The 46,621-nt window shown below is 63.1% G+C and carries 55 protein-coding genes and 1 tRNA gene (1 of these 56 running past the window's edge); 33 read left to right on the top strand and 23 right to left on the bottom strand.

Translation table 11 applies throughout. The features are described 5' to 3' along the window. Positions 1 to 195: 195 nt before the first annotated feature. Positions 196 to 324, bottom strand: a complete 129-nt coding sequence (locus V3H18_RS03650; RefSeq protein WP_332080537.1) for a hypothetical protein — start codon at positions 322 to 324, stop codon at positions 196 to 198. A gap of 158 nt (positions 325 to 482) precedes the next feature. Between V3H18_RS03650 and V3H18_RS03645 the strand changes: the two genes are divergently transcribed. The 4 genes from V3H18_RS03645 to V3H18_RS03630 all read left to right on the top strand — a co-directional run bounded on the left by V3H18_RS03645 (position 483) and on the right by V3H18_RS03630 (position 4,455). Then, positions 483 to 1,100 (top strand): hypothetical protein, encoded by a 618-nt coding sequence (locus tag V3H18_RS03645; RefSeq protein WP_332080536.1) that lies wholly within the window; start codon positions 483 to 485, stop codon positions 1,098 to 1,100. A gap of 63 nt (positions 1,101 to 1,163) precedes the next feature. Beyond that, on the top strand, positions 1,164 to 1,586 hold the full coding sequence (locus V3H18_RS03640) for a copper resistance CopC family protein (RefSeq protein WP_332080535.1): 423 nt from the start codon (positions 1,164 to 1,166) through the stop codon (positions 1,584 to 1,586). 118 nt (positions 1,587 to 1,704) lie between these two features. Beyond that, complete coding sequence (locus V3H18_RS03635; RefSeq protein WP_332080534.1) at positions 1,705 to 3,696, top strand: c-type cytochrome; 1,992 nt, start codon at positions 1,705 to 1,707, stop codon at positions 3,694 to 3,696. Between the two features lie 159 nt (positions 3,697 to 3,855). Continuing rightward, positions 3,856 to 4,455 carry a copper chaperone PCu(A)C gene (locus tag V3H18_RS03630; protein WP_332080533.1) on the top strand — a complete coding sequence of 200 codons (600 nt, stop codon included), beginning with the start codon at positions 3,856 to 3,858 and terminating at the stop codon, positions 4,453 to 4,455. Positions 4,456 to 4,626: 171 nt separating this feature from the next. On the opposite strand, the gene V3H18_RS03625 is transcribed toward V3H18_RS03630, so the two are convergent. Next, the gene (locus V3H18_RS03625; protein WP_332080532.1) at positions 4,627 to 4,869 is read right to left on the bottom strand and encodes a hypothetical protein; all 243 of its coding nucleotides are present in this window, start codon (positions 4,867 to 4,869) and stop codon (positions 4,627 to 4,629) included. Positions 4,870 to 5,241: 372 nt separating this feature from the next. On the opposite strand from V3H18_RS03625, the gene V3H18_RS03620 reads away from it, so the two are divergent. Both V3H18_RS03620 and V3H18_RS03615 read left to right on the top strand, forming a co-directional pair. After that, complete coding sequence (locus V3H18_RS03620) at positions 5,242 to 6,444, top strand: pyridoxal phosphate-dependent aminotransferase (RefSeq protein ID WP_332080531.1); 1,203 nt, start codon at positions 5,242 to 5,244, stop codon at positions 6,442 to 6,444. Positions 6,445 to 6,810: 366 nt separating this feature from the next. Continuing rightward, the gene (locus tag V3H18_RS03615) at positions 6,811 to 7,359 is read left to right on the top strand and encodes an SRPBCC family protein (protein ID WP_332080530.1); all 549 of its coding nucleotides are present in this window, start codon (positions 6,811 to 6,813) and stop codon (positions 7,357 to 7,359) included. Positions 7,360 to 7,412: 53 nt separating this feature from the next. Here the strand turns inward: V3H18_RS03615 and V3H18_RS03610 are convergent, their stop codons facing one another. After that, the gene (locus tag V3H18_RS03610) at positions 7,413 to 8,009 is read right to left on the bottom strand and encodes a superoxide dismutase (RefSeq protein WP_332080529.1); all 597 of its coding nucleotides are present in this window, start codon (positions 8,007 to 8,009) and stop codon (positions 7,413 to 7,415) included. A 192-nt stretch (positions 8,010 to 8,201) separates the two neighbouring features. Next, on the bottom strand, positions 8,202 to 8,786 hold the full coding sequence (locus V3H18_RS03605; RefSeq protein ID WP_332080528.1) for a hypothetical protein: 585 nt from the start codon (positions 8,784 to 8,786) through the stop codon (positions 8,202 to 8,204). Between the two features lie 456 nt (positions 8,787 to 9,242). Here V3H18_RS03605 and V3H18_RS03600 point away from each other — a divergent pair, with 456 nt between their 5' ends. Further along, positions 9,243 to 9,710 carry a hypothetical protein gene (locus V3H18_RS03600; protein WP_332080527.1) on the top strand — a complete coding sequence of 156 codons (468 nt, stop codon included), beginning with the start codon at positions 9,243 to 9,245 and terminating at the stop codon, positions 9,708 to 9,710. 121 nt (positions 9,711 to 9,831) lie between these two features. On the opposite strand, the gene V3H18_RS03595 is transcribed toward V3H18_RS03600, so the two are convergent. From V3H18_RS03595 to V3H18_RS03585, 3 genes are read right to left on the bottom strand one after another with little or no spacing between them, the layout of a single operon-like run. Continuing rightward, a complete protein-coding gene (locus V3H18_RS03595; RefSeq protein WP_332080526.1) occupies positions 9,832 to 10,767 on the bottom strand; it encodes a CBS domain-containing protein in 936 nt (311 codons plus the stop codon). A gap of 29 nt (positions 10,768 to 10,796) precedes the next feature. Next, positions 10,797 to 11,612 (bottom strand): exodeoxyribonuclease III, encoded by an 816-nt coding sequence (xth, locus tag V3H18_RS03590; RefSeq protein ID WP_332080524.1) that lies wholly within the window; start codon positions 11,610 to 11,612, stop codon positions 10,797 to 10,799. Positions 11,613 to 11,618: 6 nt separating this feature from the next. Further along, positions 11,619 to 12,701 (bottom strand): YcjF family protein, encoded by a 1,083-nt coding sequence (locus tag V3H18_RS03585; RefSeq protein ID WP_332080523.1) that lies wholly within the window; start codon positions 12,699 to 12,701, stop codon positions 11,619 to 11,621. 220 nt (positions 12,702 to 12,921) lie between these two features. On the opposite strand from V3H18_RS03585, the gene plsY reads away from it, so the two are divergent. Continuing rightward, positions 12,922 to 13,515: a glycerol-3-phosphate 1-O-acyltransferase PlsY gene (gene plsY / locus V3H18_RS03580; RefSeq protein ID WP_332080540.1), complete on the top strand. Its 594-nt coding sequence runs from the start codon at positions 12,922 to 12,924 to the stop codon at positions 13,513 to 13,515. Then, positions 13,512 to 14,762, top strand: a complete 1,251-nt coding sequence (dprA, locus tag V3H18_RS03575; RefSeq protein ID WP_332080521.1) for a DNA-processing protein DprA — start codon at positions 13,512 to 13,514, stop codon at positions 14,760 to 14,762. The genes plsY and dprA overlap by 4 nt, the downstream gene beginning before the upstream one ends. Position 14,763: 1 nt before the next feature. On the opposite strand, the gene V3H18_RS03570 is transcribed toward dprA, so the two are convergent. After that, a complete protein-coding gene (locus V3H18_RS03570) occupies positions 14,764 to 15,087 on the bottom strand; it encodes a hypothetical protein (RefSeq protein WP_332080519.1) in 324 nt (107 codons plus the stop codon). Positions 15,088 to 15,135: 48 nt separating this feature from the next. Beyond that, complete coding sequence (gene ruvX, locus V3H18_RS03565) at positions 15,136 to 15,612, bottom strand: Holliday junction resolvase RuvX (protein ID WP_332080518.1); 477 nt, start codon at positions 15,610 to 15,612, stop codon at positions 15,136 to 15,138. Between the two features lie 96 nt (positions 15,613 to 15,708). On the opposite strand from ruvX, the gene V3H18_RS03560 reads away from it, so the two are divergent. The 8 genes from V3H18_RS03560 to gyrA all read left to right on the top strand — a co-directional run bounded on the left by V3H18_RS03560 (position 15,709) and on the right by gyrA (position 25,742). Then, positions 15,709 to 16,878 carry a cysteine desulfurase family protein gene (locus V3H18_RS03560; protein ID WP_332080517.1) on the top strand — a complete coding sequence of 390 codons (1,170 nt, stop codon included), beginning with the start codon at positions 15,709 to 15,711 and terminating at the stop codon, positions 16,876 to 16,878. 88 nt (positions 16,879 to 16,966) lie between these two features. After that, the gene (sufB, locus tag V3H18_RS03555) at positions 16,967 to 18,436 is read left to right on the top strand and encodes a Fe-S cluster assembly protein SufB (protein ID WP_332080516.1); all 1,470 of its coding nucleotides are present in this window, start codon (positions 16,967 to 16,969) and stop codon (positions 18,434 to 18,436) included. A gap of 136 nt (positions 18,437 to 18,572) precedes the next feature. Next, positions 18,573 to 19,325, top strand: a complete 753-nt coding sequence (sufC, locus tag V3H18_RS03550; RefSeq protein WP_332080515.1) for a Fe-S cluster assembly ATPase SufC — start codon at positions 18,573 to 18,575, stop codon at positions 19,323 to 19,325. 4 nt (positions 19,326 to 19,329) lie between these two features. After that, entirely contained in the window at positions 19,330 to 20,622 is a 1,293-nt protein-coding gene (gene sufD, locus V3H18_RS03545; RefSeq protein ID WP_332080513.1) for a Fe-S cluster assembly protein SufD, read from the top strand. Continuing rightward, a complete protein-coding gene (locus V3H18_RS03540; RefSeq protein WP_332080512.1) occupies positions 20,619 to 21,863 on the top strand; it encodes a cysteine desulfurase in 1,245 nt (414 codons plus the stop codon). The genes sufD and V3H18_RS03540 overlap by 4 nt, the downstream gene beginning before the upstream one ends. 16 nt (positions 21,864 to 21,879) lie before the next feature. Continuing rightward, positions 21,880 to 22,257, top strand: a complete 378-nt coding sequence (locus V3H18_RS03535) for an SUF system Fe-S cluster assembly protein (RefSeq protein WP_332080511.1) — start codon at positions 21,880 to 21,882, stop codon at positions 22,255 to 22,257. 34 nt (positions 22,258 to 22,291) lie between these two features. Then, positions 22,292 to 22,675 (top strand): HesB/IscA family protein, encoded by a 384-nt coding sequence (locus V3H18_RS03530; RefSeq protein ID WP_332080510.1) that lies wholly within the window; start codon positions 22,292 to 22,294, stop codon positions 22,673 to 22,675. 328 nt (positions 22,676 to 23,003) lie between these two features. After that, positions 23,004 to 25,742, top strand: a complete 2,739-nt coding sequence (gene gyrA, locus V3H18_RS03525; RefSeq protein ID WP_332080509.1) for a DNA gyrase subunit A — start codon at positions 23,004 to 23,006, stop codon at positions 25,740 to 25,742. A gap of 8 nt (positions 25,743 to 25,750) precedes the next feature. On the opposite strand, the gene V3H18_RS03520 is transcribed toward gyrA, so the two are convergent. From V3H18_RS03520 to V3H18_RS03505, 4 genes are all read right to left on the bottom strand, one after another. Beyond that, the gene (locus V3H18_RS03520) at positions 25,751 to 25,957 is read right to left on the bottom strand and encodes a hypothetical protein (RefSeq protein ID WP_332080508.1); all 207 of its coding nucleotides are present in this window, start codon (positions 25,955 to 25,957) and stop codon (positions 25,751 to 25,753) included. An 82-nt stretch (positions 25,958 to 26,039) separates the two neighbouring features. Further along, on the bottom strand, positions 26,040 to 26,267 hold the full coding sequence (locus V3H18_RS03515; protein ID WP_332080507.1) for a hypothetical protein: 228 nt from the start codon (positions 26,265 to 26,267) through the stop codon (positions 26,040 to 26,042). Continuing rightward, positions 26,236 to 26,658 (bottom strand): DUF2442 domain-containing protein, encoded by a 423-nt coding sequence (locus V3H18_RS03510; RefSeq protein ID WP_332080506.1) that lies wholly within the window; start codon positions 26,656 to 26,658, stop codon positions 26,236 to 26,238. Before V3H18_RS03510 ends, V3H18_RS03515 begins: the two co-directional genes overlap by 32 nt. A gap of 35 nt (positions 26,659 to 26,693) precedes the next feature. Next, positions 26,694 to 27,185: an NUDIX domain-containing protein gene (locus V3H18_RS03505; RefSeq protein ID WP_332080505.1), complete on the bottom strand. Its 492-nt coding sequence runs from the start codon at positions 27,183 to 27,185 to the stop codon at positions 26,694 to 26,696. A gap of 55 nt (positions 27,186 to 27,240) precedes the next feature. On the opposite strand from V3H18_RS03505, the gene coaD reads away from it, so the two are divergent. From coaD to V3H18_RS03465, 8 genes are all read left to right on the top strand, one after another. After that, the gene (gene coaD, locus V3H18_RS03500) at positions 27,241 to 27,747 is read left to right on the top strand and encodes a pantetheine-phosphate adenylyltransferase (RefSeq protein WP_332080504.1); all 507 of its coding nucleotides are present in this window, start codon (positions 27,241 to 27,243) and stop codon (positions 27,745 to 27,747) included. 9 nt (positions 27,748 to 27,756) lie between these two features. Beyond that, positions 27,757 to 28,308 (top strand): peptidylprolyl isomerase, encoded by a 552-nt coding sequence (locus V3H18_RS03495; RefSeq protein ID WP_332080503.1) that lies wholly within the window; start codon positions 27,757 to 27,759, stop codon positions 28,306 to 28,308. A 139-nt stretch (positions 28,309 to 28,447) separates the two neighbouring features. Further along, entirely contained in the window at positions 28,448 to 28,903 is a 456-nt protein-coding gene (locus V3H18_RS03490) for a peptidylprolyl isomerase (protein WP_332080502.1), read from the top strand. 66 nt (positions 28,904 to 28,969) lie between these two features. Beyond that, a complete protein-coding gene (gene queA / locus V3H18_RS03485) occupies positions 28,970 to 30,055 on the top strand; it encodes a tRNA preQ1(34) S-adenosylmethionine ribosyltransferase-isomerase QueA (RefSeq protein WP_332080501.1) in 1,086 nt (361 codons plus the stop codon). Then, positions 30,052 to 30,387: a hypothetical protein gene (locus tag V3H18_RS03480; protein WP_332080500.1), complete on the top strand. Its 336-nt coding sequence runs from the start codon at positions 30,052 to 30,054 to the stop codon at positions 30,385 to 30,387. The genes queA and V3H18_RS03480 overlap by 4 nt, the downstream gene beginning before the upstream one ends. Further along, positions 30,384 to 31,508: a tRNA guanosine(34) transglycosylase Tgt gene (tgt, locus tag V3H18_RS03475; protein ID WP_332080499.1), complete on the top strand. Its 1,125-nt coding sequence runs from the start codon at positions 30,384 to 30,386 to the stop codon at positions 31,506 to 31,508. The genes V3H18_RS03480 and tgt overlap by 4 nt, the downstream gene beginning before the upstream one ends. 214 nt (positions 31,509 to 31,722) lie before the next feature. Then, the gene (locus tag V3H18_RS03470; protein WP_332080498.1) at positions 31,723 to 32,007 is read left to right on the top strand and encodes a HigA family addiction module antitoxin; all 285 of its coding nucleotides are present in this window, start codon (positions 31,723 to 31,725) and stop codon (positions 32,005 to 32,007) included. A gap of 3 nt (positions 32,008 to 32,010) precedes the next feature. After that, a complete protein-coding gene (locus V3H18_RS03465) occupies positions 32,011 to 33,213 on the top strand; it encodes a DNA methyltransferase (protein ID WP_332080497.1) in 1,203 nt (400 codons plus the stop codon). 7 nt (positions 33,214 to 33,220) lie between these two features. On the opposite strand, the gene recG is transcribed toward V3H18_RS03465, so the two are convergent. The 4 genes from recG to V3H18_RS03445 all read right to left on the bottom strand — a co-directional run bounded on the left by recG (position 33,221) and on the right by V3H18_RS03445 (position 37,546). Beyond that, positions 33,221 to 35,323 (bottom strand): ATP-dependent DNA helicase RecG, encoded by a 2,103-nt coding sequence (gene recG, locus V3H18_RS03460; RefSeq protein ID WP_332080496.1) that lies wholly within the window; start codon positions 35,321 to 35,323, stop codon positions 33,221 to 33,223. 40 nt (positions 35,324 to 35,363) lie between these two features. Next, positions 35,364 to 36,014, bottom strand: coding sequence for a M15 family metallopeptidase (locus V3H18_RS03455; RefSeq protein WP_332080495.1), 651 nt, complete (start codon positions 36,012 to 36,014; stop codon positions 35,364 to 35,366). Between the two features lie 101 nt (positions 36,015 to 36,115). Then, the gene (locus V3H18_RS03450; protein ID WP_332080494.1) at positions 36,116 to 36,799 is read right to left on the bottom strand and encodes an orotate phosphoribosyltransferase; all 684 of its coding nucleotides are present in this window, start codon (positions 36,797 to 36,799) and stop codon (positions 36,116 to 36,118) included. 42 nt (positions 36,800 to 36,841) lie between these two features. Further along, a complete protein-coding gene (locus V3H18_RS03445) occupies positions 36,842 to 37,546 on the bottom strand; it encodes a glutathione S-transferase N-terminal domain-containing protein (RefSeq protein ID WP_332080493.1) in 705 nt (234 codons plus the stop codon). A gap of 104 nt (positions 37,547 to 37,650) precedes the next feature. Here V3H18_RS03445 and V3H18_RS03440 point away from each other — a divergent pair, with 104 nt between their 5' ends. After that, the gene (locus V3H18_RS03440) at positions 37,651 to 38,136 is read left to right on the top strand and encodes a DUF2165 domain-containing protein (protein ID WP_332080492.1); all 486 of its coding nucleotides are present in this window, start codon (positions 37,651 to 37,653) and stop codon (positions 38,134 to 38,136) included. 93 nt (positions 38,137 to 38,229) lie between these two features. Here V3H18_RS03440 and V3H18_RS03435 read toward each other — a convergent pair whose 3' ends face one another. Continuing rightward, positions 38,230 to 38,403: a hypothetical protein gene (locus tag V3H18_RS03435; protein WP_332080491.1), complete on the bottom strand. Its 174-nt coding sequence runs from the start codon at positions 38,401 to 38,403 to the stop codon at positions 38,230 to 38,232. 198 nt (positions 38,404 to 38,601) lie between these two features. On the opposite strand from V3H18_RS03435, the gene V3H18_RS03430 reads away from it, so the two are divergent. Further along, the gene (locus V3H18_RS03430; RefSeq protein ID WP_332080490.1) at positions 38,602 to 38,976 is read left to right on the top strand and encodes a hypothetical protein; all 375 of its coding nucleotides are present in this window, start codon (positions 38,602 to 38,604) and stop codon (positions 38,974 to 38,976) included. 58 nt (positions 38,977 to 39,034) lie between these two features. On the opposite strand, the gene V3H18_RS03425 is transcribed toward V3H18_RS03430, so the two are convergent. Continuing rightward, the gene (locus tag V3H18_RS03425) at positions 39,035 to 40,066 is read right to left on the bottom strand and encodes a hypothetical protein (protein ID WP_332080489.1); all 1,032 of its coding nucleotides are present in this window, start codon (positions 40,064 to 40,066) and stop codon (positions 39,035 to 39,037) included. Positions 40,067 to 40,363: 297 nt separating this feature from the next. Beyond that, positions 40,364 to 40,448, bottom strand: a tRNA-Leu gene (locus V3H18_RS03420). A 137-nt stretch (positions 40,449 to 40,585) separates the two neighbouring features. Here V3H18_RS03420 and V3H18_RS03415 point away from each other — a divergent pair. Both V3H18_RS03415 and V3H18_RS03410 read left to right on the top strand, forming a co-directional pair. Further along, complete coding sequence (locus V3H18_RS03415; protein WP_332080488.1) at positions 40,586 to 41,164, top strand: YqaA family protein; 579 nt, start codon at positions 40,586 to 40,588, stop codon at positions 41,162 to 41,164. A 17-nt stretch (positions 41,165 to 41,181) separates the two neighbouring features. Continuing rightward, positions 41,182 to 41,727, top strand: a complete 546-nt coding sequence (locus tag V3H18_RS03410; protein WP_332080487.1) for a disulfide bond formation protein B — start codon at positions 41,182 to 41,184, stop codon at positions 41,725 to 41,727. On the opposite strand, the gene rlmN is transcribed toward V3H18_RS03410, so the two are convergent. Beyond that, positions 41,696 to 42,877 carry a 23S rRNA (adenine(2503)-C(2))-methyltransferase RlmN gene (gene rlmN, locus V3H18_RS03405; RefSeq protein ID WP_332080486.1) on the bottom strand — a complete coding sequence of 394 codons (1,182 nt, stop codon included), beginning with the start codon at positions 42,875 to 42,877 and terminating at the stop codon, positions 41,696 to 41,698. The two genes, V3H18_RS03410 and rlmN, sit on opposite strands and share 32 nt — an antisense overlap. Positions 42,878 to 42,939: 62 nt before the next feature. On the opposite strand from rlmN, the gene V3H18_RS03400 reads away from it, so the two are divergent. Together V3H18_RS03400 and V3H18_RS03395 are read left to right on the top strand one after the other, a co-directional pair. Beyond that, the gene (locus V3H18_RS03400) at positions 42,940 to 43,599 is read left to right on the top strand and encodes a methyltransferase family protein (RefSeq protein WP_332080485.1); all 660 of its coding nucleotides are present in this window, start codon (positions 42,940 to 42,942) and stop codon (positions 43,597 to 43,599) included. A 53-nt stretch (positions 43,600 to 43,652) separates the two neighbouring features. Further along, the gene (locus tag V3H18_RS03395; protein WP_332080484.1) at positions 43,653 to 44,012 is read left to right on the top strand and encodes a protease inhibitor I42 family protein; all 360 of its coding nucleotides are present in this window, start codon (positions 43,653 to 43,655) and stop codon (positions 44,010 to 44,012) included. A 273-nt stretch (positions 44,013 to 44,285) separates the two neighbouring features. Here V3H18_RS03395 and V3H18_RS03390 read toward each other — a convergent pair whose 3' ends face one another. Both V3H18_RS03390 and V3H18_RS03385 read right to left on the bottom strand, forming a co-directional pair. Then, positions 44,286 to 44,486 (bottom strand): hypothetical protein, encoded by a 201-nt coding sequence (locus V3H18_RS03390; protein WP_332080483.1) that lies wholly within the window; start codon positions 44,484 to 44,486, stop codon positions 44,286 to 44,288. A gap of 36 nt (positions 44,487 to 44,522) precedes the next feature. After that, on the bottom strand, positions 44,523 to 45,389 hold the full coding sequence (locus tag V3H18_RS03385; protein ID WP_332080482.1) for a methyltransferase domain-containing protein: 867 nt from the start codon (positions 45,387 to 45,389) through the stop codon (positions 44,523 to 44,525). Positions 45,390 to 45,631: 242 nt separating this feature from the next. Between V3H18_RS03385 and V3H18_RS03380 the strand changes: the two genes are divergently transcribed. Next, positions 45,632 to 46,204, top strand: coding sequence for a L,D-transpeptidase (locus tag V3H18_RS03380; protein ID WP_332080481.1), 573 nt, complete (start codon positions 45,632 to 45,634; stop codon positions 46,202 to 46,204). Positions 46,205 to 46,416: 212 nt separating this feature from the next. After that, a protein-coding gene (locus tag V3H18_RS03375) for an autotransporter outer membrane beta-barrel domain-containing protein (protein WP_332080480.1) crosses the window boundary here: on the top strand, positions 46,417 to 46,621 show its start. The gene runs 1,607 nt beyond the window's last position; only the first 205 of its 1,812 coding nucleotides appear in the window; its start codon is at positions 46,417 to 46,419; its stop codon lies beyond the right edge, outside the window.

The raw sequence follows: 46,621 nt of genomic DNA, 5'->3' as shown, positions 1-46,621 counted from the left end.
TCGGCGCGGAAATCGGCGGGCCGGTCATTCCGAAGTTCGTCGCCGGCGATATGCCCTAAGCGATCAATAAATATAAGCGCCCCAAGCGCTAGCCTCTCCCCCCGGCGACCCAAATCGCCGGGGGGTTCTTTTTCGCCGCTCCGCCAGTCGCGCGGCTCCGCTTCCCGGCAAACCGCGCCGCGCGCTCGCGACTAATCAATCGACATCGTCGAGGCCGACGGCGATGAAGAAAAAATATCCCTGCAGCGTTTGCTTGATGTCAAACGGTGCGTCCATTAGACGCAAATAAGCTGCATTGTTTTCGCTCGCTTCGGCTCGCGTCATTTGTCAAAACAGCGCCAACAACGCACAGTTCTGTCATGCTGCATCGAGTAGAAGAAGCGAGGGCTGACGCTAAATCCGCGCTGTCGGTCCGCTGGCTTTGAACGGTCGCCTCAAAGAGCGACGGCCCGCTGGGGTTCATAAAAGATCGAGGGATGGAAATGAGAAAATGGCGTAGCGTCGCGGCGGCTGTTTTGGGCGCGCTTCTTTCGCTGGGTTTCGCGCCGCAGCCGCGCGCCGAAGGGTCCGGCGGCGCGGGGCCGGAAGCCATGAGCATGGGCAATATGTGCATGGTCATGTTCGGCTACGACATGATCCACATCACCGCCTATCAACCCGGAAAGTCGCGGAGCGAATATTGCTCGGAGATACCGGGCACGGGCCGGACGATTCTCGTCTTCGACATCGAGAATCCCGCCTTTCGCGACCTGCCGCTCGAAGTCCGCATCATCCGCGATCCGGTGACGCCGATCACAAAGGATACGGACCTCGACGCCTTGACGGAGGTCCATCTTCCCGCGACCAAATATACGAAGGGCACGTTCAATATCGAACATGACTTCAAGAACAATGGGCATTACGTCGGCCTCGTGACGCTGACCCGGCCCGATGGAACGCAGGAAACCTCGGACTTTAAATTCATGGTCGGCGAGACCTTGTGGGCGTGGGTGCCGCAGATCGCCGGGACCATATTGATCGCCGGCATGGTGTTTCTCTATTGGAAACACACCCATCCTTCGAGCAAGAAGAAGGACGCCACGGAGACCGCGGCGTCTTGAAGGCCGCAACGGGCGCAAATATTTCAACCTGATACGGGGCGGCCGGCTTATCGAGGAGACGCCATGACATACGCACTAAAGAATTGCGCCAATAATAAAGGGCGGGTCCGCGGCCGTGTCGCGGCCGTCGCGCCGCTCCTCGCCGGCGCCTTCGCCTGCGTCCTTGTCGCTTCTTCCGCCTTCGCGCATTCCTTCCTTGTCGACGCTTCGCCCTCCTCGAAAGAGCATGTGGTCGGATCGCCAAAAACGGTGAAGCTGCGCTTTGGCGGCGGCGTCGAGCCGCAATATTCCAAGATCACGATCGAAACGACGGATGGCAAAGTGCTTGGGGAGGGCAATACCGGCGTTCCCGACAAGCCGCGCGAACTGATGGCCAATGCGCCGGAGCTCGCGCCCGGCAAATATATCGTGCGCTATCGGGTTCTCTCGACGGACGGCCATATCGTCGAGGGCAATTACGAATTCACGGTCGACGAAAAGAAATAGGCGCGCATTTTCTCAGCGGCGAGAAAAAGGGAGAAACGCCGGAGGCGCCCGGCGTTGGAGCGTGGCGGGCCGCCGTGGCGGGGGCGCCCGGCGCAACGGGACTTCGGGCTGAACGAAAATGTATCTCTCTCTCGCAGCCATTCGCTTTCTCTTGAGCCTGCCTTCCGCCGTCGCGGTCGGGCTTTTGCTGCTGCCGCGCCTCATGGATGTCGAGGGCCAGCCGGGCCCTTCGACCGCCGCCTCGTTGCTTTTGAGGCTGCGCGCAGCGGGCGCCGAGAGCGGCCGATTCAAAGCGGCGGTCGCCGCGCTTGGCCTTATCCGCGCCTTTCTGGGATTCGCGCTTCTTTACGCGACCGCGCGGCAGATCTTTCCGGCCGAGATTTCGATCGATTTTAGGACTTTGTCGGAATTCACCATAGGGACGAGCGTCGGCAAGGCCTGGATCGCGACGCAGCTCATCGCCTTTCTCTTCGCGGGGCTCGCGATCGCGCGCCTCTTCGTCCAGTCCGAATTCGTCGAGCAGGCGACGCTTGTGGTCGGCGTCCTCGTTCTAGCCACGATTTCCGTCACGGGGCACGCGATCGACGACGGCCTGCCGCGCTGGACGCAGGCGAGCTTTCTTCTTCACACCGCGGCGGGCCTGACCTGGCTTGGCGGCCTGGTCGGTCTCATTTGGTGGATGCTGACGGCGCGCGGCAAGCTGCCAGAGGCGGCGGCGCGGCTCGCCGAGCGGTGGTCGCTGGTCGCCAAGGTCGCCATGGTCCTGGTCGCGATCAGCGGCTTCGCCATCGCCTGGGAGAATGTCGGCAGCGTTCCCAATCTTCTGGCGACGCCCTATGGCCGTCTGCTGACCTTAAAGCTCATCTTCCTTTGCGGCGTGCTGCTCGCGGCGCTGCTGCTCGCGCGCTATCTGACGCGCCGTCCCGCGGGCGAATTCAACTTCGACTGGTACGGCAAAGTGGGGGTCGCCGAAACGCTCTTCGGCCTCGCCTTGCTGTCGATCGCCGGCTATATCGCGGTAATCACCCCGGCCTCGCATGAGACCAATCTCTATTGGCCGCTGCCCTTCCGGCTCTCCTATATCGCCACCTGGGGCCAGAAGCCGGCGATGTTCTCGTCCATCTGGTGGTGGGGCGTGGCGGCGCTGACGCTTGCGGTCGCCGCGGCGCTGATCTGGTGGACGCCGGCGACGCGCGCCTATCGCCGCTTCGCGACGCCCGCCATCGCGAGCGCTGCGCTCGTCGCGCTCGCCGTATCCCTCTCGACGGAGGCCTATACCGACACATACGACGATCCGACGCAGGATTATACCGCCGAATCCGTCGCGCGGGGCTTCGCGCATTTCCAGGAGCTTTGCACCGGCTGTCATGGCGCGCAGGGGGAAGGAAACGGCCCCCTCGCCAAGGATCTCAAAAACGCTCAGGGCGTCCTCGTCCAGCCGGCAGATCTCACCGCGCCCCATGTCGGCACCCACACGATCGGCGACATCTTCCATTGGCTGACGCATGGCGGCCAGAGCGGCGTCATGCCGAGCTTTCGCGAACAGCTCGATACGGACGACCGCTGGGACGTCATCAACTTCCTGCTGATGCTCTCCTATTCCAACCGCGCCCGCTTCATGAGCCCGCAGCCGATGATCCAATGGCTGATCGCGCCGGATTTCGCGCTGGTCGATCCAGATGAAAAGGCTCCGTCGCTGTTCAGACTGCGCGGCGCGCCGACGCTGGTCTCCTTCGCGCGCTGCGCGGCGGCCTCGGGCGAGGCGGCGCAGGAGCGCGAAAAAAGCCTGACGATTGCGCATGAGGCCGCCAAGGCGGCGGGCGCGCATCATGTGACGATTTACGACGACGCCTGCTCGGCGCAGACCAAAGGCTGGGAGCCCGTCCATCCCAAGCAGGTCGAGGCGGCCTATTCGGTCATCAACCGCTATCCCAATGAGCCGATTTCCGAGGAGATCGAAGAGGCGCATTTCGTCATCGACCGCTCGGGCTATGTGCGCGCCCGTTTCCGTAAATTCGCGCCCGACGACGCCAGCGCGACGAAATTGGCGGGGCTTGTCGCGGAGCTCTCCCGCGAGCCTTTGATCGAAATCAACCTTCACTCGCATTAGCGCTGACGCGTTTTCCGCGCCGGCGGCGCCTTACGACGGAGAACCACGCCGGACGCGCCATATTGTCGCACAGGGGCGGCGAGGCTATCGGGCCCGCGTCTCCTTCGCCATGATGTTGACAAGGCCGGCGACAAGGCCGGCGAACAAGGGAGAGAGAAAATGATAAAGCGGCGCGAACTCTTGCTGACCGGCGGATCCCTGCTCACGGGGGCGGCGCTCGGCCTGCTTCGCTTCGGCGGTCAGGCTCAAGCGCATGAATATGACGTCGGCAAGCTGAAGGTCGAGCACCCCTGGCTGCGCGCCCCTGCGGACGGGGACGATAAGGCGCAATTCTTCGCCATGCTGCACAATAATGGAGACTCGCCGGATAAGCTGATCGGCGTGAAGTCGGAGAAATTCGGCAAGGCGGAAATTCACGGCGACCCCAAGCAGCTCAATCTCGTGACGCCGGTGCTCCTGCCGCCGAAGTCGCTCACAACGCTTGCGCCCGGCGGCGCCTATGTGGCGCTCCTCGATATCAAGAAGCATCTCGAAGTCGGCTGGGGCCTGGAGATGACGCTGTTGTTCGAGAAGGCGGGCGAAGTCACGATCGACGCTTCGATCGACGCCCCCGACGCAAAGCAGGCGCATGACGCCGAGGCCATGGAGCGCTGGCAGAAGGCTCATGGCCAGGATTCAGCCGGTCCGAAGCCGGAAAGCTCCGGCCACGAGCATCACCACCATCATCATCACATGGAAGAGCCTAAACCCGCGAAATAGGCGGCTCGGCCCTGCGCACAGACAAAAAGCCGGGCGCCGCGAGGCCCCGGTTTTTTAAATTTCCGTCTCTTGAACGGGCCGGCCGCCCCGCGACATCCGCAAAATAATGAACGCGCGCCCCTTCAGGCGCGCGGCCAATATTCCGGAACCGTCGCAAAAATGCCGGTTTCGTCAGCGATTGCTGTCGATCGTGACGAGACGGCCAGCGAAGACGCTGCTGTCGGTAGCGACCGGCGTCGATTTCTGCGCGGGCGTCGACCCGATCGGCAGCGCGAAGCCGAGGACGAAGGCGGCCGTGGCCATGGCGACGACAAGAAGGAGCGAAACGCGGAACTGCCTGCGCGCAGAATCCCTGTCGAAGCTGCGGGTGAAAGCGGGCTCCATCTGATCTTCAAATTTATCAACGAGCGACATCTCTTCTCTTCCTCTCGGCACTCGCCCTTTAGTGACGCTTGCGCCTACTCCCTCTGGCGGTCGCGCGACGACCGTCGCGTGACGTGCGTCTATAGGGGAGAAACGAAGATCAACGAAAAAAGTTGCACCCGATTTTAGAAAATTCATAAATTTTTAAGTAAACCCGGCATCATGGTTATCTAGGGCTAGTCCCTTCGCATAAAATTGATTCCAATTTCAAACCAATTGTCTCGTTAAATCGCGGGATTAGGCGCAACCGAAGGCTCGCGGGGCGCCGCGTCCGCTGGTTGGGGCGGCCGGGAAATTCCATTGCTCGCGGGTGCGCCCCTCATTATGGTGCATTGCACATCCCGCCAAAGAGTCCCAACGGCCATGACCTTCCTCGCCAACGCCCTGTCGCGCGTGAAGCCTTCCGCCACCATCGCCGTGACGCAAAAGGCCCGCGATCTCAAAGCCCAGGGGCGAGAGGTCGTCAGCCTTTCCGTCGGCGAGCCTGATTTCGATACGCCGGAGCATATTCGCGCCGCCGCCAAGGCCGCGATTGATCGAGGCGAGACGCGTTATACGCCGGTTCTCGGCATTCCGCCGCTGCGCGAGGCGGTGGCGAAAAAGTTCAAGCGCGAGAACGGCCTCGACTACAAGGCCTCGGACACGATCGTCGCGACGGGCGGCAAGCATATTCTGTTCAACGCCTTCCTCGCCACGATCAATCCCGGCGACGAGGTGGTCGTGCCGGCACCCTATTGGGTGAGCTACCCGGAAATGGTCGCGATCTGCGGCGGGATGACCGTTTTCGTCGAGACGCGGATGGAGGACGGCTTTAAGCTCCAGCCCGAGGCGCTGGAGCGCGTCATCACGCCCAAGACCAAATGGCTGGTGCTGAACTCGCCGTCGAATCCCTCCGGCGCGGCCTATAATTTCGACGAGATGAAAAAGGTCACGGATGTGCTGTTGCGCCATCCGCAGGTCCATGTGCTGACCGACGACATTTACGAGCATCTCGTCTATGGCGACTTCAAATTCGTCACGCCGGCGCAGGTCGAGCCGGCGCTGATCGAGCGCACGCTGACCATGAACGGCGTCTCCAAGGCCTACGCCATGACCGGCTGGCGCATCGGCTACGCCGCCGGCCCCAGCGCGCTCATCAAGGCGATGGACCTGCTGCAGGGCCAGCAGACCTCGGGGGCCTGCTCGATCGCGCAATGGGCCGCGGTCGAGGCGCTGGAGGGGCCGCAGGATCACCTTGCGGTCTTTCGCAAGGCTTTCGAGGAGCGGCGAGATCTCGTCGTCTCCATGCTCAATCAGGCGAAATATCTCAAATGCCCGACGCCAGAGGGGGCTTTCTACGTCTTCCCCTCCTGCGCCGAGGCGATCGGCCGCAAGACGCCGCAGGGCAAGGTCATCGAGAGTGACGAGGATTTCGTCACCGAGCTCCTCGACGCCCAGGGGGTCGCGGTCGTGCAGGGCTCGGCCTTCGGCGCCGGGCCGGCCTTCCGCGTCTCCTATGCGGCCTCGAACGCGCTGCTTGAGGACGCCTGCCGCAAAATCCAGACTTTCTGCGGCAGCCTCGTCTGAGGCGGCGCTGTTGCTGCGCGGCGCCGCAAGCCTTCGGCCGAGAAAGCTCTCGATCCCGCCGCATCGCGGCGAATCCGGCGCAAATGCGGATAATCAGATCGATTCAAAAAGTTTCGAGCGCGCCGCACGCCAAAAACCGGATTCCCCTTTTTCGCGGCGCGCTCTAGACTGAAGGGCATCGCGCGTCAGGCGGCGGATCATGCGCGAGCGACACGGCGGCAAACGCCGCCGGGCTAAGAGCGAGTTCCGAAAAAGTAGACGGACTTTTTCGACCGGAACTGCTCCAGCTTTTCATCGGGCGTGATTTCTTATCGATCAGGCGATCCCATCTGATCGGAAAGCGCGCCAGCAGGAGGATCCGCGTCCATGACGTTAATTGCTCTCATCTTCCTCGCCGCCGTCAGCGCGCTGATCGCCTATATCTCCCTGCTGCCGGACAGTTTCCGCGTCGCGCGCTCGACGGTGATCGAAGCGCCGCCGGAAACCGTGTTCCGCCACGTCAACGACTTTCGCGCCTGGAGCGACTGGTCCCCGTGGGCGAAGCTCGATCCCAATATGACGGCGGAATATGGAGGCACGCCGCAGGGCTATGGCGCGACCTATGCCTGGTCAGGCGACAAGCAGGTGGGCGTCGGCGCGATGGAGATCGTCGAAAGCCGCCAGGGCGAACGCATCCGCATCAAGATCGAATTCAAGAAGCCGTTCAAGACCAAGAACGACGTGCAATTCGACTTCAGACCGCAAGACGAGGCGCGCACCGAAGTGACCTGGGCGATGTCCGGCCGCCACGAGTTCATCGGCAAGGCGCTCTATAAATTCTTAAATCTCGAAGAGACCATTGGCCGCCAATACGAACAGGGCCTCGCCAATTTGAAGCGCGTCGTCGAATCCCGCCCGACGATCGCCGCGTCCTGAAAAAGCGCGGCGCGACCCGCTTACGTTTCGCGCCGCTCGCCTCGCGAAACGGCTTAAGGCGCCTGGTCGAGCCGCTCCTCGACATATTCCCAATTCACGATATGGTCGAGAAAGGCCTTGAGATAGTCGGCGCGGCGATTGCGATAATCGATGTAATAGGAATGCTCCCACACATCGGCGACGAGGATGGGATGCGCGCCGTGGATGAGCGGATTTTCGGCGTTGGGCGTCTTGCGCAGCGCCAGCTTGCCATCCTTCACTTCGAGCCAGATCCAGCCTGAGCCGAATTGGCCAAGGCCTTCCTTCTGGAAATCCTCCTTGAATTTTTCGACAGAGCCGAAGGCGTCGACAATCGCCTTGGCGACCTTCTCGGGAATGGCGCCGCCGCCATTGGGCTTCAGCCATTTCCAATAGTGATGATGATTGTAGTGCTGAGCGACATTATTGAAAATCGGCGTATTGCGATTGTAGGAGGTGACGATCACTTCTTCGATCGGCTTTCCTTCATATTCCGTGCCCTTGACCAGATTATTGGCGTTCGTGACATAGGTCGCATGATGCTTGTCGTGATGATATTCAAAGGATTCGCGCGACAAATATGGTTGCAGGGCGTCATAGGGATAAGGCAGATCTTCGAGGGTGAAGGACATAATTTTCTCCCGAACGGCGACAATGAGCACAGCCTGTCAGCCACAGCTCCGAGCGATTAACTAGACCCCGGCGGGGCGCGCGGCAATATCGCGAATGGTTCCAAATGGCCCGTTATCGCGCCATGATTGACGCAAAAAAAAGCATGGCCCGGACGCGCCGGGCCACGCCATTTTTAAGATGACGGCTTTGCGTCAGGCGATCGCGTCGCCCGTTCGCGGCGCCTTGCTCGATTTCGCGCGCAGAACGAACCAGAGCAGGCCGACTAGCGACACGAAGCCGACGGCGTAGAGGATATATTCGATCATCCCCCAGAAAGTGTAGAGACCGACCGAGAAGGGGAAACGCGCCGTCCATTCATGGCCGAGATCGTCCCGCGCCGTCACAAGGCCGACGTAATGTCCCTTCTCCTTGAAGTTGTATTCAAAGGTCATGGCCCCGTTGCGATGGACTTTCGGCGCGATGTCCACGACGGTTTCCTCGCCCGGCTCCTTCACGATGCGCATGCCGATCGCCATGTCGCGCAGCGCCGGCGACACCGCGGTCAATCCGATGACGGTCGGCCCGACGTTGCCGATGTCCTCGCAATATTCGATATCTTCGCCCACGCGCTGATAGGCGATGAAATGCATGACGTTCGGGCCGACGCGCAGCACGCATTCGTCATGTTCGAGCTTGACGCCGCCATGCGCCAAAGCCGCCGACGGCGCGCCGAAAAAAGCGACGGCCGAGAGAAGCGCGCCGGCCAGCAGACCGCGCGCAAGAACTAAGCTTGCCATTATGAAGTCTCCTCGGATTTTCCCTAAAGCCGACGAAAATCGTTCTTCCGCCGCAAGCGCCGCCCGATCGGCCTGCGGAGGTAGATTTGTATTGCGAAGAGATTTTACGATGCGACATCGAGACGCTGACTGATCTATATTTATAACATATTGATATTAAAAGACTAGTTAGTCACCCGTCACGACGGGCGCAGCACGCCATGCCACAATATCTTGATATATGTATTGATCATAGCCATATATATGGATTTTTGAGTTAGGAGCGCTCGAAAGAAGTTGTGAGCTCATTACAGTAATTCAATGAATGTCCAAAGACCAGGCTGGTTAGGCGGCGCGCGCGGCTTGTGTTAGATTTTCCCGCCCGAGGAAATTACGGGTTTGAAGCATTTTCCGCCGACGTGGATGCCGTTCGGCGGAGAAAATGCGTTCGTTCAAGAACGAGAACGCGGGAAAGTCATGGCGCGTCAGGGTTGGGCCATTTTCGGCCTCGGGTTGTTGCTGATGCTCTTCGGCCTCTACGGCATGTGGGCGGGCTGGGATCAGATTCTCCTCGAACGGGGGTGGAGCCAGTTCATCGCCGGCGCGACGGCGGTTTCGGGCGGCGCGGTGACGATGGCGCTCGGCCGCGTCGCGAATCTTCTCGGGCGCCTTTCCGCTCAACTCGCCGAGAAGGCGCAAGAGCCGGCGGCGGCCGCGAATAGGCCCGCCGCCAAGCCGGTCGGCGCGTCCGCCAGGGAGCCGGTCAAGACTGAGGCGACGCCCTCCAAAGAAAAAAGCCCCGTCGAGGTCGATCGCTATACCGCCGGCGAAGCGGTCTATGTGATGTTCTCAGACGGTTCGGTCGAGGTGCATGGAGCGGGCGGCGCCCAGCGCTATCCCTCGCTTGCCGCCTTGCGCGCGCAAGGCGATATGCGCCGCAGCTGACCCTTAGAGCACGTTCCGAAAGAGCTTACAGACTTTTTCGATCAGAACTTGCTGCAGCGTATTGAGTCAGCGCGATTTCTTATCGATCAGGCGTTCCGTCTGATCGGAAAGCGCTAGCCGCTCAGAGGCGGCTCGCTCCCCACATCAGAAAGAGCGCGGCGTCGCCGGGAAGACCTTCCGGAAATTCGATGATCTGAGCGGCGAGATGGAAGCCGCGAGGCTGGAGTTCGTTGCGCCAGCGTTTGAAAACGTCGGCGGGTTCGCCGCGCAGCGTCTCCGGCCAATTTGGGTCCGGCGCGTTGATGGCGCGGCCGCCGTCCGAGCAAAGCAGCGAAGGGAAGCGGATCAGCATGTGTTCCGTCAAGCCGGCGGCGGCGCTGCGGCGCGCCTGACGGAGCATCTCGCGCCATTCGCCTTCGACGAGGCGCCGCTCCGCGAGTTCGCGGATACGCTGGTCGCGCAATTCGAGCGCCGCGCGGCGACCGTCCTCGCGCTCTTTTTCAAGCTCGCGTTCATGCGCTGCGACAAGTTTGCGAAATTCTTCCGCGGTCGCCAGCGCATGGCGGTCGGATTGCTGCGGAATGGAGATGATCGGGCGGCGCCGGCGCGCCTCCAGCGCCTCGGGGCCCGCCCGCACCGCGTTCAGCACTTCCTTGCGCAGAACGAGGCCGATGATTTTCTGGCCCTCGACGACGGGAATGCGCTTGAGATGGTGGCTCTCCATCACGCGCATGACGTCGGGAAGTTTGGCGACGTCGGGCACGGAGATGGCGGGCGTGGTCATCACGTCGCGCAGCCCGCGCCCATTGGCGCGGAAGACCGGCTTCAGACGGTTGCGCAAGAGAAATTCGGGGATGTCGCCGAGGTCGACGCTCTCGCCTTGCGGCCTCGGCGCTTCAAGATTGCTGCGCGTGACGATCCCGATCGGCGCCAGTTTGTCGTCGACGACAGGCACGGCGCCGAGGCCGGTTTCAGCGAGCAGCTTCGCGACATAGTCGAGATCGGCGTCGACCGTCACAAAAGGGAAGTCGCTGTTCATCAGATCGCGCGCGATCATTCGTCGCCCCGCCTCTCGACTTCAAGCGTTCATGTGGACAATTCGACCGTCACCGGCACATGGTCGGAGGGACGCTCCCAATTGCGCGCCTCGCGCAGCACGTCAAGACTTTGGAGGGCGCCCCCCAGCGCTTCGCTCACCAGAATGTGGTCGAGCCGCCGGCCGCGGTTCGAGGCCTCCCAATCAGCGGCGCGATAGCTCCACCAAGTATAGAGCTTTTCATCCCGCGGCACGAAATGCCGCATGGCGTCGATCCACGCGCCCGCTTCGAAGACATTCGTCAGCTTCTCAACCTCGATCGGCGTGTGACTGACGACTTTTAGAAGCGCCTTATGGCTCCATACATCATGTTCGAGCGGCGCGATATTGAGATCGCCGAGCAGCATGACGCGCCCGCGCGAGACGCCTTGCGAGACGATCCATTCCCGCATCTCGTCGAGGAAATCGAGTTTGTGCAGGAATTTCGGATTGATCGTCACATCCGGCTCGTCGCCGCCGGCGGGAACGTAGAAATTATGCAGCGTGATCGGGCCGCCGTCGGCTTCCACCTCGACGCTTATGTGGCGCGCGTCGCCCTTGTCGCAAAAGTCGCGTTTCTGGGAGAGGCGCAGCGGTCGTTTCGAGACGACGGCGACGCCGTGATAGCCCTTCTGCCCGTTGATCGCGACGTGATTGTAGCCAAGCGCATGAAAATCCTTCATCGGAAATTCGGAGTCGCGGCATTTCGTTTCCTGCAGGCATAGAACGTCCGGCGCCTTGCTCTTGAGGAATTGGGCGACGAGCGGCATGCGCAGGCGCACGGAATTGATGTTCCAGGTGGTGATCTTCAAGGTGGCTGCTTTCAACGTTGTTTAGCTTTTGGTCTTGTCGCCGCCGAAGAGAAAAGGCGCGACGTCGCTGACGCCGGGCTGCTTTTCGGAGACGAAGGGGGTGGGCCGGCAGACGGCCATGGCCGAAAGGCCGACGCGCGCGGTGAGGAGCCCGTTCAATACGCCTTCGCCCAGTTTGGCCGAAATGCGTGCGGCAATGCCGTGCCCGAGCGCCTGTTGCAAGATCGAGTCGCCGACGGCGACGCCGCCGGTGATCGCAAGATGCGCGCCGACGGAGCGCGCAAGCTTGAAGAAACCAAGAAGGCCGGGCCTCCCGCCATAAATTTCGGCGATGCGGCGCATCAGCACGATGGCCTGGCCGATGACGAACATCACGTCGATTAGCGCGCGCGGGCTGATTGCAGTGACGACGGAGACGCGCTTCGCCGCCGCCGCGATCTCGCGACGCGCCTCCTCGTCGAGCGGCGCGACGAGATTATGCTCGGCGAGCGCGATCAGGTCGCGCCCGTCGATGATCTGCTTCACATAATCATGGACGCGCGCGCGGGCGGCGCCCGTGGCCGGACGGTCCTCGTAGAGTTTGCAAAGCTCGCCGACGCGCGCGCGGGCCGCCTTGCCGTCATCGCTGGCGTGGGCCTCCGCGAGGGCGGCGTGCAATTTGGCGATGCGGTTCTGCCGGCCGATGGCGCGAAACTCGCGCGCCATGGAAATGAGCGCCGCGACCGCCGCAAGGCCGGCGAGCGCGAGCCCGATGGCGCCGAGAATGGCGGAACGACGGAAAAGGTCTTCGACGAAACCCCAGATCCAAAGCGTCAGGGCGAGAGACAGAAGACCGGAGAGCGCCGACAGGAAGACGCCGCCCCAGGAAAAGACGTAGCGGCGCAAGAGGCCGTTCGCCTGCGCGGCCTCGACCGCGGCTTCGTCGCCGGCCATGCCGTCGACGAGCTGCGCCGCCTCCCGGGCGAAGGCGTCATATTCCGCTTCGATCACTTCCGCCGACGCCTGTTTGGCCTCTTCGGCCTGCGGCGGCGTCTTTCCCGTGACCGTCCGGTCGCCTTCGAGACGGAAGGCCCGGGGGCGCGGTCTGCGCTCTATATTGCTCATGCGTGGTCCTGGCTTTACCAGCTTTTAGCGCGTCGTCCCGAAAAACGGGAGGCGGCTAGCCGCGGCGGCGCGCCAAAAGGGGAGCTTTTCCCCGGAAAGACGCGCGCCGCCCATGCCCCTGCATATAGGCGTTCCACATGGAAAACGCCGGGTTGCGGCGCTGTGGCCGCTCCTTTAGCATCCTGTCAACGCCCGCCCCATGAGTTTCGCGTTTTCGTCCATGGACTCTTTCCTATACGACGCCTTCGCATTGGCGATCGGCTATTTGCTCGGCTCGATTCCTTTCGGCCTCTTGCTGACGCGGCTCGCGGGAACGAGCGATCTGCGCGCGATCGGCTCGGGCAATATCGGCGCGACCAATGTGCTGCGCACCGGGCGCAAGGACCTCGCGGCGGCGACGTTGCTGCTCGACGCGCTGAAGGGAGCCGTCGCAGCGTTCATTGGCGCGCAGCTCTCGCCAGAAGGCGGCGTGATCGCGGCCTTCGCCGCCTTTATCGGACATATCGCGCCTGTATGGCTGAAGTTTAAAGGCGGCAAGGGCGTCGCCACTTTTCTTGGCGCGCTTTTCGGCCTGTATTGGCCTGCCGCGCTGATTTTCTGCGCCGTATGGCTGACGACGGCGGCGGTCGCGCGCTACTCCTCGCTCGCCGCGCTCGTCGCGAGCGCGGCGGCGCCCATTGCGCTGTTCCTGTTCGGACGAGGCGGCGAAGCCGTCGTCGTCGCCGTCATGGCTGCGCTTGTGTGGCGCAAGCATCGCGACAATATCGCCCGACTGCGCGCGGGGACGGAGTCGCGCATCGGGCAAAAGGCGTGAGCGGGCGGCTGAGCGACGCCCAACTCGTCGACTGGCTGCGGCTCATCCGCAGCGAGAATGTCGGGCCGCGCACGTTTCAGCAGCTCGTCAATCGTTTTGGCGGCGCGGGCGCGGCGCTGGAGGCGCTGCCGGAGCTCGCGGCGCGCTCCCTGCGCGGGCGCGTGATCCGCATTGCGTCGCGCGAAGAGGCCTTGCGCGAGATTGAGGCGGCGGGCGCGCTCGGCGTTCGTTTCGCGACGACGGGCGATCCAGACTATCCGCCGTTGTTGCGGGAAATCGCCGACGCGCCGCCGCTCATCGCCTTGCGCGGCGCCTCATGGGTCGCGCAGCGCGATGGCGTGGCGATCGTCGGCTCGCGCAACGCTTCGGCCTCGGGCCTCGCCTTCGCGGAGCGGCTCGCGCGCGGGCTTGCGCTCGAAAATTATGTCGTGGTCTCGGGCCTGGCGCGCGGCATAGACGCCGTCGCGCATCGCGCAACGTTAGAGACCGGAACCATCGCCGTGCTCGCCGGCGGCCATGCGCGGCCATATCCCGCCGAACATGCGCGGCTCGTCGAAGAGATCGCAGAGCGCGGCCTCGTCATTTCGGAGATGCCAATCGAATGGGAGCCGCGCGGCCGCGACTTTCCGCGCCGCAACCGGATCATCTCCGGCGTTTCCCGCGCGACCATCGTCGTGGAGGCGGCGCGGCGCTCCGGCTCGCTCATCACGGCGCGCTTCGCCAATGAGCAGGGAAGGGAGGTCTTCGCCGTCCCAGGCTCGCCGCTCGATCCGCGCGCCGAAGGAACGAACGATCTCATTCGGCAGGGCGCGACGCTTTGCGCGCGGCCGGAAGATGTGATTTCCACGCTCTCCGAGAACGCCGGCGCGCCCACGCGCAAGACGCTTTTCGACGACGGCGTGACGGAAGAGGAAAATCTGATCGACGAACTCGATCTCTTTCCCGAGAACGGCTCGGCCTTCGAGGAACGGCCGCGACGCCCGGATTTCGTCGCTCCCGCCGAACCTTCGCAAAGCGAGAAGACGCGGCAGGCGGAGAATGGCGACGACGCCGAGCCGCCGCGCGATCCGCATGAAGTGGTGGTATCGCTTCTCGGGCCGGCGCCGATCCCCATCGACGAATTGATCCGCGTGGCGAGACTGACGGCGCCAGAAGTTCAGGGCGTTTTGACGGAGCTCGACATGGAGGGGCGACTGCAGCGCCATGGCGTCAATAGCGTTTCCCTTGCTTTCAATCGAAAGTTGTAGCTCAGGAAGAGCGGTCGACGCCGTAGCCGCCCAGTTCGCGCGCCTGTAGATCCGCTTCGGCGCGCGCCAGATTGAGAAAATAGGAAAGCATCGGCAAGCCGCAGCCGCTCGCAAGCTTCGACATTTCATGAGCCATATCAGCAATATATGCGGCAGTCGACGCCGCGTCCTGCGCGGCTTGCTTCTTATCCGCGACTCCTCCCGCCTTGTCAGTCGCAAGCCGTCGACGACCGTCCGGCCGGGCCATGATTGTTTTTCCCCGCAATGCGCCCAACGTCAGCATAAATCCGTTAAACATCAGACTTATTTGTATTTTTCTTTGCATCGCGCCTATGCTGTGTCAAGCATAAAATACTATCAAAAGTTGTAATCTCTATGAACGTGGAGCCAAGCCTTTCAGACGGTCGAGCGCGCCCTGCAAAATATAGGCGGCGGCCATGCGGTCCACGACTTCGGCGCGTTTGGCGCGAGAGGCGTCCTGCGCGATGAGTTCCCGCGTGACAGCGGCGGTCGAAAGGCGTTCGTCCCAGAAGGCGAAGGGCAGGGACGACAGTTTCCCGAGGCTCCGCAGGAAGGCGCGCGTCGCCTGCACGCGGGGGCCTTGCGAGCCGTCCATATTGAGCGGTAGGCCGACGATCAGCGCGTTGACCTCGAAGTCGGCGGCGCGCTTCAGTAGCGTCTCGGCGTCTTGCGAGAATTTCGTCCGTTTGATCGTGTCGAGCGGCGAGGCGAGCCGCCGCTCGACATCGGAAAGCGCGAGGCCGATCGTCTTGGTTCCCAGATCGAGGCCCATGACGCGGCCCTTCGCCGGCAATAGGCCCATAAGCTCTTCGAGCGTCGTCTCGCGCATCGTCATCGCGCTGCGCTAGCACGGCGGCGGGACGAGGCAAACTCTTCCTGCGCCGCGCCTCTCCCAAGCGCCGGCAAGAACAGCTACATTTCAACCATGGCCCGCGTCTATCTCGACCATAACGCCACGTCGCCGCTGCGCCCGCAAGCGCGGGCGGCGATGCTCGCGGCGCTGGACGCGCTCGGCAATCCTTCGTCGATCCATGCGGAGGGGCGCGCCGCCAAAGCCTTGCTGGAGGACGCTCGCGAAACCGTCGCCAAGGCCATAGGCGCGGCGCGGCGCAACGTCGTCTTCGTGTCGGGCGCGACCGAGGCGGCGAACCTCGCGCTCTCGCCTAACATCGAGGTCCAGCGCAACGCCGCGCCCTTCGATGTTTTGCTGATCGGCGCCGGAGAACACGCCTGCGTGCTTCAAGGCCATCGCTTTCCGCCGCAGGCGGTCGAGCACATAGCGCTCAACGCCGACGGGACGCTCTCGCTGGAGGCGCTCGACGCGGCGCTTAATAAAAATCAAGGCGGGCGCGCGATGCTGGCGCTCCAGGCCGTTAATAATGAAACCGGCGTCATTCAGCCTGTCGCCGCCGCCGCGGCGCGCGTTCATGCGGCAGGGGGACTTCTTGTCTGCGACGCCACGCAGGCCGTTGGGCGGATCGATACGACATTTATGACAACGGACGCCGATATATTGTTCTTTTCTTCACATAAACTCGGCGGCCCGACGGGCGTCGGCGCATTGGCTCTTAGGGATGACAGCCTGCATCTCGCCAATCCTGTTCTGCGTGGTGGCGGACAGGAATATGGCCGTCGCGCGGGAACGGAAAACGTCGCGGGCGTGGTCGGCTTCGCCGCCGCGGTTGCGGCTTCGATCGCCAAGGCGCCGCAGGAAAGCGCACGGCTTGCCGCTTTACGCGACGCCTTGGAGCATAAGGTCTTGAAAGTCGCGCCAAACGCCCAATTCTACGGAAGGGAGGCCGGCCGCTCGGCGAACGCCACCGCCTTCGCCCTTCCTGGTCTTGACGCCCGAACCCTGCTTATGGCGCTTGATCTTGAAGGCGTGGCGCTTTCCGCCGGCTCCGCTTGCTCTTCTGGAAAGATTACAGAATCTCATGTGCTTGCGGCGATGGGCGCACAGGAAAAAGCGGCGCTTAGGGCGAGTTTGGGTTGGTCTTCCACCGCGGAGGATGTAGAAGAGTTTGGAAAGGTTCTTGCAGGTGTCGTGGATCGAATGAGGTCGCGACATTCCGCCGCCCAGGCGCCGGCCCCATAAGCGCGACGCGCCAAGGGGACAAATGCAGGGCGACGGCGGAACGATCGGCCGGCGGGCCTTGAACCCGTCGTGACGAGGAGAAAGAAAGATGGCGGCTCGTCAGGAGACCGTTGCGCGCGTCGAAGAAATCGACGTCGACGCCTATAAATATGGGTTTTCGACCGACATCGAGTCGGAAAAGGCTCCCAAAGGCCTCAACGAAGACATCGTCCGTTTCATCTCGGCGAAGAAGAACGAGCCGGATTGGATGACGGAATGGCGCCTCGAGGCTTATCGCCGCTGGCTGACCATGCCGGAGCCGACCTGGGCGCGCGTGCATTATCCGCCGATCGACTATCAGGACCTCTATTACTATTCGGCGCCGAAATCGACGCCCGGTCCGAAAACGCTCGACGAGGTCGATCCCGAACTGCTGCGCACTTATGAAAAGCTCGGCATTCCGCTGCGCGAGCAGGAGATTCTCGCCGGGGTGGAGACGCGCCGCGTCGCGGTCGACGCCGTTTTCGACAGCGTCTCGGTGGCGACGACCTTCAAGGAGGAGCTCGCTAAAGCGGGCGTGATCTTCTGCCCGATCTCTGAGGCGGTGAAGACTCACCCCGAACTGGTGAGGAAATATCTAGGCTCCGTCGTGCCGGTGACGGACAATTTCTACGCCACGCTGAACAGCGCGGTCTTCTCCGACGGCTCCTTCGTCTATGTGCCGAAGGGCGTGCGGTGCCCGATGGAGCTTTCCACCTATTTCCGCATCAACGAGAAGAACACCGGCCAGTTCGAGCGCACGCTCATCATCGCGGATGAGGGCGCCTATGTGAGCTATCTCGAAGGCTGCACGGCGCCAAAGCGCGACGAGAACCAGTTGCATGCAGCGGTCGTGGAGCTTGTCGCGCTCGACGACGCCGAGATCAAATATTCGACGGTGCAGAACTGGTATCCCGGCGACAGCGAAGGCAAGGGCGGCATTTATAATTTCGTGACGAAGCGCGGCGACTGCCGCGGCCGCAATTCGCATATTTCCTGGACTCAGGTGGAGACGGGCTCCGCCATCACCTGGAAATATCCGTCATGCGTCCTGCGCGGCGACGGGTCCCACGGCGAGTTCTATTCGATCGCTGTGTCGAACGGCCGTCAGCAGGTCGACAGCGGCACCAAGATGCTGCATCTCGGCAAGAACACGACAAGCCGCATCATCTCGAAGGGCATTTCGGCCGGCCATTCGCAGAATACCTATCGCGGCCAGGTCTCCGCGCATCGCAAGGCGGAAGGGGCGCGCAATTTCACGCAATGCGACAGCCTGCTGATCGGCCATGACTGCGGCGCCCATACCGTGCCCTATGTCGAGTCGAAGAACCCGAGCGCGCAATTCGAGCATGAGGCGACGACCTCGAAAATCTCCGATGACCAGCTCTTCTACGCCATGCAACGCGGGCTTTCCCAGGAAGAGGCGACGGCGCTGATCGTCAACGGCTTCGTGCGCGACGTGCTGCAGCAGCTTCCGATGGAGTTCGCGGTCGAGGCGCAGAAATTGATTTCGATCTCTCTGGAAGGAAGCGTGGGGTGACGGGAAAAGCCCGTCACGACGGGACTCTCCCGGCGCGCCGAAACGAGAGACGGACGGCGAGGAGAGTCGTGGAAAGCCAAGATACGAATGGCGGGTTCAAGGCCTGCGATGACGCATAAAGGCGGCGGAAATACACATGCTCGAAATAAAAAACCTCCACGTCTCGGTCGGCGGGCGGGAAATTCTGAAAGGCTTGACGCTCAGCGTGAAAGCTGGCGAGGTCGCCGCCATCATGGGCCCGAACGGCACGGGCAAGTCGACGCTTTCCTACGTCATCGCCGGCCGCGAGGGTTATGACGTCACCGAAGGCGAAGTGAAGCTCAACGGCGAGAATATTCTCGGCCTCGAGCCTTCCGAACGCGTCGCCAAGGGCGTCTTCCTCGCCTTCCAATATCCTGTCGAGATTCCGGGCGTCGCGACCATGACCTTCCTCAAAGCGGCGCTCAACGCCTGTCGGCGCGCGCGCGGCGAGGCGGAGCTGCAGACCCCCGAATTCATCAAGCGCGTGAATGAGGCGGCGGCGGCGCTTGGCGTGCCGCAGGACATGCTGAAGCGCCCGGTCAATTCCGGCTTCTCCGGCGGCGAGAAGAAACGCATGGAAATTCTGCAGATGGCGTTGCTGCAACCCAAGCTCGCCATCCTCGACGAAACGGATTCGGGACTCGACATCGACGCGTTGCGCGTCGTGTCGGAGGGCGTCAATGCGCTGCGCGCCCCCGACCGCAGTTTTGTCGTCATCACCCATTATCAACGCCTGCTCGACTACATTAAGCCCGACACGGTGCATGTCATGGCGAAAGGCTGCATCCAGCGCACCGGCGGGCCGGAGCTTGCATTGGAGCTCGAAGAGCGGGGCTATCAGGAATACGTCGCGGAAGAGGCGGTGTGAGGCGATGATAAAATTGGCGAGCGAAGCGGAAGGCGCCTTCGCGTCATTCTTTGAAGAAATGCAGGACAAGGGCGCGCCGAAATTGCGCGCGGCGGCTTGGGCGGCGTTCGCCGATCGCGGCCTGCCGAACCGTCGCATCGAGTCCTGGCATTACACCGACCTCAAGGCCGCGCTCAGCAAGCCGGCGCCGCTCGCGAAAGCCTCTCACGCCAGCCCAGCGTTGCCGCGCGCGCACGATTCGCTGCGGCTTGTCACCCTCGACGGGGTTTTCCGGCCCGATCTTTCAGATTTGGCGCGGCTCCCGGAAGGCGTCGTCGCGCAGTCGCTGCGCGACGCGCTGGAGGAAGGCGCGGCGGAGGTAATGACAGCGCTGGCGAGCGCCGATCTTGGCGTCGATGACGCCGTCGTCGCGCTCAACGCCGCGCTCATGCAGGACGGGGTCGTGCTGCGCTTCGCGCCGGGCGCGAAGATCGAGCGCGCGATCGAACTCGCGACTTTCGCTTCCGCCGAGGCCGCGCAGTCGAGCTATACGCGTTCGCTCGTGATACTGGGCGCGGGCGCGCATGCGACATTGATCGAAACCGTCGCTTCGCTTTCCAAGGCGCCGGCGCAGGACAATCACGCCATGGCCGTCCGGCTCGGCGCGGGCGCTTCACTCGATCTCGTCACCGTCTTCTCCGGCGACGCGCCTGAGTCGATCCGGCTCCTCAGCCTGCTCGCGCATCTTGAAGGGGATGCGGCGCTTAACTCATTCGCCTTGATCGAGGGAGAGGGGCTGGCGCGCCGGCAACTCTTCGCGCGTCTCGACGGCGAAAACGCGAAAGCCGCCTTCAACGGCGCGACGCTCGGCCGCGGACGCCTGCACGCGGACACGACGCTTGTCGTCGATCATGCGAAGCCGCATGGCGAAAGCCGCGAATGTTTCCGAACCATTCTCGATCAACAAAGCGTCGGCGTTTTTCAGGGCAAGATCATCGTGCGGCCCGGCGCGCAGAAGACGGACGGCTCGATGCAGTCCAAGGCGTTGCTCCTCTCCGAGAACGCCACCATGAACAACAAGCCCGAGCTTGAGATATTCGCCGATGACGTGCAATGCGGACACGGCGCAACATGCGGACGGATCGACAAGAATCAGCTCTTTTATCTTTGCGCGCGCGGGGTGCCGCGACGCGAGGCCGAAGCCCTGCTGATCGAAGGATTCGCCAATGAAGCGGTGGAGACGCTCGACAATGACGAGTTGCGCGCGTTTTTGAGCGAACGCGTCGGCGCTTGGCTCTCGCGAAGGATTGCAGGATGAACGAGCTCACACGCATTCGCGCCGCCTATGATGTGGAGGAAATCCGCAAGGATTTTCCGATCCTCTCGGAACGTCCCTATGGCAAGCCGCTCGCTTATCTCGACAACGCCGCCTCGGCGCAAAAGCCGCGCGCCGTCATAGAGCGGCTGTCGCATTTTTACGAACATGAATACGCCAATGTGCATCGCGGGCTGCATTATCTCGCCAACGCCTCGACGGAGGCCTATGAGGGCGCGCGCGAGGCGGTGCGACGCTTTCTGAACGCGGAGTCGACGGAAGAAATCATATTCACCCGCGGCGCGACGGAGGCGTTGAATCTAGTGGCGGCCTCGTTCGGCCTCGCCCATATCGGCGAAGGCGACGAAATCATCCTGTCGCTCACCGAGCATCATTCCAACATCGTGCCCTGGCATTTTCTGCGCGAGCGCAAGGGCGCCGTGCTGAAATGGATCGAGACGGACGACGATGGAAGGTTCGACCCCGACGCTTTCGAAAAGCTCTTCACCGACCGCACCAAGATCGTCACGCTCACCCATATGTCGAACGTGCTGGGCTGGCCGACGCCGATCGCCGAAGTCGCGCGCATCGCCCATGCGCATGGGGTTCCGCTTGTCGTCGACGGGTCGCAGGGCGCGGTGCATCTCGACGTCGACGTGCGCGCGCTGGATGTGGATTTCTATATCGTGACGGGCCACAAACTCTACGGACCGACCGGAATCGGCGCGCTTTACGGCAAGCGTAAATGGCTCGAGGAACTGCCGCCTTTCTGCGGCGGCGGCGAGATGATCGAAACCGTGTCGCGCGATTACGTAACTTATAACGCGCCCCCGCATCGCTTCGAAGCCGGCACGCCGCCGATCGCTCAAGCCGTCGGCCTCGGCGCGGCTCTGGACTATATGGAGCGTATCGGCCGGCCGGCGATCCGCGAGCATGAGGCGAAGCTCACCGCCTATGCGCATGAGCGCCTTGCGCAGATCGAGGGCCTGCGCATCTTCGGCCGCGCGCCGGACAAGGGGCCGATCCTCTCCTTCGACATGGCGGCGGCGCATGCGCATGACATTGCGACGATCATCGACCGTTCGGGAATCGCCGTGCGCGCCGGCACGCATTGCGCCATGCCGCTTCTGAGCCACTTCGGGGTTTCCTCAACCTGCCGCGCCTCCTTCGCGCTCTATAATACGCTCGAGGAGATCGACCGGCTGGCCGAGGCGCTGAACAAGTCCCGCGCCCTGTTCTCCTGAGGAGAATTGCGTGCTCATGACCGATGTTTCCCCTACGAGCGACGCGCCGCGCGACGCCGCGTCGGATCGGACGCCTCAGGCCATCGAGATGGAGCGTCTGACGAATGACATCGTGAAGGCGCTCAAAACTGTGTTCGACCCGGAAATTCCCGCCGACATCTATGAGCTGGGCCTTGTCTACCGAGTAGATATTTCCGACGAGGGAGTCGTGGAAATCGACATGACGCTGACCGCTCCGGGTTGTCCCGTCGCGGGGGAAATGCCTATATGGGTGAAGAACGCGGTGAGCGCCGTGCCCGGCGTCAGCGACGTGAAAGTCAATATGGTGTTCGATCCGCCTTGGGATCAAAGCCGTATGTCGGATGAGGCGAGGGTCGCTCTCGACATGTGGTGAGCGCGAAAGCGCCGATAACGGGGGATAGCGAGCGATGGCGGCCTTGCCGAAAATGAGCGTGATGAATGTGAGCCCGGCGGCGGCCGAGCGCGTGCGCGCGCTGCTGGCGAAGGCGGGCCCCGACGAGGGCTTGCGCGTCTCCGTCGAAAAGGGCGGCTGCGCGGGCATGTCCTACAAAATGGAGATCGGCGAACCGCTCCCAGGCGACGAAGTGATCGAGAGCGAGGGCGCGCGGGTCATCATCGACGCCAAGGCGGTGCTTTATCTCCTCGGCACGAGGATGGATATGAAGTCGACGCAGTTCAGCTCGACCTTCGTCTTCGAAAACCCCAATCAGACCTCGGCCTGCGGCTGCGGCGAAAGCGTCGAATTGAAGCCGGCCGGGGAAGAGCCCGCGCTGAGCGCTGTGGAGCCGTAGCGCCTCCACGCGCCAAAGGCCTTCCCTGGCCTTCGTTCCTCCTATAGAGCGCCTTTCCGCCAGGCTCGCCGGGGCTCCTCGCCAATTGCGGCCTGAGAGAAGCCGGCGGAGCCGCTTCAAGGGCAGGAGGCGCCCGGCCCGGACGCGCCAAGGGCGCCCAATTTGAGAATACGCTTGGATGAAGCCGGAAAAACCACGCCAAGCCCTCTTACTATCTCTATAAATATTTGAAATAGAAAGATATTCCATATATGTCGCGGCTGGCGCCTGCGCCGAGAATCGCCTATAGAAATACGACGCGAAACGCTCAATTCGAATTGGCGCGCCATTGGCTGACGAAGACACAAAAAAAGACGATCCCGATAAGCCCGGTTCGGATATCAAGCCGGTGTCCATCGCCGACGAGATGAAGCGCTCCTATCTCGATTATGCGATGAGCGTGATCGTTTCGCGCGCGCTGCCTGACGTGCGCGACGGGTTGAAGCCCGTGCATCGCCGCATTCTCTTCTCGATGCATGAGAATGGGCACACGCCCGACAAGGCCTATGTGAAATCCGCGCGCATCGTCGGCGACGTGATGGGTAAATATCACCCGCATGGCGACGCCGCGATTTACGACGCGCTGGTGCGCATGGCGCAGCCCTTTTCGATGCGGCTGCCGCTCATCGACGGGCAAGGCAATTTCGGCTCGGTGGACAATGATCCGCCGGCGGCGATGCGCTATACGGAGTCGCGTCTCGCCAAGCCCGCGCTCGCGTTGCTCGAGGACCTCGATGAGGGCACGGTCGATTTCCAGCCGAACTACGACGCCAAGGAGCACGAGCCCTCGGTTCTTCCCGCGCGCTTTCCGAATCTTCTCGTAAACGGCGCGGGCGGAATCGCCGTCGGCATGGCGACGAATATTCCGCCGCATAATCTCGGCGAGGTGATCGACGCCTGCGTGGCGATGATTGACAAACCGGATATGAGCGTCGCCGAGCTGATGGAGATCGTGCCGGGTCCGGATTTTCCGACCGCGGCGACGATCCTCGGGCGCGGCGGCATTCGCAATGCCTTTGCGACCGGGCGCGGCTCGATCATCATGCGCGCGAAAGGCGGCATCGAGACGCTGCGCAAGGATCGCGAGGCGATCGTCTTCACCGAAATTCCTTATCAGGTGAACAAGGCGGCGCTGATCGAGCGCATCGCCGATCTCGTCAAGGAAAAGAAGATCGAGGGCATCTCCGATCTGCGCGACGAATCCGACCGCGACGGCATGCGCATCGTTATCGAGTTGAAGCGCGAGGCGGTCGCCGACGTGGTGATGAATCAGCTCTGGCGCCACACCGCGCTGCAGACGAGTTTCCCCGTGAATATGATCGCGCTGAACGGCGGGCGCCCCGAGCTGATGACGCTCCATGACGTGCTGCGCGCCTTCGTCGATTTCCGCGAGACGGTGGTGACGCGGCGCACCAAGTTCCGTCTCGCCAAGGCGCGCGACAACGCCCATTTGCAGGTCGGCCTCGCCATCGCCGTCGCCAATATCGACGAGGTCATTCATCTCATCCGTTCGTCGCCCGACGCGGCGGCGGCGCGCGAAGCCTTGATGGCGCGCGACTGGCCGGCGAAGGACATGGCGCCGCTCGTCGAGCTGATCGCCGATCCGCGCCATAAGCTCAGCGAAGACGGAACCTGCCGCCTGTCGGAGGCGCAGGCGCGCGCCATTCTCGATCTGCGCCTGCAACGCTTGACCGCGCTAGGCCGCGAGGAAATCGCCGAGGCCTTGAACAAGCTCGCCGCCGAGATCGCCGATTATCTTGATATCCTGCGCTCGCGCGAACGGCTCTTCGCCATCGTCAAGGAGGAGCTGCTCGCGGTCAAGGAAGCGCACGCCACGCCGCGCCGCACGGAAATTATCGAGGCCGACGGCGAGGTCGAGGACGAAGACCTCATCGCTCGCGAGGATATGGTCGTGACCGTCTCGCATGCCGGCTATATCAAGCGCGTGCCGCTCTCGACCTATCGCGCGCAGCGGCGCGGCGGCAAGGGCCGCTCCGGCATGCAGACGAAGGAGGAGGATTTCGTCCACCGGCTCTTCGTCGCCAATACGCATACGCCGGTGCTGTTCTTTTCCTCGCTTGGCAAGGCCTATAAAGAGAAGGTCTGGCGCCTGCCGCTCTCGGCGCCGCAGGCGCGGGGCAAGGCGCTCGTCAATATGCTGCCGCTGGAGCAGGGCGAACGCATCACCACCATCATGCCGCTGCCCGAGGATGAAGGAAGCTGGGCGACGCTCGACGTGATCTTTGCGACGACGGGCGGCACGATAAGGCGCAACAAGCTTTCCGATTTTATCGAGGTGCGCCGCAACGGCCTCATCGCGATGAAGCTCGACGAGGGGGAGGCGATCGTCGATGTCGCGACCGCGACCGAGCGCGACGACGTGCTGCTGACGACGCGCGACGGCCATTGCATTCGCTTCGCCACGCCCGAGGTGCGCGTCTTCCAGGGCCGCACCTCCATGGGCGTGCGCGGCGTGACGCTGGGGGAGGGGGACAGGGTGATCTCGCTCTCCATCCTCAATCATTTCGAGGCGACGGGGGATGAGCGCGCCTCCTACCTCAAGCGCGCCAACGCGCTGCGTCGGCGCATGGGCGAAGACGTGTCGCCGGAGGGGGGCGAAACGGGCGCCGACGCGGAAGAAGCGGCGGGCGCCGTGGAGCTTTCCGATACGCGCTTCTATGAGATGCAGGCGGCCGAGCAGATCATCCTGACCGTGTCGGAGAACGGCTACGGCAAGCGGACGAGCTCTTACGAATATCGAACGACCGGGCGCGGCGGCAAAGGCATCGTCGCCATGGCGGTGAACGCGCGCAACGGCAAGCTCGTGGCTTCATTCCCGGTGGCGCATGGCGACGAAATCATGCTGGTGACGGACGGCGGCCAGCTCATCCGCTGCCCGGTAGACGGCATCCGCATCGCCGGCCGCGGCGCGCAGGGCGTCATCGTGTTCGACACCGCCGATGACGAACGCGTGGTGTCGGTGGAGCATATCGGCGATGTGGGCGAAGGGGAGGAAGGCGAAGAGTGAAATGACTTCTATTTAACCGGTCGTCGTCGCGCCGCATGGCGGATATGCACGATCCACAATTCCTCGCCTTCGACCGCCCAATAAACAATATAGGGGAAAGGGCTGACCGGACGTTCGCGCAGCCCGCCCCAGTCCGAAAGCTGGCCGCCCAAAGGAAATATTTCAATCGAATCGATTGTCCTTTTTTGGAGCCCCTTTGACGCGCGCGGCGCCAACCGGACTTCTCTCATCCAAATAAGCGAAAATTTGCGAGAGATCAGCCAGCGCCCGCCGCGTAAATCGTGCTTTCATATGCCGTCATAACCCATGGCGCTTCCAAAGAGCGGCCACTTCCTCTTCCGAGGCGAATTCTCCGCGTCGCGCCTCCGCCAATCCATCTTCAAGCGCAGCGATGGTCACATCATCGAGCGCGGCAGGATGCGCGCCAGTCTCTATCGCATCGAGAATGAGCAGGGCGACGATATCCTGTTCCCCCTCGGAGAGCGCGCGCGCTTTATCGATGGCTTTTTCCAGCAGTTTTGTCATTTCTCTCTTTCCTCGGCCTTCCGCCCTTCGCGCGCGCAGCAGCCGCCTTCGCGGGCGAGCGCGACGCGCCGGCGCATCGCGCAAGATAAGACTTCGTTCCAAACACGCCGGCTAGCAGGCCCGGAACCGAGAGATCGACGTCAAGCGCCTCCCAATGGAGGCCCGCTCCGGCGCCTAGAATTTCGACCGCCTCCAATTGCTCGGGCGCGGCATCCTCTAACCCTTGCGCCAATCGCGCCGGAAAGACAAAGGCGCAGCCATTTGTCAATTCGACGATCACGCGATCATTGGCGCGGTCATAGCGCGCGGAGTCCGCGCGCGGCTCGATGATTTGAACTTGCGCGCCCCGCCTCAATGCGGCGTCAATCTCCGCCTCAGTGAGCTCACCCATGGATCGCCTCAGTAACCATCAATGAGAATAACCTATCACGATGGGTTTTCAATATCCCCAGCCGCCCGCGCCTTCAATTTCTCCGCCAGCGCCCTCACGATCGGCGCCTGACCTTTCGTGATCTTCTCCAGCGCCGCCTCCAGCGCGAACCAGCCGGCGCGATCGACCTCGGGAATTTCCATCCGCTTTCCCGATTTCGGCGGCCATTCGATCGGACACATATTGCTGCGCAGTTCGGCGGGGTCGAAATCCTGTTCGAGGGCGAAGGCGACGACCGTCTTGCCGCTCGGCTGAACGAAAGCGCCGAGCGGCGTCAAATCCCCCGCGGCGACAATGCCGGTCTCTTCCTCGAGTTCGCGCTTCGCCGCCGCGAGCGGGTCTTCGCCGACATCGATAAGGCCCTTGGGGATCGACCAGGCTCCCGCGTCCTTCTTGGCCCAGAAGGGACCGCCGGGATGGACCAGCAGAAACTCGACGCCGTCGCCGACCCGGCGAAACAGCAGAACGCCCGCGCTCGTCTTCGCCATCTGCCGCCCTCCGGTCAGCCTCCCATATTGCCCCGAAATCCCCTATACCCCTCTCATGACGACGCGCGTCGCCCTTTACTCGGGCAGTTTCGATCCTCTGACCTTCGGCCATCTCGACGTGATCGAGCAGGGCGCGGCGCTGTTCGACAAGATCATCGTCGCCATAGGCGTTCATCACGGCAAGGCGCCATGGCTGACCTTCGACGCGCGGGCGGCGATCATCCGCGACGTCTGCGCCAGGCTCGACGGAAAATGCGCCTTCGAGGTCGTGAGCTTCGACGGCCTCGTGGTCGAGGCGGCGCGCTGGCACGGGGCCTGCGCGATTTTGCGCGGTTTGCGGGACGGCGTCGATTTCGACTATGAGATGCAGATGGCGGGGATGAACGGGACGCTCGCGCCCGAGATCCGCACGATCTTCCTGCCGGCTTCGCCTGGGCTTCGCCATGTCAGCGGAACCTTCGTGCGTCAGATCGCGGCGCTTGGCGGCGACGTGTCCGGTTTCGCGCCGGCCGCAGCTGTCGAGGCCCTCAAACGCGCCGTTCAAAAGCGCGATAATACATAGGGAGGCTTTATGAAACTGACCCGCCGTCTGCTTCTCGCCGTTGCGGCCGTCGCCGCGCTTGGCGCTGTGCCCGCCTTCGCCGCCGACGAACACATCCTGTACCTTGACACCAAGGACGGCCGCGTCACCATCAAGCTGCGGCCCGACCTCGCGCCCAAGCACGTCGAGCGGATCGAAAAGCTCGCCAAGGAGCATTTCTACGACGGCATCGTGTTCCACCGCGTCATCGACGGATTCATGGCGCAGGCGGGCGATCCCACCGGCACGGGCATGAGCGGCTCGCGCTACCTCGACCTCAAGGCCGAGTTCTCGGATACGCCGTTCAAGCGCGGCACGCTCGGCATGGCGCGTCAGGCGGGCGACAAGGACTCCGCCAATTCGCAATTTTTCATCTGCTTCGCCGATGCGCCGCAGCTCAATGGCAAATATACGGTGTTCGGCGAAGTCGTATCGGGCATGGACATTGTCGACAAGATCAAGAAGGGATCGAAGTCGAATAATGGCATGGTCGATAGCCCGGATAAGATCGTTAAGCTCCGCGTCGCCGGAGACGAGAGCTGAGTTTTCCATAGTCCATCCGCAGCGTCATGCCCGCGCTTGTCGCGGGCATCCACGCGGGGATGCTCCTTGTGGATGGCCGGGCCAAGCCCGGCCATGACACATGGCGGAACCGGGCGCTCACGAAACAACAGGAGCCATTATGACAGACGCCGCCGACACAATGACGCTGGAGACGACCCAAGGGCCGGTCGTCATCAAATTTCGTCCCGACCTCGCGCCCAATCACGTCGCGCATATCAAGAAGCTCGTCTCCGAGGGCTTTTATGACGGCATCGTCTTTCACCGCGTGATCGACGGCTTCATGGCGCAGACGGGCTGTCCGCGCGGCACCGGCACCGGCGGCTCGAAATATCCGGACCTCAAGGCCGAGTTTAACGCCCAGCCGCACGTGCGCGGCACATGCTCCATGGCGCGCGCGCAGGATCCCGACAGCGCCAATTCGCAATTCTTCATCTGCTTTACCGACGCGGGCTTCCTCGACCGGAAATATACGGTGTGGGGCGAAGTGATCTCCGGCATGGAGAATGTCGACAAGATCAAGCGCGGCGAGCCGGTGCAGAATCCGGATAAAATCATCAAGGCGACGCTGGGCTGACGCTTTGCCGCGACACGCGCGTTATGGCTGGGCTTGTCCCGGCCATTTTCGCCTCAGCATTGACCCATGCGCGTCGACCTCTTCGACTTCGAGCTCCCGCAAGACCGTATCGCGCTGCGGCCCGCGAGCCCGCGCGACAGCGCGCGCATGCTGGTCGTTCCGGCCGTGGGCGGCTTTGAAGATCGAAGCGTAAGCGATCTGCCCGCCTATCTGCGGGAGGGCGATGCGCTTGTCGTCAATGATTCGCGCGTCATTCACGCGCGGCTTGCCGGACAGCGAATCCGCAGCGAAGCGAGCGCCAATGTCGAGGCGACGTTGATCGAGCGGCTCGATCCGTCGCGCTGGCGCGCGCTGGCGCGGCCGGCGAAAAAGCTCGCCATTGGCGATCGCATCTCCTTCGGCCCTCATTGCGACGCGCGCAGCGACCAAGCAGTCGAAACGTTCGATGCGCGCGTCGAAGCGAAAGGCGAGAACGGCGAGATCGCGCTCGCCTTCGACCTTGCCGGCGCGGCGCTGGATGCGGCGATCGAGGCGGCGGGCGAGATGCCTCTGCCGCCTTACATCGCCGGCAAGCGCGCGGCCGACGCGCGGGACGAAATCGACTATCAGACGCTCTTTGCGCGCGAGGCTGGGGCGGTGGCGGCGCCGACGGCGGGCCTGCATTTCACGCCGGCGCTTCTCGCCGCGATCGCGGCGCGCGGCGCGCGGCTTCATCGCGTGACGCTGCATGTCGGCGCCGGCACTTTTTTGCCGGTGAAGGCCGATGATACCGACGCCCATCTCATGCATGAGGAATTCGCCCGGCTCGACGCCAAGACGGCGGGGGCGCTCAATGAAACGCGCGGCAAGGGCGGGCGCATCGTCGCCGTCGGCACGACCGCCCTGCGCGTCTTGGAAAGCGCGGCGGACGCGGAGGGCAGACTGTCGCCTTACGCGGCGCGCACGAAAATTTTCATCACGCCCGGCTATCGTTTCCGCGCCGTCGATATCCTGCTCACCAATTTCCATCTGCCGCGCTCGACGCTCTTCATGCTGGTCTCGGCCTTCTCCGGCCTTGATCGCATAAAGGCCGCCTACGCCCATGCGATCGAGAACGGCTATCGCTTTTACTCCTATGGAGACGCCTGCCTCCTGCAGCGCGGCGAGCGATGAGCGAAGCGCGCGACATGCGCATTGTGGCGCTTTGGCGCGACGATCCGACCGAAGCGCCGATGACCGTCGACGCGCGCATTGTTGACGCGCGCATCGCCTCGACATGGGATCTTTTCGGCGCCTTCGATCTCGAGGGCGCGGGGATGCGGCCCTTCATCCTGCGCCGCGACGGCGGCATCGACTTCGGCGCGGGCATAGAGCGCTGGCGCACCGATTTACGTGAAGCGGAAATAAGGATCGGCGCGAATTTTTCCGTATGGTTCAATGAGACGGACAGCGGCCTCTATCGTATCGTCAAGATCGCGGCGCTCGGCGCCAAGGACGGGTTATGACGCAGGGCTTCTCCTTCGCCATCGACGCCACGGACGGCTTCGCCCGCAAGGGCGAGATTTTTACGCCGCGCGGAGCCATTCGCACGCCCGCCTTCATGCCGGTGGGCACGGCGGCGACGGTGAAGGCGATGTTTGTCGAGGACGTCCGCGCCGCGGGCGCCGATATTCTCCTCGGCAACGTCTATCATCTGATGCTGCGGCCGGGCGCGGAGCGCATCGCGCGGCTCGGCGGCCTGCATCATTTCATGCGCTGGCCCTATCCGATCCTCACCGATTCCGGCGGCTTTCAGGTGATGTCGCTGGCGAAGCTGCGCAAGCTCGACGAGCAAGGCGTCACCTTCCAGTCCCATATTGACGGCTCGCGCCACCAGCTATCGCCCGAACGTTCGATGGAAATACAGGACCTGCTCGGCGCCGATATTCAGATGCAGCTCGACGAATGCGTGCGCCTGCCATGTTCGGAAGCCGAGGCCGAGCGCGCCATGCGCCTCTCGCTGCGCTGGGCGGAGCGCTCGCGCAAGGCTTTTCGGGAGCGCCCGGGGAGGGCGCTTTTCGGCATCGTTCAGGGCGGCGCCTCTAAGCTCTTACGCATCGAGAGCGCCAAGGCGCTGGCGGATATGGACTTTCAAGGAATAGCTGTTGGCGGTCTCGCGGTGGGCGAACCGCAGCAGGTCATGCTCGACATGTTGGAGACCGCCATCCCGCATTTGCCCCTTGAGAAGCCGCGCTATCTGATGGGCGTCGGGACCCCCGACGACATTATGCAGGCGGTCGCGCGCGGCGTCGACATGTTCGATTGCGTGATGCCGACGCGGGCCGGCCGTCATGGCCTCGCCTATACCCGCCATGGCCGCGTGACGCTGCGCAACGCCCGTCACGCCGAGGATCCGCGCCCGCTCGATGAAGCATCCTCCTGTCCGGCGGCGCGGGATTATTCGCGCGCCTATCTGCACCATCTCGTGAAAGCGGGGGAAATCCTGGGGATGATGCTGCTGACGCAGGCCAATGTCGCCTATTATCAGGAGCTGATGGCGGGGATTCGCACGGCAATCGCGGCGGGCCGCCTGGGCGACTTCATGGCGGAGACGCGCGAAGGCTGGATCAGGGGCGAAAGCGCCTAAAAGGCCGTCGCAGAGTTTACGTTAAAGATAATATGGTTTACGGAAACTATATTCCGCAGGGGCGAATATGGGCCGTTATCATGAGGAGCTGACGCGGCGGTTTTTGATGGGCGGGCGACAAGAGGCGCTCGACGAGCGGCCGACGCCCGCCCGGCGGAAATATGCCGCGCCAAAGCCCGCCGACGCACTGAGATCGTCATCGATGGAAACCGCAATGCCTCATCCCGGCGAAATCCTCGCCCGCCATTTGCGCGATCTTGGGCTCACGGCTTCCGACCTCGCGCGCGACATCGACGTGCCGGTCAATCGCGTCACAGCGATCATCAACGGCCAGCGCGGCGTCACCGCCGACACTGCGCTTCGCCTCGGCCATTGGTTCGGCGTCGAGCCGGAGGACTGGCTGGAATTGCAAACGCAGTATGAGCTGGCTCTGGCGCGAAGCGCCTCGGGCGCCAGGATCAAATCGCTGCCAAGCCTCGCCGACCGGCGGCAAGAATAGGAGATGCGCGCGGCCGCCGCCCGTCGCGGAGAGAGCTTTCTCGACGAATTGCGGCTTTTCGCCGAGTTCGGCGCAAAGACCGGCGTCGCCGTCGAGGACGATATTCCCTATTACACAAACGCCTATTGGACGGCGGGGCAGCGGCGCGCGCATTCCCTGCATGAAATCAGCTATCGCGCCTGTTTCAAGCCGCAACTGCCGGCCTTCTTCATCGGCCGCCTGACGCAGCCGGGCGAGACGGTCTGCGATCCCTTCATGGGGCGTGGGACGACGGCGCTAGAGGCGGCGTTGATGGGGCGCAGGCCTGTCGGCTCGGACGCCAATCCGCTCTCGCTGATGCTGACGCGCCCACGCCTGCGGCCGCCGACAATCGAGGATATCGCCGCGCGGCTCGACGCCGCGCCCTGGGGAAGCGGCGAAATCGAGCGGGACGATCTGCTAGCGTTTTACCACGACGAAACGCTGCGCCAGATTTGCGCGCTTCGGCGCTATTTGCTGGCGCGCGCGCAAGCGGGCGCGCTCGACGCCGTCGACGAGTGGATCAGAATGGTCGCGCTCAATCGCCTGACCGGCCATTCGCCAGGATTTTTCTCGGTCTACACCATGCCGCCCAATCAGGCCGTTTCAGTGAAGGCGCAATTGAAGATCAATGCGCGGCGGGGGCAGGCGCCGCCGCCCCGCGACATCGCCGCGCTGATCTTGAAAAAATCGCGCGCCTTGCTCGCCGGCGGCGCGCCGCCGCTCGCGGCGGAGCCGCGCCTCGCAGTTGCCGACGCGGCGCGGCTCGATCATCTTGAGGCTGGATGCGTCGATCTTGTCGTCACCTCGCCGCCTTTTCTCGATGTCGTTGACTATCGAGCCGACAACTGGCTGCGCAACTGGTTCGCGGGCGTCGGACAAGATCGGATCGTCCTCTCGCAACTTCGCGCGCCTGAAGATTGGTCGGCGATGACCCGCGGGGTTTTTGAAGAATTCGCGCGCGTCGTCCGGCGCGGCGGCCATGTCGTCTATGAGGTCGGCGAGGTGAGAGGCGGCGCGCTGCCGCTCGAAAGGCTCGTCTGGCGCGCGCTTGAAGGCTTGCCCTTCGCGCGCCTCGGCGTCCTCGTCAATCAACAGTCTTTCACGAAGACCAGCAATTGCTGGGGAGTCGACAACAACGCCAAGGGCGTCAACAGCAACCGCGCGGTGATCGCGCGGCGCCTGTGACGCCCCATCAACCGGCGCGCAACAGGCGCACGGCCTCGTCACGCTCGAAGAGATAGAGGAGAGCGCGCAGAGCCGCTCCGCGTTCGCTCACAAGATCGGGGTCGCGGCGCAGGATGAGTTCGGCGTCGTCGCGCGCGATGGCGAGCAGGCGCGCATGGGCGGAAAGATCGGCGAGGCGAAAGCCCGGCAGTCCCGCCTGCCGCACGCCGAGAATTTCGCCTTCGCCGCGCAGCCTCAAATCCTCTTCCGCGATTCGGAATCCGTCTTCCGTCTGGCGTATCGTGGTCAGGCGCGCCTTGGCGGCTTCGCTTAAGGGGCCCTTATACAGCAGGAGGCAGGAGGATTCGCCTTTGCCGCGCCCGACGCGGCCCCGCAACTGATGCAATTGCGCGAGGCCGAAACGCTCGGCGTGCTCGATCACCATGATCGTCGCTTCGGGAACGTCGACGCCGACTTCGATCACCGTGGTCGCCACGAGTATTTTGATCTCGCCGCGCTGGAAGCCTTCCATGACGGCGTCTTTCTCCGCGCCCTTCATGCGGCCGTGGACAAGACCGACGGAGGCGCCGAAATATGTGACGAGGTCCGCATGACGCGCCTCGGCGGCGGCGAGATCGAGCTCTTCGTTTTCCTCGACGAGCGGGCAGACCCAATAGGCGCGCGCGCCTTGCGCCAGCGCGCGTTGAAGACCCCCCACGACCTCGCCGATCCGATCCGCCGGCAGCGCGCGGGTCGAGACGGACGTGCGCCCCGGCGGCTTTTCGTCGAGCGCGGAACAATCCATGTCGCCGAATGCCGTCAAGGCGAGCGTGCGCGGAATGGGCGTCGCCGTCATCACCAGCACGTCGACGCCGTCCCCCTTGGCGCCGAGCGCAAGGCGCTGCTCAACGCCGAAACGATGCTGTTCGTCGACGACGGCGAGGCCGAGGTCGTGAAAGGCGAGATCGCCCTGAACCAGCGCATGGGTGCCGATGACGACGTCGATCTCCCCGGCGCCGATCGCGGCGTGAAGGCCGGCGCGCTCGCTGGGCTTGACGCGGCCGGTGAGAAGCGCGATCCGCAAGCCGGCGCCCTCGAACAGCGGCGCGAGGCGCTCGTAATGCTGGCGCGCGAGTATTTCCGTCGGCGCCATCAGCGCGCTTTGCCGCCCGCTTTCCGCGACGCGGGCGATGGCAAGCGCCGCAACGATCGTCTTGCCGGAGCCGACATCCCCCTGCACGAGCCGCAGCATCCGCTTGTCGGAGGCGAGGTCGGCGTCGATGTCCTTCAATGTGCGCCGCTGCGCGCCGGTGAGGCGGAAGGGCAGCGCGGCTTCGATCGCGCGCGTGAAGCGCCCGTCGCCGATGTGGGCGCGTCCGGCGGGGCGCCGCAGCTTGGCGCGGATAAGCCGCAGGGCGAGCTGGCTCGCGAGCAATTCGTCAAGCGCGAGCCGCTGGCGCGCCGGATGCTGCACGGAAAGCGCGCCAGCGTTTTCTGGCCGGTGCGCGGCGCGCAGCGCCTCGACGAAGGGCGGAAGCTTATTAGCGGCGAGGACGCTCGCATCCTGCCATTCGGGAAGCGCCGGAAGGCGTGCCAAGGCCTCTTCCGTCGCGCGCAGGACGTAGCGCGCCTGCAACCCTTCGGTGAGGCCGTAGACGGCCTCGAAGACGGGAAGCTTGGCGAAGCCCGCCTCGTCCAGCACGCGGTCGGGATGGACGATCTGCCGGCGCCCGTCGTAAAGCTCGATGCGGCCCGAAATCCAGCGCGTCGCGCCCAGCGGCAGGCTACGCTCGATCCAGTCCTGATTGGCGAGAAAGAACACGAGCTCCACATCGCCGGTTTCGTCTTCCACCAATACGCGATAGGGCGCCTTGGAATAACGCCCCTGCGGGCGGCGAAGCTCGGCGACCCTGACCTTCAGCACCACCATCGTATCGAGGGGCGCGGCGGCGATCGTCGGCCGCGCGCTGCGGTCGATGACGTTTGACGGAAGATGGAAAAGCAGGTCGAGGACGCGCGCCTCGCCGCCCGGCTTCGCGAGCAGCCGGTCGAAGAGCTTCGCGGTCTTGGGGCCGACGCCCGGAAGCGCGGCGACCCGGCCGAAGAGCGGATCGAGCAGGGACGGACGCATGGCGCTTCAGCCTATCGAGGCGGCCATCGCCGGAAGCGCGTCAATTGATCTCCGCGTCATAACTCGGCGCTCCATCCGCGCCTTTATAGGTGAAATGCCACCACTCGCGCGGATAATTCTCGAAGCCGTGCCGCCGCATCAGCGCGAGGAGCGCGTCGCGATTGGCGCGGGCCTTTTGCGAGCTTTCAGCCGCGGTCCAGGAACGGGGGTCGAAGAAATCGAAAGGCGTGCCGAAGTCCCAGCCGCGCACCCCGATGTCGACGGCAAGACCAGTCGAATGCATCGACCGTTCGGCGATATAGCCTTCGGCGAAGAGCGCGCTTTTATCGACGCGCGGATAATATTCCGGCTTGGCGCGCTCGTCGGAATTGCGCGACCAGTCGACGAAGGCGGCGACGGCGCGGCGCGGTCGGTAGCAGTCGTAAACGACGAGCGAGAAGCCGCGGCTGCGCGCTTCGGCGGCGGCGGCCGCGAGCGCCTTGGCGGCGTCGGCGCGCAGCCAGCATTGCGGCGCGCCATAGCCGGGCACGGGCGCCCCGGTGAAATTATGGGGCCCCGCGTAGCGCATTTCCTGCAGGAGATCCGGCGCAATCTCGGCGAGGCGCAGGAAGCCGGGCGGCGGCTCGCCGGCATAGGCCTGGGCGCAGGGCGCGGCGAGCGTCGCGAGAAGGGGAGCGATCATTTTCCGCATCGCGGCCTCAGCTGGTTTCAACCCAAATCCACGCGGACGACGCCCGACCATTCGTCAGCCGCTTCCTTAAGAGATGGCGTCCGTCAATCGCTCCGTCGCCATTATCCCTTGGCTTTGGCGAGGCCGCCATGCGCCGCCGACCAGGCGACGGGATCGGCGATGAAGGCTTCGACTTCGTTGAGCGCATTCTCCGGAAAATATTTATGCGCGCGCGCGACCGCGAGCACGTCGCGCCATGTCGCGAGCGCGTGCAGCGTAATGCCCATCGCCGCGAGCTCCTCGCGGGCGCCAGCGAAAATATCGTAAAAGAAGAAGACGAAGACATGGTCGCAGCGCTGGCCGGAATCGCGCAGCGCCTGCACGAAATCCTTTTTCGAGCCGCCGTCGGTCGCAAGGTCCTCGACGAGCAGCGCCCGACCGCCTTCCTTCAGATCGCCCTCGATGCGGGCGTTGCGGCCAAAGCCCTTGGGCTTTTTGCGCACATATTGCATCGGCAGCATCAGGCTGTCGGCGATCCAGGCGGCGAAGGGAATGCCGGCTGTTTCGCCGCCCGCGATAATGTCGAGCGACTCATAGCCGATCTCGCGTTCGACGCATTGCGTCGCGAAATCGATCAGGCGCCGCCGCAGCCGCGGAAAGCCGATGATCTTGCGCATGTCGATATAGACGGGCGACGCCCAGCCAGCCGTGGTGATGAAGGGCTTCTCGACATTGACCAGCACGGCCTCTACTTCGATCAGGGCCTTGGCGGTTTCTTCTGCGGCGGTCTGGCGGTCGGCGGACATGGGCGGGCGGCCTCGCTGGAATATTTGACGCGCGGCTATAGCCTATTTCGTCCCGTCGCGCGCGGGCTTCTGGCCGAAAAGAATTTCTCGCTCCAGCGCCGAGAAATCGACCCGCGCCCGCTCGTAGGGCGCCCCGGCGGCATAGGCGCGCGCAACCGCCGGCCGCGCCCTTATCGCCTCGAACCAGCGCTTGAGATGCGGAAAATCCGCCAAATCCTGCCCCTGGTCCTCATGCGGGACGACCCAGGGATAGCTTGCGACGTCGGCGATGGAATAGTCGCCGGCGAGATAGGGGGTTTTGGCGAGCTGGGCGTCCATCACGCCATAAAGCCGGCCGGTTTCGTTGCGGTAGCGTTCGATGGCGTAGGGGATTTTCGCTGGCGCATATTTGGCGAAATGGTGGTTCTGGCCCGCCATGGGGCCAAGCCCGCCGACCTGCCAGAAGAGCCATTGCAAGACGCGCGCGCGCCCGCGAATGTCCCCTGGAAGGAGCCGACCCGTCTTCTCGGCGAGGTAAAGCAGGATTGCGCCGGATTCGAAAATCGCGACCTCGGCGCCGCCGTCGGCCGGCGCGCGGTCGACGATCGCGGGCATTCGATTATTGGGCGAAATCGCGAGAAACTCGGGTTTGAACTGATCGCCCTTGGAAATGTCCACCGGCTTGATGCGGTAGGCGAGTCCGGTCTCCTCGAGGAAGACCGTGATTTTATGGCCATTGGGCGTCGGCCAGTAGTAGAGATCGATCATGAATGCCGGTCCGCCTAGGAAAGCGCGCTCCGTGTTGTAGGCCGAAGCGCCGCAAGATCAATCGCCTTATTTTCATGCTATCTTAATTCAAAAGGAAGCTGTCGATGGCCGTCAGAATATCCAAAATCCTTCTCGTCGCTTCTATCGGCGCGCTCCTTTTGCTCATCGCGTTGGATAATGTTTTCGACTACAATACGAATTACGAAATCGTCAGCCATGTCATGTCGATGGACGAGGTGCCGCGCGACAGCGTCATCTCCTGGCGGTCGATCACGAATCCGACGCTGCATAAGCTGCTCTACGGCTTCATCATCTTCACCGAATTCGCTGCGGCGGCGCTCTGCCTCGCGGGCGCCGGGAAATTGTGGCGCGAGCGGCGCGCGGAGGCCGTTCGTTTCAATGCCGCCAAAAATATCGCCGTGGCGGGCCTCGCACTCGGGCTCGGGCTCTATCTTTTCGGCTTCTTGGGCGTCGGCGGCGAATGGTTCCAGATGTGGCGATCCGCGACCTACAATATGCAGCAGGCCGCCTTCCGCTTCATCGGCAGCATCGGATTGGTCCTGCTTTTTGTGCACCAGCGCGACGATTGAGCGCGGCGGATAACGCATTTTGCATGCGTCCCGTTTTTAATATCGACGCGTTCGTCTCAGCCGAACCGGCGCCCGCTTCGGCCGGAAATGCTTTTAGAGCCGCTTGAGCATATTGTAGCCGAGCAGGCCGCCGAGCCCGATTCCGACAATAGCGGCGACCGGCCCAGCTATAGCGACGCCCGTTAGGCCGCCAAGGACGGCGCCAACGCCGGCGAAAAGATATTTATTCTTCTGGACGGTGGGATTGTTCTGATCGTCGTCGGTCATGGTCGTGCCCCTTTTGTCACCGTCAAAGGAGATTGGCGGCCGCCGCGCGAAATCAAGGGGGAACTAAACCTGAAGCGCCGATAAATCCGCCCAGCGGCGGAATATTCCCAGCGTCCCCCGCGCGCAATTTTTTATGGCGGCCTACGGGATTTTTTCGAATGGACATGGTTCAATAGCGCGTAAAACGCGGAGGACATTATGCGTGCGCGCAAATTTCTGGCGGGCGGATGCGTCGCGCTTCTTCTCGCCGCCCTGTCGGTTTCGGAAGCCTCCGCCTGGCGCAGATATGGCGCTGGCCGCGTCGTGCGCTCCACTGGGCCGGTGCGCCTCGGCCCCTGGGTGCAGGGACCGTGGGATTATGATCCGCGCTATTACGACTGGAGCGCCGCCGCCATGGCCTTGAACGCCGGCCTCGGCCCCTATCCCCCGTCAAACGAATGGTATCCCTGGGGCTATGCCGCCCCTTATGAGCCCGTCGGCCGCAAATGCGTGGCGAATGAAATCAATGTGAGCCTCGGCGGCGACTATGCGCGCTATCAGCGGGTGCGCTCGACGCTTTACTGCCCGAATTGATTTCTGCGCCGGACAAATCGTCGGACGTCATAATCGTCGCCGCCTGTAAGCCCGTTGATTAATGGCCCAGGGATAGATGCGACAGACGGAAGATGCTGGAGAGTAGCTTTATCGCGAAGCCGACGAGCCCCGAGCCGCCGTAGAAATCGCTTTTGTTAAGTTGGACGAAAACATAGGCCGGGGCGTCAGAATCATTGGTCAGCTCGCAAACAAAAAATCCCTCGCGGGCGCGTATCGATTCGAAAAGGATTGCGACGGCGGCGGCGAATTCACGAAGTCGCCTGCGGAACGAGTTGTCGGCGTTCGTTTTTGTCGACGCCGAAACAATCCCATTCGCTGTAGCGCGGCCGTGTTTGACTGCGGCGAGCATCCGATCCTCGGGGTGCGCCTGGCTGGTTGGCCGCAGCTTGGAAACGATATTGGCGGTCGTCGCAATGACGTTTCCCAGAGCGTAGTCACGACTCTCGCCAGGCTCGATCCTTTCGCACCAAATCATCGTCTTGCCGGCGAGACATAAAATTGCGGGGTTCCACAAATCGTCAACAGGGCGGGTCATATAGACATAGGGCGCTCGCGCCCAACTCATCGTCGAAGCGTCACATGGGACCGATTGAATCGCGACATTGGAGGATGAACAAAGATAGGCAGGCTGGAGAAACAGAAGAGGCGGCGAACGCTCACGCGCGAATTTTGTCAGGTCGATTTTCTCGACGACATTGCCTTCTCCCGCTGTCAGCAAAATCTCCTTTTGTTTTTCCAAGGCGGCTATCCGATTTAATTTCACGTCTCCGCCGCCAAAACACACATAAAGAAACGTGGCGAACTCATTCGCGATCCATGAGCGTTTCGGTACAGAATGGGGACTTTGGCGGGGAATAGTCAGCGTTCCAGGCCATCGGCAAACAGACCTGCTGGGCCGATCGAAAAAGGACGTATCGGGACCGAGGGTCACCACGAGACCCTCCCTTGCATCCAGCAGGCGGAAGTCGCTCTCCCCTTGCCGCAGGGAAATTTGTTGCGGATCAGAAAACGGGTTTCCCATGAAGGTGCGAAACCCGAGGTCGATAAAGTGGATCGGCGTCAAATACATGCGCGGCATCCTCCGGCCAATCTTTGAGGATTTTAAATGTTGGAAGATCGTCGCTTCGTCTGATCGTAAAGCTTACGTTCGCATGTGCAGAAGCGATCGTCCGTACAACGCGAATTGCCAGCGTTCGTTCCGCGACCATTCGCCTCAAAATTGGCCTTGACCGCGGTCCCTTTTCGTCAGGAGCCTGGCGTGGCGACGCCTCGCGGATCGAGGAAGGACCCAGTCCCATCAGGCCGGCGGCCAGAGCAAAGATCGACAATTATAATTAATTGATATATTTTATTAAATTGAATTAAATGGTGCCCCTGGCCGGAGTCGAACCAGCACTCCTTGCGGAACTCGATTTTGAGTCGAGCGCGTCTACCAATTCCGCCACAGGGGCCTTGGCCGGCAGGAGCGCCGGCGAAGCGGCGCGGATATTAGCCGCGCCGCTTCGCCCGTCAACCCGGCGTCAAGCTTCTTTCGGCCAGACTTACATGCTATGCGCTGCGGCCAAAGCAGCGCCGCCGCCGGAGACAAATGAAAAAGCTCTACGACTGGACCATGTCGCTCGCCGCGAGCAAGCGCGCGCCCCTCGCGCTCGGGGCCATCGCCTTCGCGGAAAGCTCCTTCTTTCCCGTGCCGCCTGACGTGATCCTCGTGCCGATGACGCTCGCCGAGCCGAAGAAGGCCTGGTATTTCGCCGCCATCTGCACCATCGCTTCGGTCGCGGGCGGGGCGCTCGGCTACGCCTTCGGCGCGCTTTTCTACGACACGATCGGGCAATGGCTCATCAATCTCTACGGCTATGCCGAGAAGATGGAGGCGCTGCGCGAATTCTATGCGCAATGGGGCGCGATTTTCATTCTGGTCAAGGGTTTCACGCCGATTCCCTATAAGCTCGTCACCATCGTCTCGGGGCTGCTCGCCTATAATTTCCCGCTGTTCATCGCGCTTTCCATCATAACGCGCGGGGCGCGCTTCTTCGTGCTGGCGGCCGCGATCAATCGCTTCGGCGACCCCATCCGCTCTAAGCTCGAAAGCCATTTCGGAATTTTCATGGGCTCGCTTGCCGTGATCGTCGTCGCAGGCTTCGCGCTCGCGGCGAAAATGTTTTGAGGCGGCAAGAGGGCCAAATGAACTGGCGCGGCGCGCTCGATCGCCTGGCGGACCCGAGCAATGCGGCGCTGCTGATCCTCGCCGCCGCCGTCGCGACGATCGGCGGGGCCTTCGCCTATGAGGCGCGAGGATTTCTGCCCTGCGAACTCTGCTACAAGGAGCGCATTCCCTATTACGCCGCCTTCGCGCTCGCGCCGCTCGCGGCGTTCCTGTCGCAGACCGGGAGGGCCGCGGCCGCTCGCGGGGCCTTTCTGTTGATGGCGCTGCTCTTCGCCGGCGACGCCGCGCTCTCGATCTATCATTCGGGCGTCGAATGGAAGATTTTTGCCGGGCCTTCGGATTGCTCGGGCGCGCTGACGGCGGCGCCTTCGGTCGAGGATTTCATGAAGCAGCTTCAGACCGTGAAGGTCGTGCGTTGCGACGAGCCGACGCTATGGGTGCTGGGCCTCACGCTCGCAAATTGGAACGTCTTCATCTCGGCGGCGCTGGCGGCGCTCGCCGTTTGCGCGTGCAGCAGTTCAACCGCGCTCGTCACCCCGCCGCGAGGCGCGCCCGCGCCCTGAGCTTCTCCGTCTCGCTCTTCAACTGGCCGCAGGCGGCGAGAATGTCGCGTCCGCGCGGGGTGCGCACGGGGCTGGCGTAACCGGCGTTGAAGACGATGTCGGAAAAGCGCTCGATCGTCTCCCAGTCGGAACATTCGTAAGGCGCGCCCGGCCAGGGATTGAAGGGAATGAGATTGATCTTGGCCGGCATCCCTTTCAGGAGGCGCACCAGCTCCTTCGCCTCGGCGGGGGAGTCGTTGACGCCCTTCAGCATTACATATTCGAAGGTGATGCGCCGGGCGTTCGACGCGCCTGGATAGTCGCGGCAGGCCTGCAAAAGCGCGTGAATCGGATATTTCTTGTTGAGCGGCACCAGCGCATTGCGCAGATCGTCGCGCACGGCGTGAAGCGAGATGGCGAGCGCCGGGCCGCATTCGGCGCCGAGCCGCTCGATCTGCGGGACGACGCCGGAGGTCGAGACGGTGATGCGGCGCTTGGAGAGCGACAGCCCATCGCCGTCGGCCATGACGTCGACCGCCGCCATGACATTGTCGGGGTTATAGAGCGGTTCGCCCATGCCCATGAAGACGATGTTGGAGACGGCGCGCACGCCTTCGCCCGCGGGCGTCAGCCCGTCGGTAGGCCTTTCGCGGCCGGGAAAATCCCCAAGACGCTGGCGGGCGACGAGCAATTGTCCGACGATTTCGGCCGTCGTCAGATTGCGCACGAGCTTTTGCGTGCCGGTATGGCAGAAGCTGCAATTCAGGGTGCAGCCCACTTGCGAGGAGACGCAGAGCGTGCCCCGGTCGCTTTCCGGGATATAGACGCATTCGATCTCCGCGCCCTTGTCCTGCACGTCGACAGGGGCGAGCCGCAGCAGCCATTTGCGCGTGCCGTCGCTCGAGACCTGCTCCTCGACGATTTCCGGCAGGCGCAGGGCGAAGGCGTCGGCGAGCCGCGCCCGCAGCGCCTTGGAGACATTGAGCATCTCGTCAAAGTCGCGTGCGCCGCGAAAATAGATCCAGTGCCAGAGCTGCGCCACGCGCATGCGGATTTCGCGCTCGGGCAGGCCGAGCGCGCGCAAGGAGTCTGCGATCTCGGCGCGGGTCATCCCGGCGAGCGAAGGCTGAACTGCAAGCGTTGATGCGGCGGAAGCGGCAAGGGCGGTCATGAAATCCTCTAACGGCGCCCCCTATATATCACGCCGCAGGCGAAATTTTCACGGGAGTCGCCATGAAGCCTTTACTTATCCGCGCGGCCGTCGCCTTGGGTTTCATCGCCCTTTATCTCTGGCTGGCGATCCTGGGCGAGGGCGGGTTCGCCGCCTATTTTTCCAGTCCGGCGCGAACGGGGCTCGCCGTCGTATTGATCTTCATGGGCGTCGCCTCGGCCTTCGTCGGCGGCAATATCAGTCCAGGCCTGCGCGAGGATCGCGCCAATCGATGGGTCATTCCGGCTCTTATGATTGTCGGGCTCGTCGGCGCCTATCTGCCGGCATGGGCGGACCAGCAAGGCGTTTGGCTATTGGATGGCGAAGCGGTTCGATGGCTTGGCGTGGCGCTCCTTGCAGCGGGCGGCGCGCTGCGCCTTTGGCCCGTGGCCGTGCTCGGCCACCGCTTCAGTGGACTTGTCGCGATCCAGCCGGGGCATCAACTGGTGACGACCGGGCTCTATAGTCGCATCCGCCATCCGAGCTATCTCGGCCTTTTCATCTCGGCCTTCGGCTGGGGATTGGCGTTTAATACGGGCGTCGGCGTTCTCTTGGCTTTGCTCAATATTCCCCCGCTCGTCGCGCGCATGAATTCGGAAGAACGCCTGTTGAGCTCCGAGTTCGGCGCGGAATATGACGCCTATCGCGCGCGGACGGCGCGGCTTATTCCGGGCGTCTATTGATCGCGAAGGCGGCTCCTATCATCATCGCCGCAATTGCGTAAAGGAGTCGCCTCATGAACCGTCTGCTGTCGCTCGCGACGCTGTTTGGCCTGCTTGTGGCGACGCTTGCGCAAGCCGATGAACGCATAAGGCTCAAGGTTGGCGCGAGCGCGCTCTTCTCGCTCCAGGAAAATATCACGACTGGCTATTCCTGGCGGACCGACAGCGAAGCGAGCGAAGGACTCGACCTAATCGCGATCGCCGACGCCGGCCGCAGCGGCGCGCCTTCCAAAATGGTCGGAAGCCCTAGCGTTCGGCATTGGAAAATCACCGCGCTCAAGCCGGGCCAAGCGCAGATCGTCTTCGTTTATCAGCGGCCGTGGGAGCCCGCGCCCGTTCAAACCCGGCGCGTGGAGGTAGAGGTTGCGCCTTAGCTGCGCTCTTCGCTGGCGCTCGGCTTCCCATTATTGCGCTTTTATCAATCGGTCGTATTCAGTGTGGGTTCCGATCCAGAACCAGACAAAGCCGTCATCCGCTTCGACTGCCAGAGCGCGATGTCTGATCCCGACGCCTTCGAGTTTTCTTGAGATGAAGCGAAGGGTGTTGCGGATTGCTTTTGAGCAGCGCGAAATTCTTGTTCGCCAATTCCCGAATTTCTTTTGGTAGACGATCATAGGCCGCCCAAAAATCTTGGGAAGCGTAATGCTTCACAGAGCTTTCGTCCGGCCGGCCTTGTGGTCCAAAAGCGCCTTCTCCCCCAATCCATCCAGCTGGCCCGTTTTGGCGTCGCGCTCGATCTCCGCATCCCAGGCGTGGGCGTCGAGTTCCTCGAACCACGCCCGAAACTTCGCAAGCTCCTCCGGGGAGAGGCTCGACACCGCGGCCTCGATCTTCGCAAGCTTCGTCATGGCTTCCTCGTATGCGCCTTCGACAAACCTATCCCTTCACTGCGGCGGCTTCAATTGCTTCATCGCATCCTCCAGCCGCATGGCGCCAGAGCCGGGCTTCGCGGGCTTTTGCTGGCTTTCATGCGGCGCCCAGCCGGAGACCCAGACGATCTCAAAGCTCGCGCGCACGCGCCCGTCTGGGTCAGCGTGACGCGCCGCGTAAATTTGCGCGGCGCGCGTGAGCATGTCGCGGCGCAGCGGCTTGCGGGCGCGCATCGTCAGAACATTGGCGGCGCCCATGGCGCGCAAATCCGCAATGAGCTCGAAGAGCGAATCATAGCGCAGCGTGAAACTGTCGACATCGGCGACGGGCAAGGCGAAGCCGGCTCGCTGCAGCAGCGCGCCCATGTCGCGCACGTCGGCGAAGGGCGAGACGCGCGGGCTGGCGCCCCCGGTGATTTCCTCCTCGGCCTGCGCAAAAACCGCCCTAAGCTCCACAAGACTCGCGCCGCCGGCGAGACAGGCGAGGAACAGCCCATCCGGCGCGAGCATGCGTCTGACTTGAACGAGAACGCCGGGAAGGTCGTTCGCCCATTGTAGCGCCATGCCGGAGACAATGAGATCGAAGGCGGCGGGCGCAAAGGGCGGCGCCTCTTCGTCGGCGATCACATCGCCGCCATAACGGCTGGCGCGCCAGGGCGGCGTGCGGCCACTCTCTATGACGGCGCGAGAAAAATGCGACGTCGGCGAGCCGAGATCGAGCGAGCGAGGAAATTCCCGCTTCACCGTCAGCAGCCGGTCGAGCAGATCGTCGGCCGCGCGCCTGAGTAGGAAGTCGGGGCCGCCGCGCTCTATGGCGCGCGACAGGCGTCGGCGCAGCAACGCGCGATCGAAGATGCGGGGCGGGGCGGCGGTCTCGCTCATGTCGTCCTATCTCGCGCCGATGGTCCAACTGCAAGCGCAGGCATGCGCAAATTTTGACGACAATGCGTCTGAAATACGGCGTTAGGCGCAGAGCGAAGCGCCGGCTGAGCCGCATAAACCCAGCAGCGTCTTAACGTTAAGCGCTAACCTGAAGACGCGGAACGTTTCGACAGAAAGATGGCGAAAGTTAGAATGACGCTATCTGTCAGTGTGAGCGCTGGGGTTAACAAGGATCATTCGTCATGCGTATCGCGTTCTTCGTTCCCGCATCATCCCGCCACGCCAAGCCGCAAATTGGCGCCTTCCGTCTTCTCCTTCTCGCCGCCGTCTCTGCGATCGGCCTGAGCGCCGCCCCGCAGACCGCTTCGGCGGCGCGCAGCGTCGTCTCCTTCTCGCCGGAGGTGGAGCCGGGCACGATCGTGATCAGCGCCAACAAGCGCCGCCTTTTTCTCGTCGTCGACCGGGGCGTGGCCTACAGCTATCCGGTCGCCGTTCCCAAACACGGCAAGGAATGGTCGGGCACGACCTCGGTCGGCGGCAAATATGTCAATCCCGACTGGGTGCCGCCGCCGGTCGTGAAGGCGGATCATCCCGAATTGCCGAATTTCATTCCCGGCGGCTCGCCGCGCAATCCGATGGGCGTGCGCGCGCTCACGCTCGGCTATGGCGATGTCGCCATTCACGGCACGACGCATAAGATGCGCGCGTCGATCGGCACGGCGGCCTCCTATGGCTGCATCCGCATGCTCAATGAGGATGTCTCTGATCTATATGAACGCGTCGACGTCGGCGCGCCGGTGATCATGTCGCATTAAGCCAGCGCGCTACCAGGCGCGTCGTCCAACGCTCGCGTCCGGCGGGCGCTGGATCGACGCGCCGCTAGGCTTGCGAGGGGGCCGCCGACTGTGGCTGGATTGCCACACTCCACTGCAAAAGACTTTTGATCTGCAAAAGCCATAGCCGCGATATGCCATGCGTGAATATTTATTCATCGCGCCAATAGGGCAATATCGGGCCGGGCAGCAGCATGGCTAATCCTTTTCCTGGAAGGTGGATTTTTTATGCGGCCGCGCTCATCGTTGTGGCAATCAGCGCTCCGGCATACGCTCAGAGCCTAGGTTCGTTAACTCTGCCTCCTGGTCAAATCGTTACTGGTCCGGTCGCCTATGGCCAGTCGCTTTGGAACAAAGATTGCCCGCCAGGTCAGACGGTGACGAAATGTCAGGGCCAGG

This window comes from Methylocystis borbori (assembly GCF_036576025.1).
GTDB classification, from domain to species: Bacteria; Pseudomonadota; Alphaproteobacteria; order Rhizobiales; family Beijerinckiaceae; genus Methylocystis; species Methylocystis borbori.
This window is presented reverse-complemented; position numbering and strand designations above follow the sequence as displayed.

Excerpts from the sequence above, each read along its gene's own strand:
- V3H18_RS03625 (WP_332080532.1), bottom strand. The coding sequence starts at position 4,869 with ATGTCGCTCGTTGATAAATTTGAAGATCAGATGGAGCCCGCTTTCACC.
- V3H18_RS03560 (WP_332080517.1), top strand. The coding sequence starts at position 15,709 with ATGGCCCGCGTCTATCTCGACCATAACGCCACGTCGCCGCTGCGCCCG.
- recG (WP_332080496.1), bottom strand. The coding sequence starts at position 35,323 with ATGCGTCCGTCCCTGCTCGATCCGCTCTTCGGCCGGGTCGCCGCGCTT.
- ruvX (WP_332080518.1), bottom strand. The coding sequence starts at position 15,612 with ATGCGCGAGACGACGCTCGAAGAGCTTATGGGCCTATTGCCGGCGAAG.
- V3H18_RS03400 (WP_332080485.1), top strand. The coding sequence starts at position 42,940 with ATGAAGCCTTTACTTATCCGCGCGGCCGTCGCCTTGGGTTTCATCGCC.
- V3H18_RS03540 (WP_332080512.1), top strand. The coding sequence starts at position 20,619 with ATGAACGAGCTCACACGCATTCGCGCCGCCTATGATGTGGAGGAAATC.
- V3H18_RS03490 (WP_332080502.1), top strand. The coding sequence starts at position 28,448 with ATGACAGACGCCGCCGACACAATGACGCTGGAGACGACCCAAGGGCCG.
- tgt (WP_332080499.1), top strand. The coding sequence starts at position 30,384 with ATGACGCAGGGCTTCTCCTTCGCCATCGACGCCACGGACGGCTTCGCC.
- coaD (WP_332080504.1), top strand. The coding sequence starts at position 27,241 with ATGACGACGCGCGTCGCCCTTTACTCGGGCAGTTTCGATCCTCTGACC.
- V3H18_RS03385 (WP_332080482.1), bottom strand. The coding sequence starts at position 45,389 with ATGAGCGAGACCGCCGCCCCGCCCCGCATCTTCGATCGCGCGTTGCTG.
- V3H18_RS03640 (WP_332080535.1), top strand. The coding sequence starts at position 1,164 with ATGACATACGCACTAAAGAATTGCGCCAATAATAAAGGGCGGGTCCGC.
- V3H18_RS03535 (WP_332080511.1), top strand. The coding sequence starts at position 21,880 with ATGACCGATGTTTCCCCTACGAGCGACGCGCCGCGCGACGCCGCGTCG.
- V3H18_RS03605 (WP_332080528.1), bottom strand. The coding sequence starts at position 8,786 with ATGGCAAGCTTAGTTCTTGCGCGCGGTCTGCTGGCCGGCGCGCTTCTC.
- rlmN (WP_332080486.1), bottom strand. The coding sequence starts at position 42,877 with ATGACCGCCCTTGCCGCTTCCGCCGCATCAACGCTTGCAGTTCAGCCT.
- V3H18_RS03505 (WP_332080505.1), bottom strand. The coding sequence starts at position 27,185 with ATGGCGAAGACGAGCGCGGGCGTTCTGCTGTTTCGCCGGGTCGGCGAC.
- V3H18_RS03515 (WP_332080507.1), bottom strand. The coding sequence starts at position 26,267 with ATGACAAAACTGCTGGAAAAAGCCATCGATAAAGCGCGCGCGCTCTCC.
- V3H18_RS03395 (WP_332080484.1), top strand. The coding sequence starts at position 43,653 with ATGAACCGTCTGCTGTCGCTCGCGACGCTGTTTGGCCTGCTTGTGGCG.
- V3H18_RS03410 (WP_332080487.1), top strand. The coding sequence starts at position 41,182 with ATGAACTGGCGCGGCGCGCTCGATCGCCTGGCGGACCCGAGCAATGCG.
- V3H18_RS03480 (WP_332080500.1), top strand. The coding sequence starts at position 30,052 with ATGAGCGAAGCGCGCGACATGCGCATTGTGGCGCTTTGGCGCGACGAT.
- V3H18_RS03450 (WP_332080494.1), bottom strand. The coding sequence starts at position 36,799 with ATGTCCGCCGACCGCCAGACCGCCGCAGAAGAAACCGCCAAGGCCCTG.
- sufC (WP_332080515.1), top strand. The coding sequence starts at position 18,573 with ATGCTCGAAATAAAAAACCTCCACGTCTCGGTCGGCGGGCGGGAAATT.
- V3H18_RS03635 (WP_332080534.1), top strand. The coding sequence starts at position 1,705 with ATGTATCTCTCTCTCGCAGCCATTCGCTTTCTCTTGAGCCTGCCTTCC.
- V3H18_RS03620 (WP_332080531.1), top strand. The coding sequence starts at position 5,242 with ATGACCTTCCTCGCCAACGCCCTGTCGCGCGTGAAGCCTTCCGCCACC.
- V3H18_RS03615 (WP_332080530.1), top strand. The coding sequence starts at position 6,811 with ATGACGTTAATTGCTCTCATCTTCCTCGCCGCCGTCAGCGCGCTGATC.
- V3H18_RS03430 (WP_332080490.1), top strand. The coding sequence starts at position 38,602 with ATGCGTGCGCGCAAATTTCTGGCGGGCGGATGCGTCGCGCTTCTTCTC.
- V3H18_RS03440 (WP_332080492.1), top strand. The coding sequence starts at position 37,651 with ATGGCCGTCAGAATATCCAAAATCCTTCTCGTCGCTTCTATCGGCGCG.
- V3H18_RS03610 (WP_332080529.1), bottom strand. The coding sequence starts at position 8,009 with ATGTCCTTCACCCTCGAAGATCTGCCTTATCCCTATGACGCCCTGCAA.
- V3H18_RS03380 (WP_332080481.1), top strand. The coding sequence starts at position 45,632 with ATGCGTATCGCGTTCTTCGTTCCCGCATCATCCCGCCACGCCAAGCCG.
- V3H18_RS03570 (WP_332080519.1), bottom strand. The coding sequence starts at position 15,087 with ATGCAAAGAAAAATACAAATAAGTCTGATGTTTAACGGATTTATGCTG.
- V3H18_RS03510 (WP_332080506.1), bottom strand. The coding sequence starts at position 26,658 with ATGGGTGAGCTCACTGAGGCGGAGATTGACGCCGCATTGAGGCGGGGC.
- V3H18_RS03445 (WP_332080493.1), bottom strand. The coding sequence starts at position 37,546 with ATGATCGATCTCTACTACTGGCCGACGCCCAATGGCCATAAAATCACG.
- V3H18_RS03390 (WP_332080483.1), bottom strand. The coding sequence starts at position 44,486 with ATGACGAAGCTTGCGAAGATCGAGGCCGCGGTGTCGAGCCTCTCCCCG.
- sufD (WP_332080513.1), top strand. The coding sequence starts at position 19,330 with ATGATAAAATTGGCGAGCGAAGCGGAAGGCGCCTTCGCGTCATTCTTT.
- V3H18_RS03455 (WP_332080495.1), bottom strand. The coding sequence starts at position 36,014 with ATGCGGAAAATGATCGCTCCCCTTCTCGCGACGCTCGCCGCGCCCTGC.
- V3H18_RS03425 (WP_332080489.1), bottom strand. The coding sequence starts at position 40,066 with ATGTATTTGACGCCGATCCACTTTATCGACCTCGGGTTTCGCACCTTC.
- V3H18_RS03435 (WP_332080491.1), bottom strand. The coding sequence starts at position 38,403 with ATGACCGACGACGATCAGAACAATCCCACCGTCCAGAAGAATAAATAT.
- queA (WP_332080501.1), top strand. The coding sequence starts at position 28,970 with ATGCGCGTCGACCTCTTCGACTTCGAGCTCCCGCAAGACCGTATCGCG.
- V3H18_RS03415 (WP_332080488.1), top strand. The coding sequence starts at position 40,586 with ATGAAAAAGCTCTACGACTGGACCATGTCGCTCGCCGCGAGCAAGCGC.
- plsY (WP_332080540.1), top strand. The coding sequence starts at position 12,922 with ATGGACTCTTTCCTATACGACGCCTTCGCATTGGCGATCGGCTATTTG.
- V3H18_RS03595 (WP_332080526.1), bottom strand. The coding sequence starts at position 10,767 with ATGATCGCGCGCGATCTGATGAACAGCGACTTCCCTTTTGTGACGGTC.
- V3H18_RS03470 (WP_332080498.1), top strand. The coding sequence starts at position 31,723 with ATGCCTCATCCCGGCGAAATCCTCGCCCGCCATTTGCGCGATCTTGGG.
- V3H18_RS03650 (WP_332080537.1), bottom strand. The coding sequence starts at position 324 with ATGACGCGAGCCGAAGCGAGCGAAAACAATGCAGCTTATTTGCGTCTA.
- V3H18_RS03465 (WP_332080497.1), top strand. The coding sequence starts at position 32,011 with ATGCGCGCGGCCGCCGCCCGTCGCGGAGAGAGCTTTCTCGACGAATTG.
- V3H18_RS03645 (WP_332080536.1), top strand. The coding sequence starts at position 483 with ATGAGAAAATGGCGTAGCGTCGCGGCGGCTGTTTTGGGCGCGCTTCTT.
- V3H18_RS03600 (WP_332080527.1), top strand. The coding sequence starts at position 9,243 with ATGGCGCGTCAGGGTTGGGCCATTTTCGGCCTCGGGTTGTTGCTGATG.
- sufB (WP_332080516.1), top strand. The coding sequence starts at position 16,967 with ATGGCGGCTCGTCAGGAGACCGTTGCGCGCGTCGAAGAAATCGACGTC.
- V3H18_RS03530 (WP_332080510.1), top strand. The coding sequence starts at position 22,292 with ATGGCGGCCTTGCCGAAAATGAGCGTGATGAATGTGAGCCCGGCGGCG.
- V3H18_RS03630 (WP_332080533.1), top strand. The coding sequence starts at position 3,856 with ATGATAAAGCGGCGCGAACTCTTGCTGACCGGCGGATCCCTGCTCACG.
- V3H18_RS03495 (WP_332080503.1), top strand. The coding sequence starts at position 27,757 with ATGAAACTGACCCGCCGTCTGCTTCTCGCCGTTGCGGCCGTCGCCGCG.
- V3H18_RS03585 (WP_332080523.1), bottom strand. The coding sequence starts at position 12,701 with ATGAGCAATATAGAGCGCAGACCGCGCCCCCGGGCCTTCCGTCTCGAA.